Origin of the sequence: Bordetella genomosp. 11, from assembly GCF_002261215.1 — a bacterium.
Classification (GTDB): Bacteria; Pseudomonadota; Gammaproteobacteria; order Burkholderiales; family Burkholderiaceae_B; genus Bordetella_C.
Genome location: NZ_NEVS01000001.1, coordinates 741269 through 797636, shown reverse-complemented (window position 1 = coordinate 797636; position 56368 = coordinate 741269). Strand labels below are relative to the sequence as shown.

Here is a 56368-nt window from a genome sequence, read left to right as displayed (position 1 = left end):
CCCCACGGTCTGCGCGAGTATCGGCACTTCATCCTCGTTCAGCGACAGGGCCTCCGCCAGCAGGCGCGGAGATATCCACCCGCGCACCACGCTGGCCAGGCCGGCCGAGGCGCAATACAGCGCCACGTTCTGGGCAATGGCCCCGGCCGTCACGGCGGAAAACCGATCGCGTTGCTGGGCGGGCATTTCCAGCAGCCGCGAAGTCTGCACCACGTAGACCAGGTCCACCGGTGCCTCGCCGACGAAGTCCTGGTAACCGGTCTGCCCACGCGCATCCACCGCATGCTTGAGTACCAACTGATGTTTGCCGGGATCGTAACGGTAGACACCATCGGCAAGCGCGACATAGATATCGATCTCGTTGAAGGCATGAGGCGACGGCGCGGTCCGCCCCCCCGTCACTGGCCTGTTGATGCCGTCCGCCGCCCACAGCAGTTCGCCGAGCGTGGCGGTCGGCAGCGGCCTGGGCGCGAACTCGCGGCAACTGGCGCGGCGTCCCAGGGCCTCCATCAACGGCACCCCTGCCTGCCGAGAGGGTTGCTCCAACGCGATGGTATGAGGGGGCGGTTCCTTGATCGCTTTCAACGGAAGGGCCGCCGCGGGTTTGTAGGTAAGAAGTTGCGCTTCGCTCATATCCGACTCCCTTCGCAAGGTTGCCATGCCGATCGCGCGGCGGAGGCGCCGCCGGCGCGCTGCGTCCACGCTTTTGAAGTTAGCGTGAACGTCTCCCGGCCTATTGATATAGATCAGGCGGCCGGCATTCTTCGAGCGGCCGCAGCGCGCTCGGACCGACGCGACAGCTATCATGAAACCGTTCCCCGACCCGGAGGCCAGCCCATGCAGCACGGCGAACGCATGTCGCCGATGAACGACATCGCGAGGGACGACGTCTTCCCGGGTTTGTCCAGCGAGGAAGCCGCCGGCAGGCTGGCCAGGACCGGCCCCAATGAAGTGGCCAGGCTGGAAGAACACCCCCTGCGCCGGCTGCTGCGCCATTTCTGGGCGCCGGTGCCTTGCATGCTGGAGGCCACCATCGTCCTGCAGTTGGCGGCCGGAGAACGCATGGAAGGTGCCATGGTCGGCGTCCTGCTCCTGATCAACGTCGTCCTGGGCATCATCCAGGAAGGGCGCGCGAATGCGACCCTGGCCTTGCTGCGACAACGCCTGGCGCCGCGGGCACGGACGCGCCGCGACGGGCAATGGCGCGACATACCGGCAGCGGCGCTGGTGCCGGGAGACATCGTCCAACTGTCCCTGGGCAGGATCGTGCCCGCCGACGCGCGTCTTGTATCCGGCTCGGTGCTATTGGACCAGTCCATGCTGACGGGCGAGTCCGCCGCGGTGGAGCCGGCGCCGGGGACCACCGCCTATGCGGGCGCGCTGGTACGGCGCGGAGAGGCCATTGCCGAAGTCACCGCGACCGGGCCACGCACGTATTTCGGCCGCACCGCCGAATTGGTGCAGGCGGCCGATGTCCAAAGCAGCGAGCAAAAGGCGGTGCTCGGCGTGGTCAAGGCCCTGACCGCCGTCAATATGGCGATCGTGACCGGCATGGTCGCCTATGCGCTATCCATCGGCCTGACGGCGGCACAGATCGTCCCGCTTGTACTGGCGGCCCTGCTCTCGGCGGTGCCCGTGGCCATGCCCGCAGTCTTCACGCTCGCCGCGACGCTGGGCGCCCGCCGCCTGGCACAGCAGGGCGTTCTGCTGGCGCGCCTTCCCGCCCTGCAGGAAGCGGCGATGATAGACGTGCTGTGCGTGGACAAGACGGGGACGTTGACCGAGAACAGGCTGGGCGTAGGCCGCGCCGTCCCGCTAGCCGAGGGAATGAACACCGCCGCGCTGCTGGCCCGCGCGGCCGCCGCCAGTTCCGCCGATGGGCAGGACCCGGTCGACGCGGCCATACGGGCGGCGGCGGACGGCCAGGCCGCCGCGCCGCTGGCCGTGCGTCGCTTCATACCCTTCGACCCGTCGGCGAAGCTGTCCGAAGCCACCATCGCGGGCCCGGCAGGAGCGGACGAACGCATCGCCAAGGGCTCGCCCCTGGCCATTTCGTCGCTGGCGCCGCTGGACGCCCGGGCGCGAGAAGCGTTGCAGGGGCTTGCCGACGAAGGCTATCGGGTACTGGCCGTCGCCGCCGGCCCCGGGCAAGGCATGGCGGCGATCGGCCTCATCGGTTTGAGCGATCCGCCACGCGCCGATTCCGCTCCCTTGCTGGCCCAGCTGAAGGAGCTCGGCATCACACCCATCATGGTAACGGGCGACACCGCGCAGACCGCCGCCACGGTGGCCCGGCGCATCGGGCTGGAGGGCCCTGTCTGCCCGCCCGGCGCCATCCCGGAACAGGTCGCGCCGGCGGACTATGCCGTTTACGCCGGCGTCTTCCCCGAGGACAAGTTCCGCCTGGTGCGTGCGTTCCAGCGTCAGGGGCATGCGGTGGGCATGTGCGGGGACGGCGCGAACGATGCGCCCGCCCTGCGCCAGGCGCAGATGGGCATCGCGGTATCAAGCGCGACCGACGTCGCGAAGTCCGCCGCCGGGCTGGTGCTGACGGAACCCGGCCTGCGCGGCATCGTCGCCTGCATCGAGGAAGGCAGGGCCGCGTTCAGGCGCGTGCTGACCTTCACGCTAAGCATGCTGGTGAACAAGTCGGTAACGCTGATCGTCATGGGAGGCGGCCTGGTCATGACCGGCCACGCCGTGATGACACCGCTGCTGCAGGTGCTATGGATGTTGACCAGCGATATCGCGATGATGGCGCGCGCCGGCGACCGCGCCACCCCCACCCCGTACCCCAATGCCTGGCGCATCCGGGAATTGACGCTGGCCGCGATACCGCTGGGCGCCGTCAAGCTGGCCTATGCGATGTCCATCCTGGCGCTGGGCTGGTACTGGCTGAAGTTCGACACAGGCGCCATGCGCAGCCTTGCCTTCCTGACGCTGGTGCTGGCGGGCCTGGCGACCGGTATGATCCTGCGCGAGCGCGGCCATGTCTGGCGATCGCGTCCCTCGCCGCTGTTCCTGGCCGCGTCCGCCGCTTCGGCGTCGGTCGCCACGGCGTTCGCCTGGAGGGGCGTGGTCATGTCGCCGCTGTCGGGCGCGGTGGTACTTGGGCTCTGCTTCGCCACCCTGGCATACGGTCTGGCCCTGGACGCCGTCAAGGTCGCGATGCTGCGGCGGCTACCGATCGACCGACGCTGAAGCCCGCGGCGGCGGACATCTTGGGAATGTGATGGAACTTCGACACCTGCGCTACTTCCTTGCCATCTGCGAAGCAAAGAGCTTTTCCCGCGCGGCCGACCGCCTGCACGTCACGCAGCCCACCTTGTCGCATCAGATCCAGCAACTGGAGGAAGAACTCGGCACCCGGCTGCTGGAACGGCGCGGCGCGCGCACCGAACCGACTGCCGCCGGCGAAGTGTTCCGGGCCCATGCGGCCCAGGCCATGCAGGACGTTGCCGCCGGCGTGATGGCGGTCCACGAACTGGAAGGCCTGATACGCGGCAATCTGTCGGTCGCGGTCTTCCATTCGTTTTCGAACACGCGCTTGCCCGCGGTCTTCGCGGATTATGCGTCCCGCTATCCCGGCGTGCGGATCGTCGCGCGCCAGCTGTCGCGGCACGATATGGAAAAGGAACTGCTGAGCGGCCGGCTGGATTGCGCCATCGGCTACCTGGAGCCGGCGGATGACGGACAAATCGAATCCCAGACCCTCTTCGACGAAGCCCTGGTACTTGTGGTCGGTGCGCGCCATCCCTGGGCCGCGCGACGCAGCATTGCGATGAAACGATTGGCCGAACTGTCCCTGGTCCTGCTCACCCCCGAATTCGGCGCGCGCGCATACCTGGATGATTATTTCGCCAGTATCGGCGCGACGCCCCATGTCGTGCTGGAAATGAACGCCATCGATCCCATCCTGGCGACCATACGCGACACCGCCCTGGCCACCGTCCTGCCCCAAGGCGCGGTAGGCGATACAAGGCGCGTCAAGGCCGTGCGCCTGACCGATCCCGTGCCCAAGCGCCGCGCGGCGATCCTCTGGCGCCGGCACGGGACGCGCTCGGCGGCGGCGCAACGGCTGGCCGAGATGTTGATGGCCGAATACGCCGACCGCGGCGCCGGCAGGCCGCTATAACTGCCATCGATAGGCCGCATCGAAATAAATCATTTGATCTATGGCCTTCCTCCGCCGCAGAATGAATTCCGCCACCTCATGAGCCCATAGGGCCGCCGGCGAAATTTCAAGGGGAAGTGCCATGATTCTGTTTGCTGCGGCCCGCACGGGGCCGGGCAGCCGCTCGGCTGTCCAATCCGCCAATCCGCTCATGCGCGCAAGGGTAAAACTGCGCGGCCTGATCAACGTCATTCTGATGGCCTCGGCCGCTGCCGGAATCCTGGCCGCGGCACCCGCCGCGGCGCAGGACTGGCCCAACCGGCCGATCCGGATGTTGATCCCGTTTCCACCGGGCGGCGTGTCGGACGTGATGGGCCGCTTCTGGGCACAGAAGCTGTCCGAAGCCCTGAAAACGTCCGTCGTCGTGGAAAACCGGCCCGGCGCGGGCACCACGATCGCCGCCGGCATCGTTGCCAAGGCGGCGCCCGACGGCTACACGCTGTACTTCGCGGACGTCACGACGCACGCCATCAACGCCACCCTCTACAAATCCCTGCCGTTCAAGAGCGATAAGGATTTCACGGATATCGCGCTGCTGGCGGCCGCGCCGCTGGCCCTGGTCATACCGCCCGACGTACCGGCCGCCAACCTGCAGCAGTTCATCGCATTGGCCAAGGCAAAGCCGGGCCACCTGAACTACGCGTCGTCGGGCAACGGCACCATCCTGCACCTGGCCGGCGAGACGCTCAAGCGCATGGCCGGCATCGACATGGTGCATGTCCCGTACAAGGGCAGCTCCGATGCGGTGATGGCGACACTGGGCGGCCAGGCTTCGGCGACCTTTTCGGCGCTGCCGCCCGCCTTGCCGCAGATCCGCACCGGCAAGCTGCGGGCCCTGGGGGTCACGTCGACGACGTCCAACGAGACGCTGCCCGGCGTGCCGCCCATCGCCACGACGCTGCCGGGCTTCGACATGGTCCTGTACTCGGGGATCCTGGGCCCGGCGGGCATGCCGCCGGAAATCGTCGATCGTATCAATGCCGCGGTAAGCGGCGTACTGAAGGAATCCGGGACGCGTCAGTTCTACGACAGCGTCGGCGCCGACCCGGTCGATATCAGCCCGGCCGCATTCACGGCACGGATGACATCGCTGATCGCGGAAATGGGCACGGCCGTGCGCGATTCCGGCGCGGTGATCAACTGACAATGGAGAGAGAGTCGCATCATGCCTAAAGAAAATATCCTGCGTATCGCCGGGCTGGAAGTCCAGCCGGGACAACGCGCGTCCACCCTGTTGCCTATCACGCGTACGCTGCGCGGGGATCTGGCCGTGCCTGTCCACGTGATCAACGGCGCCCATCCCGGCAAGGTATTCGCCGTGCTGTGCAACGTGCATGGCGACGAGGCGATGCCGCTGCTGTCGGCGATGCAGCTATGGCGCGAGACGGATCCGGCCTCGATGCGAGGCGCCCTGGTGATCCTGCCGGTATGCAATCCGCTGGCCTTCTCGGACTTCCGCCGCGAAAGCGCGGAGCAGCGGGAAAACACCGACCTGCACCGCTGCTTTCCGGGCAACGCGCGCGGCTCGGTGACCGAGATGATCGCGCGCGTCCTGACGGACCAGGTACTGGACCATGTCGATGCGTTGTGCGACATGCACTCGGGAGGACAGGGCGGCCGCATACACCAGCGCGCCGACCTGAACGAGGACGCCACCGGCGAGGTACGCGAGGCCAGCCTGGAACTGTGCCGGGTATTCGGTACCGGCGTGGTCCATGTGAACTTCCTGCCGCCCTCCACCGCCGTGGGCTATCTGAACAGCACCGGCCGCGCCGCGGCCGGCGTCGAGATCGGCGGCACCTACATGAGCGGCCCCATGACCGACGAATTCCAGGCGCGCGTGGTGCGCGGCCTGCGCAACCAGATGAAGTCGCTGGGCATCCTGGATGGCGAACCGGAACTGCAAGGCAGGCAGTACCTGTTCACGCGCAAGGAACGCAAGGAATCGAATCCGACACGGGGCGGCTATGTCGTCTCGCTGGCCAATCGCGTGGAAGACCTGGGCCGGCGCGTCACCAAGGGCGAGAAGCTCGGCTCGGTCGTGGACCCCTATACCCTGGAGGAATCCGAATCGCTGGCCGCGCCCTGCGACGGCATTCTTTTCTTCAGCCGCATGTCGGGGCCCGCGGAGGCCGGCGCCAAGGGTTATGCGATCGCCGATGCCGCCGGATTGCGGGAGATCTGATGCCGACCGACCATCCCGCCACGCGCTACCCCGCCGCGCGTCTGCATGAATTCAGCGTGGCGGCCCTGCGGTCGCTGGACGTCCCCACGGACCACGCCGCGCTCGTCGCGGACTGCCTGGTGGCGGCCAGCTTGCACGGCGTCGACACGCACGGCATGGCGCGGCTGCCGACCTACCTGCGCCGCCTCGCGCAAGGCGCGATCAACGCGCGCGGGGAGCCGCGCGTGGTTCGCGAATTCGCGGCGACGGCGGTGGTCGATGGCGACAATGCCCTCGGACCGCTGGCGGGCCATGTGGGCATGCGCGAGGCGATCGAGCGCGCGCGCCGCTTCGGCGTCGGCTACGTCGCCGTGCGCGCCAGCAACCATTTTTCGTATGCCGCCTGGTACTGCGAGCAGGCCGCGGCGCAGGGCATGATGGGTTTGTGCTCGTCCGGCGGCGAACCCACGGTGGCGCCCTGGGGCGGCAGGCAGGCCTTCTTTACCAACAGCCCGTTGGCGTTCGCGGCGCCCACCAGCACTGACCCATTGGTCGTCGACCTGGCCACCAGCGTGAGCTCGCGCGGGAACATACTGCTGGCGGAATTGCTGGGACAGCCGATTCCCGCCGACTGGGCGCTGGACGCGGACGGCCAGCCCACGACCGATCCCGCCCTGGCGTTGAAGGGATCCGTCCTGCCCATGGGAGGCGCCAAGGGATATGCATTGATCGTGGCGCTGGAAGTGCTGAACAGCGTGCTGGCCGACGGCGTCATGGCGCCCGACGTGAAATCGCAAGCGGCGCAGGATGGCCTGCCGGCCGGCGTCCCGCATTGCTTCATCGCCATCCATCCCGAAGCGATGATGGAGCGCGCTGCCTATCTGGCCCGTATCGATGCGCTGCTGGAACGCGCGCGCGCGGCGCCGCGCGCCGATCCGGCGCACCCCATCCGGCTGCCGGGTGAACGGCGGCGGCAGATCGCCGCCGAGCGCGCCGCCGCCGGCATTCCCTTGCCCGCCAAACTCGTCGATGAATTGCGCGCGGCGGCGCAGCGCTACGCCGCGCCGGCCGCGCCCCTGCTGTAAGGGCGCGGAATCCAATCCAGCGACCCAGTCGCACCGAGGATAGCCATGACTGCATTGACCGCCTATACGCGCCCCGATGGGCGCCGGGGCATACGCAACCTGCTGGCGGTGGTCGCCGCCACGGACGCGGCCAACCCGGTGGCGCGCCGGCTGGCCGCGGCGCTGCCCGACTGCGTCGCGATTACACCGCTCTATGGCCGTGGCCAGTTGGGCGCGGACCTGGCCTTGTCGATCCGAACGATGGTGGGGCTGGGCAGCCATCCCAACGTCTACGCGACATTGGTGGTCAGCCTGGAGCGCGTCGCCGGCACGCGCGTCTACGACGGCATCCGCGCCGCGGGCACGCCGTGCGAAGTCATGGGCATCCAGGAAGAAGGCGGCACACCCGCCCTTTTCCGGCGTGGCCTGGCCCTGCTCAAGGAATGGCGTGCGCAAGCCGAAACGCTGCGGCGCGAACCGGCGCAAATATCGGAATTCGTCATCGGCCTGGAGTGCGGCGGCTCCGACACCACTTCCGGCCTGGTCGCCAACCCGGCAATCGGCTGGGTCACTGACGGACTGGTCGACGCCGGCGCGACCGCGATTTTTTCCGAACCGGTGGAATGCCTGGGCGGCGAGGCGGCCCTGGGCGCGCGCGCGGCCAGTGCCGGCGTGCGTGGGCGCATCGACGCCACCATCCGCAAATACGAGGAAATCGCCCGGCGTGCCGGCGTGGACCTGAACAAAACCAACCCCGCGCCCGACAATATCCGCGGCGGCCTGACCACCATAGAGGAAAAGTCGCTGGGCTCCATCTGCAAGACAGGCAGCCGGCCCATCCATGGCGTACTGGACTATGGCGAGGCGGCGTCTGCGCCGGGCCTGTACTTGATGGACGCGCCCGCGCCCGCCACGGAAAACATCACCGCGCTGGCGGCCGGTGGCTGTCACCTGATTCTTTTCGCCACCGGCGTGGGAAATTCGATCGGCAATCCCGTGTCGCCCACCGTCAAGATATGCGGCAACGATCGGACCTGCCGGACATTCGCCGATCACATCGATGTCGACCTCAGCGACGTACTGCTGCACGGCCGCTCGTTGGAAGATGCGGGGGAACGGGTCCGGGACGCGATGGCCGCGGTGCTGAACGGCCGGTTGACGCGCTGCGAAATCCTGGGCGAAACCGAGACCGCCATCAGCCGCATAGGGGAATCCGTATGAAAGATCCTCAATCCTTGCTCGCCGAGGCGAAAGTGTGGGTGGTCCATCGCGACGACAATGTGGGCACCGTGGTGGGCGGCGACATCCGTGAACGAGGTCCCGTTCCGCTCGCCGGCTCGGGCCAAGGCATGGTGGACGTATGCGAGCCGGTGCCTTACGGGCACAAGGTCGCGCTGCGTCCGCTGGACGCCGGACAAGAGATCGTCAAATACGGCGTGGCGGTGGGCCGCCTGTCCAGCGCCGTGGCCGCCGGCCGCCACGTGCATGTGCACAACCTCGAATCGCAGCGCGGCCGCGGCGATCTGGGTTAGCCCAAACAGCCGCCGGCCATCGCGCCCGCGTCGATTGTCAGTTGCCGAACACCGATTCCAGCACCACACCGGTGGCCACGCCGATCAGGAAGAAATCCGGGCCGACGCTGATCCACTGGTACCCGTGCGGCGGCTGGTGCAGGTGGTAAGGCCGCCAGTCCTCGACCACATATTGATAGCCGCGATAGGGCTGGGGCACGCGTTGGCCCTTGTGCCAGCGTTCCGGCGGGGGGTCGCCCCGGTAGGCCTGGTGCCTATCGCGGTCGTCGCCCTTGGAATGGCCGGGCGGCCGGCCCTTGCCGTAGTCGTGGCGGTCGTGGTCGTGGGAATCCTTTTTCTGCGGCCCCGGGCGCCCGTGGTCCTGTCCGGAAAGACCGTCGCCGCGCGGTGGCCCGGGAGGGCCGTTGCCGCGTTGCGGGCCCTGGGAGCCGTTGCCATGCTGTTGTCCCGGGGGCCCGGGCTGCGCCCATACATAGCTGCAACTGGTCGCGAGCATCGTCGCCACTACCGCCGACGCGATCTTTCTTTTCATTCTCACGGCTTACTCCTGCGATGTCGGCACATGCCGACGGCCCGACTATATCGGCGCCCAATGGATGAGAAGCGCGCATTCGTTACCTGCCGTAAGGGCGGCCCCGATTTGAAATCGACTGTGACACCCATTCGTGGAAGCCGGTTCAATTTGGGAATTATGGGTAAAATGGCCAAATCGATACGCCGGATGACGCCATGAACCTGCCTGCCCCCCTGGACGATGCCCTGGACCGCTTGCCGGTCGCCGCCGCGTCGTCCGTCAAGAAAGAGGGCTGGCGCGGCATGATGCGCGCGCTGGCGACCGAAGGCCGGCTGCTGATCACCAATCACAATCAGCCGGAGGCCGTGATCCTGTCCACGGCCGAATACGCGCGCCTGGTGCACGCCGCGCAGGCCGCCAACCAGGCCATGCCCGATCCGCTGGCGGAGCTGCGTCGCCGTTTCGATGAACGGCTGGCGGTGCTGGACGATGACGACGCCGGGGATCGCCTGCGCGCCGCGATGCGGTCGCCCGGCCGGCTCGACGGCAAGGTCAAGGCCGGGCCCACGTATTGATGTCGCGCCCCGTCGTTTATGTGCTTGCAGGTGTGAATGGCGCGGGCAAAAGCTCGATCGGCGGCCATCTGCTGACGCAGGCGGGAATGACGTGGTTCAACCCGGATACCTTTGCCCGCGAACTGGCGCGGCACCACGGCTACGCGGTGGAAGACGCCAACGCCGCCGCCTGGAACGAAGGCGTGCGACGCCTGGAACGCGCCGTATCGTCAGGCAAATCGTTCGCCTTCGAAACCACACTGGGCGGCCGCACCATCGTGCGCAAGCTGATCGCCGCAGCGGCCACGCACGACATCCTGGTCTGGTTCTGCGGGCTGCGCGACGCAGAGCAGCATATTGCCCGCGTCCGGCTTCGCGTCGCGCAGGGCGGTCACGATATTCCTGAAGGCCGCATCCGGCAGCGCTGCCGCACGTCGCTGTTGAATCTGCTGGCCTTGATGCCCAGGCTGGCGCAATTGCGCGTCTACGACAACAGCCTCGACGTCGCCGTCGGCCAGGCCATACCGGAACCCCGGCTCGTGCTCTGGATGGACGATGGGCGGCGGATCTTTCCCGCCACGCATCGCGAGGCAAGCACGACACCGGACTGGGCCAAGCCGCTGGTCGAGGCAGCCTTCGCGGACGCGCCCTGATCCTCGATACGCGAGCGCGCGCGTTGCACGCAACCCTTCGCGCATCCGGCGCCCGCCGCATCGCACATACACACATACACACACTCGTAAACCACGCGCCCATGGCTCAGTACCAAGTGCCACACGTTGTAGCCAGATGTTCGGAGACCAGGCTGGCCATATTCGAATTTAGGGTACGCTAGGTTTGTCTGCATCAAAGCGGAGAACAGCGCGATGAGTGACAGAACCAACGGCAATACTACGAAATACAAGCCGCTGCCTCGCATTTCGACCGGCAGCGAGGGACTCGACGATATCCTGGTCGGCGGCCTCGACCGGCACCGCATGTATCTGTACGAAGGCAACCCCGGTACGGGCAAGACCACCATTGCCATGCAGTTCCTGCTGGAGGGCGCGCGACAGGGCGAACGCGTCCTCTACATTGCCTTGTCCGAAACCCGCCAGGAAGTGGCCCTGGTGGCGGAACGCCATGGCTGGTCGCTGGACGGCATCGACATCTTCGAACTGGTGCCCTCGGAGACCACGCTGGATCCGGAACGGGAACTGACGGTACTGCACCCGGCCGAGGTCGAGCTGAACGAGACGACCAAGCTTATCCTCGACAAGGTCGAAGCAGTCAATCCTTCGCGGGTGGTGCTGGACAGCCTGTCGGAATTGCGGATGCTGGCGCAAACGCCGCTGCGTTACCGCAGGCAGGTATTGGCGCTTAAGCACTTCTTCGCCAGCCGGCAATGCACGGTCGTGCTGCTGGACGATCTCTCGTCGGATTCCGTGGATCTGCAATTGCATTCGATTTCGCACGGCGTCATATCGCTGGAACAGCTTGCCATCGACTATGGCGCGCAGCGCCGGCGGCTGCGCGTCGTGAAGATGCGGGGCATCGATTTCCGCGGCGGCTATCACGACTTCACGATCAAGAAGGGCGGCCTGGCCATCTATCCGCGGCTTGTCGCGTCGGAGCACCACAAGCCCTTCCCGCGCGACCTGACTTCCAGCGGCAACCCGCGCCTGGACGATCTGTTGGGCGGGGGGCTGGAGCGCGGCACCAACGCCTTGCTGATCGGTTCGGCCGGTGTCGGCAAATCCTGCATCGCATTGATGTACGCGCTCGCCGCGGTCCACCGCGGCGAGCGCGCGATCGTCTTTGCCTTCGACGAAGGGCGCGGCACGCTGGAAGCCCGCGCCGAAGGACTGGGCATGCCCGTCAAGGCGGCGCTCGATAGCGGCCTGCTCACCATCCAGCAGGTCGATCCGGCCGAGCTGTCCCCCGGCGAGTTCGCCTCCATCGTGCGCGACAGCGTGGACCAGGGCGGCGCGCGCATCGTCGTGATCGACAGCCTGAACGGCTACCTGAACGCGATGCCGGACGGCCGCTTCCTGATCCTGCAAATGCACGAACTGCTGACCTATCTCGGCCAACAGGGCGTGAATACGATATTGGTGCTGGCCCAGCATGGCCTGGTGGGGCCGATGGAGACACCGCTGGATATCAGCTACCTTAGCGATGCGGTACTGATGCTGCGGTACTTCGAATACGGCGGCACGGTACGGCGCGCGCTTTCCGTCGTGAAAAAACGCAGCGGCCGCCATGAGCAGACGATACGGGAATTCCGGCTATCCTCACGCGGGGTGGAGGTCGGGCTGCCCTTGACGTCCTTCAGCGGTGTATTCTCCGGCACCCCCCAGTACACCGGCGAAAGCCTTCCTCCCATGCCGAGCGACGACAATGGAGCTGCTTGACGAGCGCGAAGCCCGCGTTCTTGTCTTTGCCCCGATAGGCCGGGATGGGCCGGCATCGGCCGCCGTGCTGCGCCGGTCCGGCCTGGATGTCGAGGTCTGTACCAGCATGGACGACATGCTGGCCTGCGCGGACCAGGGCGTGGCGACCCTGTGCATAACCGAAGAGGCCTTGTTCGGCAAGAACCTGGTCGCCATGACAGCCTGGGTCGCGCGGCAAGCGGCATGGTCCGATGTGCCTTTCGTGGTGCTTACCAGCCAGGTACAGCAGCCGGCGGTGACGACCTGGCGGCAGAACATGATCGCCGCGCTGCGCAATGTCTCGCTCCTGGAGCGGCCGGTACAAAGCATCACGCTGACCAGCGCCGTGCACGCCGCGGTCCGGTCCCGCATGCGCCAATACGAGATGCGGGCGCTGCTGCATGCGCGGGAGATGGCCGCCGCGGTCCTCGAAGACACGGTGCGCAGCCGGACGAGCGAACTGGAAGCGGCCAACGCGGCGCTGCGCAAGCAGATGCAGGAACGCGCCCTCGTCGAGGAATCGCTGCGCCATGCCCAGAAGATGGAAGCGCTGGGCCAGCTGACCGGCGGCGTGGCGCACGATTTCAACAACCTGCTGATGGTGATTTCCGGCGGCCTGCAGATGCTGGATCGGCAGTCCGATCCGGACCGCCAGGCTCGCCTGTTGCGCGGCATGAAGCAGGCGGTGGAACGCGGCGCCGGCCTGACGCGCCAGTTGCTGACGTTCTCGCGGCGCCAACCCCTGCAGGCGGAAACGATCGACCTCGCGCGGCGTATCCAGGGCATGCGCGAAATGCTGGAACGCAGCCTGAGAGGCGACATCAAGGTCAGCCTGAGCCTGCCGGACACGCTGTGGACGGTCGAGGTCGATCCGGGCGAGCTCGAGCTGGTGCTGCTGAACCTGGCGGTCAACGCGCGCGACGCGATGCCGGCGGGGGGCACCATCGAGATCCGTGCCGAAAACGTACCGAACATGGACGAAGGCGGCCTGCAAGGCGACTTCGTAAGTCTTTCGGTCGTCGATTGCGGAACCGGAATGACGGAAGAAGTGAAGGCGCGGGTCTTCGAACCCTTCTTCACCACCAAGGACGTCGGCAAGGGTTCCGGCCTGGGGCTGGCGCAGGTCTATGGTTTCGCGCGGCAATCGGGCGGCAGCGTGCAGGTCATCAGCGAACTGGGCATGGGCACCACCGTGCGCCTCGTGCTGCCACGCTCGCGCAGGCCTTTATCCGCCGCCGCCCAGCCCGATAACGCGCCCCTTGCGGAGGCGGCGCACTGCGCGCACGTGCTGCTGGTCGAGGATGACGACGAGGTGGCGGCACTGGTGGCCGAAATGATCATGCAGCTGGGCTTCGAGCCCACCCGGGTCGCCAGCCCCGCCGCCGCGCTGGGCGCCCTGGCCGATGGCCGGCGCATCGACGTGGTGTTTTCCGACATCATGATGCCGGGCGGCATGAGCGGCCTGGAACTGGCGCATGAGATACGGTCGCGGCGCATCGCCCTGCCCATCGTGCTGACCACCGGCTACGTGGGCCAGGAAGCGCGCGCGGCCGAAAACGACGGCATCCCCGTACTGCCCAAGCCCTACCGGGTGGAAGACCTGGGCGCCGTCCTGCGCGCCGCGCTGGCGAGCCACGCGCCGCGCTGATGGCGGCGCCGGCCGGGTGCATCAGGGTTTCCGGTAAGCCAGGTAATCGAGGTGGATGCCGATGTGATCCGCGATGTACTTGGCGTCATGCCAGACGCCCCAGATGAACGATGAGGAACGGTTCGTCAGGTTCGGCAGGCCAAGGAAATAAATGCCTTTTTCCGCCGAGATCCCGCGCTTGTGCACCGGGTAGCCGTTCGCGTCGAACGTATCGATGTCCATCCAGCTGAAATCCACCTTGAATCCCGTCGCCCACAGGATGGTGCGGATGCCCGCCTTGGCGATGTCCAGCGTGGAGATCGGATGCGTCAGGCATTCCGGATCGTCGAGCAGTTTCCAGGCATCGGGTTCGGGGGGCAGGTCCAGTCCGTTCTGCTCGATATAGGCGTCGGCCTCGCGCAAAACCTCGAAATAGTCCGCGTCGCCCTGGGCGATGTTCCTGGCCAGGCCCTCCTCGAAGGTCATCACGCCATTCTCATAGCCTTTGGTCACGCCGACCAGCGTGATGCCCATGTGCGCCAGCCGGCGGAAGTCGACGGTCTTGCCATTGTCGTAGCCGCTGACCGCGAACGCGACGTGCTCGCGCTTCGGCTTCTTCTTGACTTCGTCCCACATGCCAAGCGCGCCCAGCCACCAGCAGTAATCGCGTTGCCGGTAGGACCGGGGCGGACGATAGTGCTCGCCCACGGAAAGGTACACCTCCCTGCCCGCCAGGCGAAGTTCCTCGGCGATCTGCGAGCCGGACGCGCCGGCGCCCACGACCAATACCGCGCCCGATTCCAATTGCGCCGGATTCTTGTAGGCCGAAGAATGCAGCTGGCGGATGCCGGCATCGGCCGGGACGATCGCCGGATAGCTGGGAACCTGGAACGGCCCGGTCGCCGCAACGACGTGCAGGGCCTCGATCACGCCCTCGGAAGTGGTGACGGTGAACCCGGGCCGCCCCTCGTTGCGCCTGACGCGCGTGACCTCGACCCCGGTGCGGACGGGTGCCTCGATCATGCGCGCATAGTCCTCGAAGTACCGCGCCATGCGTTCCTTGGGCGGGAAGACCTCGGGCCCGACATCGTCGAACGCCAGGTTGGGGAAGCGGTCGTGCCAGGCCGGGCCATTGGCCACGAGCGAATCCCATCGTTCGGAACGCCAGCGTTCGGCAATGCGCTTGCGTTCCAGCACGATGTGGGCAATCCCCTTCGAGCGCAGGTGCTCGCTCATCGCGATGCCCGCCTGGCCCGCGCCGATCACCAGCGTATTGGTTGTTTCGATGGACATTTCGAATTCCTAAGTAGTATCGAGACCTTGGCGGGCAGTGTGAGCGAGATCGCACGGTTTGATAACTTCGTTTTTCGGACGCCGGGCTTAGGAAAAAGCAAATGGCTGCCCGGCGATGGCTTTCGTTTTTTCCGATGAACCGCCTCAGTATCCACAAAGGGCCGCTACCGGCGGCCTGCCGTATCCTTCGAAGCATCGATCATCAGACCGGGCTTCGACCTGTCGAGCCAGCCGCCCATGCAGACCAGCCCTCTTCCCCCGGAATCCGCCACCGCCGTCAGCCTGGAGGGCGTGGTCAAGAAGTACCGCGACCAGACGGTGCTGCAGGAACTGTCGCTGAAGATCCGGCGCGGCGAATTCCTGACCCTGCTGGGGCCTTCCGGCTGCGGCAAGACCACCCTGCTCAATCTGATAGCCGGCTTCGCCCAGGCCGACAACGGCGAAATCTTCATCGACGACCAACTGGTCACGGACCTGCCGCCCTACCAACGGCAGATCGGCATCGTGTTCCAGAACTACGCGCTTTTCCCCCACATGACGGTGGAACGCAATATCGGCTACGGCCTGCGCACGCGCCGCCTGCCATCCGCCGAAATCGAGCAGCGCGTGCGCGACGCCATGGCGCTGGTCAAGCTGGATGGACTGGGCCAGCGCAAGCCCCGCGAATTGTCCGGCGGGCAGCAACAGCGCGTCGCCCTGGCGCGGGCCCTGGTGATCCGCCCCAAGGTCCTGCTGCTGGACGAACCGTTTTCGGCGCTGGACAAGGGCCTGCGCGGTTCCATGCAGGTAGAGATACGCGAGATCCAGCGCCAGTTGGGCGTCACCACGGTTTTCGTCACGCACGACCAGGGCGAGGCGCTGAGCATGTCGGACCGCATCGCGGTGATGTCCAGCGGCGTGATCCGGCAAATCGCCACGCCCGACGAGCTCTACCGCAATCCTCAGGACCCCTTTGTCGCCGCCTTCCTGGGCGATGTGAATATCCTGCCCGCCCATTACCACGGCTCTGACCAGGACGGCATACAGCTGCGCCTGGGGGCCGGGTTGATACGCGTCCCGCGCGAGCGGCTGGTCGGCGGTTCCCATGAAGGGCGGCGGCTGGACGTCTATGTGCGTCCCGAGCAGATACGTCTCGAAAACCTCAACGGCGGCTCCGTGCTGAGCGGGACGGTCGTCAACCACGTGTTCCAGGGCGATCACATCGACTCCTACATCGACGTGGACATCCCCGTGGCGGGACACAAGCGCGTCATGGTCCGCAGCGCCGGACTCGACGCCCCCCGGCTTTGGCCCGTGGGCGCGGTCACCGCCCTGGTCCTGCCCGACCACGGCATCAGCGTCTTCAACGCCGCGCCATGACCCATCCTCCCGCCACCATGCAAGCCGTCGTCGCGCGCCAGCCCGGCGACGCCGACGTACTGACCGTCGCCACGCGGCCCGTCCCCACCCCGGCCACGGGCGAAGTGCTGCTGCGCGTGCGCGCCGCCGGCGTCAACCGACCCGACATCATGCAGCGGCAAGGCCTGGCCAAACCGGCGCCGGGGGTGACCGACATCCTGGGCCTGGAAGTGTGCGGGGAAGTCGCCGCATGCGGTCCCGGCGTGCCGGAGACCCTGCTCGGCCAACGCCTCATGAGCCTGCTGCCGGGCGGCGGCTATGCCGAATGGTGCGTGGCGCGGACGGACCACTCGCTGCCGGTGCCCGACGGCATCGGCGACGATGCCGCCGGCGCCCTGCCCGAAGGACTGTTCACGGTCTGGCACAACCTCTTCGAACTGGGCGGCCTGCGCATGGGCGAGACGGTGCTGATACACGGCGCCGCCGGCGGCATCGGTACGCTGGCGATCCGCATGGCCCACGCCGCCGGCGCCAGGGTCATCGCCACCGCCGGCCGGACCGATCGCCTGCCCGCTTTGCGCGATATGGGCGCGGCGCATGCCATCTGCTACCGCGACGAGGATTTCGTCGCCGCCTGCCAGGATTACACCCGAGGTCGCGGCGTGGATGTCGTGCTCGACATGGTCGGCGGCGATTACGTGCGCCGCAACCTGCAGGCGCTGGCCTTTGGCGGACGCCACGTCAGCCTGTCCTTCCTGCAGGGGTCCTCCGTCAATATCGATCTTCTGACCCTGATGCAAAAACAACTGAGCCTGCATTCATCCACCCTGCGGCCGCAGAGCGCGGCGGAAAAGGCACGCATGGCCACAGCCATCGCCACGCACGTGCTGCCGCTGGTCGACGACGGCCGCATCCGTCCCCGCATCCACGCCGGCCTGCCCCTGGCCGCGGCGGCCGAGGCCCATCGGATGCTCGAAAGCGGCGCGGTATTCGGCAAGGTGGTGCTCCTGCCATGACCGCGCTGCAACTGCTTTATGCCCCAACATCGCCCTACGTCCGCAAGGTCATGGTCTGCGCGCACCTGGCCGGGGTGGCGGACCGCATTCGATTCCTGGACAGCGCCGCCCACCCGATACGGCGCGACGGACGCATCGCCGCGCACAATCCGCTGGCCAAGGTCCCGACCCTGATCCTGCCCGGCGGCCAGGCGCTGTACGACAGCCGCGTGATCTGCGAATACCTGGCCAGCCTGGGCGCGAACGACCACCTCTTTCCCGGCGACGGTCCGGAGCGATGGCTGGCATTGACCCGCCAGGCGCTGGGTGACGGCCTGCTCGACGCCGCCCTGCTGGCCCGCTATGAGTTCACCGCGCGGCCCGCCGAACGCCAGTGGCCCGAATGGCGCGAGGCCCAGCTCGTCAAAGTGGCTGCCAGCCTGGACGAAATCGAAGCCCAGGCGCCTGCCCTGGCGATACGGCGCCCAGCCATCGGCGACGTGGCGATCGGCTGCGCCCTGGGCTACCTGGACTTCCGCTTCCCCGACATCGACTGGCGCGCCGGCCATCCCCGCGCGGCCCGCTGGTTCGAGGAATTCCTGGCCTTGCCGGCCATGCAAGCGACCGCGCCACACGAAGCCTGAGGCCTGCCACCGTGAACAGCCCCATCAATGCCCCCGCCCCCGCCACCGACGCCGACGCCGCGACGGTCTGGTTCCTGAACGGCCCCAACGCCAATCTCTACGGCCTGGACGCGAACAAGACATACGGTTCGGAAAGTTTCCCCGTCCTGCGCGAGCGCTGCCAGAAGAAGGCCGCCGAACTGCGGATGACGCTGAATTTCGTCCAGTCCAACCACGAAGGCCAGCTGGTCGACTGGATCCAGGAAGCGCGCGGCGTGGCGCGCGGCATCATTATCAACGCGGCGGGCCTGACGTATTCCTCCGTGCCCATCCTGGATGCGCTGCTGTCCTTCTCCGGCCGCATCATCGAAGTGCACATGAGCAATATCTGGCGACGCGAGAGCTTTCGCCATCATTCCTATATTTCCAAGGCGGCCGACGGCGTCATCGCCGGGCTGGGCGCCGAAGGCTACGAACTGGCCATCGAAGCCATGGCACGCCTGATCCGCCGGGCCGATTGAAGGACGACCCGATGAGCGCATCGACTACCGCGACGCCGTCAGGGTCGCTTGTATTCCACAGCGATTTCGACGACTTCGCGACCTGGCGCGACGCGCTGCGGGCGCGGCTGCCGCGGCTGGACATCGTTCACGCCAGCGAGATGTCCGACCGCTCGCGTATCCACTACGTCCTGGCCTGGAAGCCGCCCGAGGGCTTCTTCGACGGCATGGCCAATCTGCGCCTGATCGTCAATCTGGGAGCGGGCGTGGATTCTCTGGTCGGCCGCCGGGATCTTCCCGCCGGGGTGCCCATCACACGCATCACCGACCCGCACATGGGCCGGATGATGGCCGGCTATGTGCTCTTCGCCACGCTGCGCTATGCGCGCGATATCCCTCATTTCGAACAGGCGCAGCGGCGCGGCGAATGGGCGTACCGCCATCCCCGCTCCCCCGAGGACGTGCGCGTGGCCGTCCTTGGCCTGGGCGAGCTTGGCGCCTATGCCGCCCGCGAACTGAGCCGCCAGGGGCTGACCGTCCTGGGTTGGTCGCGCAGTCCGCGGCAAATCGAAGGGGTGCAATGTCACTCGGGCATGGATGCGCTGGATAGCGTGCTGTCGCAAGCCGATATCGTCGTCCTCATGCTGCCGTTGACGCCGCAAACGCGCGGCCTGCTGGACCGGCAACGCCTGCAACGGCTGCCGCGCGGCGCCGCGCTGATCAATGTGGCGCGGGGCGCGCTGGTGGACCAGGCCGCCATGACGGACCTGCTGCGCAGCGGCCATATCGGCGGCGCCACGCTGGACGTTTTCGAGCGCGAACCGCTGCCGGCCGACGACCCGCTATGGCAAATGGACAACGTACTGATCACCCCGCACCTTGCGTCCGTCGCGATCCCGGCCTCCGCCGCCCTGCAGATCGCCGACAACATCCTGCGCGTGTCCGACAATCTGGAACCGGCCAACCGGGTCGACGCCGCACGCGGCTATTGATTGAACGCCCCCCATGCCAATGCGGCTGCCATGCCGCCGCATTGGCATTTCACGTGCCGCACGCTCGCGCGAAGCGCCCGCCGGCCCCAGCCGCCTAGCGGGTTTCCTCGATATTGAGGATTTTCCCCAGGCCCAGGAAGTAATTCGCGAACGCCAGCACGCTGGCCGTCACCGCGATATAGACGACCGACAAGGCGGCCAAGGTGGGGTCCGCGAACTCGCGCACGTAGTTGTACATGAATACGGGCAGCGTCTGGGTGCTCTGGGTCGTGACGAATAGCGAGGCGGTGAATTCGCTGAAGGACATAATGGCTGCGAACAGCCAGCCGCCGAACAGCCCCGGCGCGAGCAGCGGCACCGTGATCGTGAACAGCACGCGCACGGGGGACGCGCCCAGGCTTGCGGCGCTGTGCTCCAGCCGTTCGTCCAGGTTCTCCATCGAAACGTAGACGCTGCGCAGCACGAAGGGCAGCACCAGCATGATGTGGCAAAGGATCACGATGGCATAACCGCGATCCAGCTTGAGCTGCGCCACCAGGATAAGCAGGCCCAGTCCCAGCGTGAAATGCGGGATCACCAGCGGCGAGAGCAGGACGGCCTGCAGGGCGTGCTTGCCGGGGAACTCCAATCGCTTGACCGCGATCGCCAATGCCGTGCCGATCACCAGCGCCAGCACCGAGGACCAGATGGTGACGACCAGGCTGGCGCGGAAACCGTCCTTGAAGTCCGGATACGTGAAGACCCGGTCGAACCAGCGCCAGGACCACGCCGCCGGCGGGAAACTGAGCAGCGCCTTGTCGTTGAAGGAAGCCAGGGTGACTACCACCACGGGCAGCAGCACGAAGGCGAGCAGGATGCCCACCAGCAGCGGCGCGCCGATGCGCAGCCAGAACGGCGTGGCGTTACGTATTTTCATATCAATGGTCCGTCGTGCTTTTCAGCCGGCGCGTCACCCTGCCCAGCAGCAGCAGGGAAACCACCGTCAATGCCAGGCCGGCGACGCTCAGGCTGGCCGCCAGGGGGAAATTCATGGAAGAAAATCCAAGCTGGTACACCAGCGTGGAGATCGTCGGCACGCGCCCGCCGCCTATCATCTGCGGCGTGGCGAAGGCACTGAAAGTCCAGGCGAAAGAGGTGGTGATACTGGCCAGGATGCCCGGCATGGACAGCGGCAGCGTCACCGTCAGGAAGGTGCGCACCGGGCCGCTGCCCAGGCTCTGGGCGGCCTTCTCGTAATCCCGGTCGATGTGCGAGATCGCGGTGGCCAGCATGAGCACGACGACCGGGATCGTCACATGCACCAGCGCGACCAGCACGCCGACATGGGTGAACATCAGGTTCAGCGGCTGGTCCAGCACACCCAGCTTGCGCAGCACGGTATTGATGAAGCCGTTGCTGCCCAGGACGATGATCCAGGAATAGGTGCGGACGATCTCGCCCAGGAACAGCGGCGTGATCGAGACGATCAGGATGAAGGACTTCAGGAAGCGATTGCGCACGCGCACCAGCGCGTAGGCCAGCGGATATGCCGCCAGCAGCGAACAGACCGTGGTCTCCAGGCTCAGCAGGAACGTATTGGCGAACGCCTCCAGATAGATCGGCTTGTCCAGCCCGGTGAAGTTCGCCAGCGTCAGGCCGCCGACGTCCATCGATCCCGGCACGAAGGCGCGCAGGCTGTACTGGAACACCGTTATCAGCGCGGCGCATATGCACAGCGCGATAAAGCCCGCCGGCGATATCAGCCATCCTCTCAGCCCCGAACGCGATTCCATAACGCCATCCGTTTTCGTCTACGTTGTCCTGCCGGAGCGCGAACGTCCCGGCAGGACCGCCTGCCGCGACTCCGCGCCTGCGCATGCCGCGCCATCAGTTCATGATGTTCTCGGTGAACCACTTGCGCCACTCGGCGGTCTTTTCCGCGCGCAGCTTGTCGTCGATGACGATGGCCTGGGTATCCCATTGCTGCTTGGTGGTGAACACGCCCGGCAAGGCGGCGTCCTCGGCCGAGACCTTGGCGTTATCCACCACCGGGCTGGCTTTTTTGTAGGCGACGATCTTGGCCTGGACCTCGGGCGACAGGGCGATGTTCATGAACTTGTACGCCAGGTCTACCTTGGTGCTGCCCTTCATGATGCCCATGGTGTCCACGCCCAGCACGGTGCCCTCTTTCGGGATGACGACCTTGATGGGAACGCCCTGCCCGATCATGTAGTACGCGTTCATGGAGAGCAGGACCTGCACGGGCGTTTCCCCGGTGGCGATCAGTTGCTGGCTATTCGCGTCGTTGGTGTAGAAGGCCTTGAAATTGGGCTTCAGCGCCTTGAGCTTTTCCTCGCCCTTTTGCCACGTGGCCGCATCGCCGCCGGACAGCATCGCGGCGACGGTGATGATGTGGCTGGGGTCGAAGTCCGGCGCGGAAATCTTGCCCTTGAGCGCCGGGTTCCACAGGTCGTTCCAGCTATCGAACTTGATGCCCGGCGGCACCAGGTCAGGACGGTAGCCGATGGTGTACACATAGGCCCAGCTGCCGATGTGATACGGGCTGATCTTCGCGCGGTCGACCAGATGCGAATAGTTCGGCAGCTTGCTCGTATCCAGCTTTTCGTACAGGCCGGCATTGACGTAAAGCCAGCCGATGTGCGAGGTGGTGAACGTAATATCGCTTTCGGGCTTGGTGGCCAGCTTGGCCTTGTTCAGCCGGTCTATCGTGCCACCGGTGATGTACTTGACCGGCACGCCCGTCTGGCGCGTGAATTCCTTGCCGATGTTCTCGTCGATCAGATCCCGGAAGCTGCCGCCCCAGGTGCTGATGACCAAGGCGTCCTCCGCGCACGCCACGGTGGCGAACATCGCGCTGGCGAGGATCCCCGCCGATATAAGCTTTCGAACCATTGCAATCCCCTTGTGCTGTGTTGATGCGCTTGAATGCTTCCGATCGAGCGCAAATGATCGGATAGACCCATCGCCGGGCCAAGTCGCCTTTTCCTTGGGCATGGCTCGCATTTCCTGACGCGCCCATGGCCGGGGCGGGGACAGTGGTGTTAACCCTGACGCCCCGCGCGGGCGGGTCGGAATTTCCGAGACAGTCCCCCGGAAAAAACAAATAGGCACGGCCGCCGCTTGGATCGACCATGGCGTCCATGCGGTCCGGCGGACTCGCCACGGCGCGGACCCGCGCGGCGACACGGACATCCGAGCCAACCTACCCCTACCCAGCCATGAAACACACCCGCATCCGCACCTTCAATACCAAGGCGACCTATCCCGAGCAGAACCTGGACAACGATCTGTGCCAGGCCGTGGTGGCCCGGGGCAGCACCGTGTTCCTGCGCGGGCAGATCGGCCAGAACCTGGACACCTCCGAAAGCGTGTGTATCGGCGACGCCGCGGGCCAGGCCGAACAGGCCATGGCGAATATCGCCATGCTGCTGAAGGAAGCCGGCGGAGAGCTCGAACATATCTGCAAGATCACCATCTACATCATCGACCCGCGCTATCGCGAAGCGGTCTACCGCGTGGTCGGACGCTGGCTCAAGGGCGTCTTTCCGGTTTCCACCGGCATTGTGGTGTCGGCCCTGGCCCGCCCGGAGTGGCTGGTGGAAATCGACGCGACCGCCGTCATTCCCGACTGACATCCGACCGGGGTTCCCGCCATGACTTTCTCGATCGTCGCCCGCTGCCCGGCATCCGGCCAGTTCGGCGCCGCGGTTTCCTCCTCTTCGCCCGCCGTCGCCGCGCGCTGCATCCGTGCCCGCGCCGGTGTCGGGGCGGCGGCCAGCCAGAACATCACCGATCCCGCCCTGGGCCCGCTGGCGCTGGATGCGATGGCCGCCGGCCAGACGCCCGAACAGGCGCTCGCCGGCCTGCGCCAGCGCCCATATATCGAGTACCGGCAGCTCATGGCCATCGACGGCAGCCACCCGCCGGCCATCTACACGGGCAGCAGCGCGCTGGGCACGCTGGCGAGCGCGGCCGGCCGGGATGCCGCCTGCGCCGGCAATATGCTGGCGTCGCTCGACGTCCCCGCCGCCATGCTGGCGGCATTCGAGCAGGCGCGGGGCACGCTGGCCGAACGCCTGATGCAGGCCCTGCTGGCGGGACAGGCCGCGGGCGGCGAGGCGGGGCCGGTTCATTCCGCCGGGCTGCTGGTCTATGCCGACCTGGACTGGCCCATCGTCGACCTGCGCATGGACTGGGTGGAAACAGGTCCGGTGGAAGCACTGTACGAGGCCTGGAAGGTATACGAACCCCAGGTAGAGGACTACATCACGCGCGCGCGCGATCCGCGCGCGGCGCCCAGTTTCGGTGTGCCCGGCGATCTCTGACCGGCGCGTCCGGGAGCGGACCCCGCGCAACGGTGGCGGCGGCCACGCCGCGGGCATATGTGGATACACTGCGATATCGTGCCGCGCGGATCGCCACAGGGGTGCGGGGCCGGTCGAGGGTCCCGCGGGCGGTTGCTCCGACCGGCATCCACGCCCACCCGATTACGTTCTCTCCCTGCACCATGCTCAATCGCATTTCCCTGCGGCAGATGGAGTACTTCGTAGCTACCGCCAAACACGGCAGTATCGCGTCGGCCTCCGCCCAGATCCATATTTCCCCGCCTTCCATTTCGGCCGCCATCGCCCACATCGAAACCGAGCTGGGCGTGCAATTGTTCGTACGGCATCCGTCCAAGGGTCTCGCGCTGACCATCCTGGGGACGGAAGTGATGCAGGAATGCGAAGACCTGCTCGAACGCGCGTCCCGGCTGTATGGGATCGCGTCCGTATCGAGCGACACCATCCAGGGCGTGCTGCGCGTGGGCTGCTTCCAGTCGCTCGCGGCGATGATCGCGCCGGAGGTCATCTTCGGTTTTTCGCGGGCGTTCCAGAAAGTCGAACTGCACATGGTCGAGGGCGACCAGCAGGAACTCATCGGCAAGCTGCATACGCTGGACGTCGACGTCGCCATCACCTACGACCTGCAGCTGGGCGAAGAGATCCAATTCGAGACACTGGCCCATCTGCCGCCCCATGTGCTGGTAAGCGAGCTGCACCCGCTCGCCCAGCAGATCGCCGTGACGCTGGACGAACTGGCCCAGCAGCCCCTGGTGCTGCTGGATCTTCCCATGAGCAGGGAGTACTTCATGTCGCTGTTCGCCAAGGCCGGCCTGGAGCCCAATGTCGTGGCGCGCTCGCGGTCCGAGGACGTCGTACGGTCCATGGCCGCCAACGGCATAGGCTATGCGCTTTTCAATGTGCGCCCGCGCTCGACCCAATCCCTGGATGGCAAGCGGCTCGTGCGGCTGCGCCTGGCCGGCGAACACCGCCCCATGCTGCTGGGGATGGCCACCTACAAGCCCATGAAACCCTCCCGCCTGGCACAGGCCTTCGTGCAGCGCTGCCGCGCCTATATCTCGGACCAGTACATCCCGGGCATGAGCGCCGCCAGCTTCTTCGATCCTTATATCTCCGGCACCGCAGAGGACCAGGCCCCATGAGGCTGCCCGCGTGCTTCCCTTTACTTCCGGCCTTCGGCGGCGCGCCGTCAGGGCCTTATCGCCATTAGCACAGCCATGACCCAGCCTTCGCCCTCCACCAGCGTCGCACTGTTGCGCGAACTGATCGCCTTCCCCTCGGTCACGATGACGCCCAATGCCGATCTGATGGCACGTGTACAGGAGTTGCTGCAGGACGCGGGCATCGCATCCATGATCGTCGCCGACCCCCAGGACCCCAGCCGATGCAATCTGTTCGCGTCCGTGGGACCGGAGAGCGAACCCGGCGTAATGCTATCGGGCCACACCGATGTCGTGCCCGCCAGCGGCCAGCCATGGACCGTCCCGCCGTTCGAAGCGACCGAACGGGAGGGCCGCATCTATGGCCGCGGCAGTTCGGATATGAAAGGCTTCGTGGCATGCGCGGTGATGGCCATGATCCATGCGTCCGGACGCCCGCTCAAACGGCCGCTGCAACTGGCGCTGTCGTTCGACGAGGAAATCGGCTGCGTCGGCGTACGGCACCTGATCCGCGCGCTGGCCGACATGCAGCCCGCGCCCTCGCTCTGCCTGGTCGGAGAGCCGACGCTCATGAAAATCGGCACGGGCCACAAGGGCAAGGCCGCCTACCGCGCCTTGTGCTGCGGCCAGGCCGGCCATTCCGGACTGGCGCCCCGCTTCGTGAACGCCATACACACCGCGGCCGATCTCGTCGGCGCGCTGCGAGACGTGCAGGAGGAGCTCGCCGCGAACGGCCCGCGCGAAGCCGGATACGCCATTCCGTACTCCACGGTTCATGCCGGCACCATACGCGGAGGCACCGCGCTGAACATCGTCCCCGAAGAATGCGCGGTGGACTTCGAGATCCGCGCCGTTGCCCAGGACGACCCCGCGCATATCCTCGAACGCGTGCTGGAACGGACTGGATCGCGCATGCGTGACGCCAGGGCATTGCCGGACGCCGCGCCGCCCGAAGTCCATCTGGTCAATGCCTATCCGGGACTGTCCACGCCAGAGGACTCGCCCGCCGTGCGGTTGCTCGCTTCGCTGCTGCCGCCGGACACCCCCACCACCAAGGTTGCCTTCGGCACCGAAGGCGGGCTTTTCCGGCAACAGTGGAACGACACGACCGTGCTGGTCTGCGGGCCGGGCAGCATCGAAGTGGCCCACAAGGCCGACGAGTACGTGGAAGTGTCGCAGATCGAGGCTTGCGACCGCATGCTGGCGCGGCTTGTGGACCATCTTTGCCAGTAGCCCACCCGGCCGCGCTTGCTCAGACCTGGGCCATGCCGCCGTCGACGAACAGCTCGGTGCCATTGATATAGCTGGCCGAATCGGAAGCCAGGAAGGCCACGGCCTTGCCGATTTCCTCCGGCTCGCCAAGGCGGCCCAGCGGCACCTGCGCGGCCAGCGCGTCATACAGGCCCTGGCGGGCATCGTCCGGCACCAGGCCGCCCAGGCCCGGCGTACGGATCGGCCCGGGGCTGACCGCGTTGACGCGGATGCCGCGGTCCTTCAGGTCCAGTGCCCATGAGCGCGCGAAATTGCGCACCGCCGCCTTGCTCGCGCTGTAGACGCTGAAACTGGCGGTTCCCTTTACCGACGTCACCGACGAGGTCAGGATCACCGAAGCGCCATCCGTCAGCAGGGGCAAGGCCTTTTGCACGGTGAACAGCACGCCGCGCACATTGGTACCGAAGATGCGGTCGAAATGCTCCTCCGTGATCGCGCCCAGCGGCATCATGTCCCCGCCGCCCGCGTTGGCGAACAGGATGTCCAGCTTGCCGGCCGTCCTGGCGATCTGCGCGTACACGGCGTCCAGGTCCGACAGCACCGACGCATCCGCGCGGATCGCCGTCGCGGCGGGGCCGATCAGCGCCACGGCGGCATCCAGCTCCGCCTGACGCCGGCCCGTGATGAAGACGCGCGCGCCGCGCGCCGCCAATTCGCGGGCGGCCGCCAGGCCGATGCCGGTGCTGCCGCCCGTGACCAGGGCAATCTTGCCATTCAGTTGTTCGTTCATGATCTGCTCCGTTTCGTGATGGGAAAGTCGGGATGTCCGCATCGAAGTCGCCGGCGGCCCGTTTTGTGCCGGTGTCTTCGCGCAGTGCGTGGACTGAACTTTAATCACCGCCAATTTATTTATAAATGGTGGATTAATGAAATTACTATCCACCAATATGTATAATCTTCGGCGGACAGATACTGACGAGGCCGTTGCATGGATCAGTTATCCGCAATGCGGGCATTCGCCCGCGTGGTGGAAGCGGGCAGCTTTACGCGGGCCGCCGATTCGCTGGATATGCCGAATGCGACCATGAGCAAGCTGGTACAGGAGCTCGAGGCGCATCTGGGCGTCAAGCTGTTGCAGCGGACCACGCGCAAAGTCACGGTCACGCCGGAAGGCCAGGACTACTACGCGAAGGCCACCCGCATCCTGAACGACCTGGCGGACATCGACGCATCCTTCAATGCCACGCGAGGCACGCCGCGCGGCAACCTGCGCGTGGATGTGGGCGGACTCACCGCGCGCGATGTCCTGATTCCCTTGCTTCCGGACTTCATGTCGCGTTATCCGGACATCCGTATCGAACTGGGCGTGGCCGATCGCGCGGTGGATCTCGTCGGCGACAATGTCGATTGCGTGATTCGGGGCGGCCCCTTGGCCAACTCGTCGCTGGTCGCGCGCCATATCGGCGATGCCATGATGGTCACGTGTGCCGCGCCGGCGTATTTGAAGCAGTTCGGCGTTCCGGCATATCCGCGGGAACTCGAAAACGGGCATCGGCTGATCGCCTACGTCTCGCCCCAGAACGGCCGGGCCATGCCTTTCCGATTCCAGAAAGCGGGCGAACAAATCGACATCAAGATCGCGCACCGTATCGGTATCAACGAAAGCAACGCGCATTTCGCGGCGGGGATCGCGGGGCTGGGGATCATCCAGACATTCGCGTCCTCCGCCCGGCCGGCCATCGAGGCGGGGTTGCTAGTAGAGGTCCTGGGCGGCTGGCAGCCTCCGCCCTATCCGTTCCATGTCGTCTACCCGCAGAACCGTTACGTGACACACCGGCTGCGCGTCTTCATCGAGTGGCTGCTGGCCGTTTTTCCGGACAAGGTCCGGGGAACGTCCCCGGAGCGGCGCGCAAGAATACGCAGCCGCTCCTGACCAGGATGAAGGCTCGCCCTTCCCATGCCTGTAAACTCGCTGCGATTGATTCGTCTCCGACATCGAGGCCAGCTTGCAGCCAACCCCGCGCTCGTCGTATCCCCTGGATTGGCTGAACTTCTTCATCGCCGATGTACGTGACGGGCTGGGCCCCTATCTCGCGATCTATTTGCTGGCTGTGCACCAGTGGCGGCCCGACCGCATAGGTCTTGTCATGACGGTATCCGGGCTGGCGGCGCTGCTGGCGCAGACGCCGGCCGGCGCGTTCGTCGATCGCACGGCCAACAAACGCCGCCTGATCATCGGCGCCGCGGTCGCCGTAACGGTCGCGTCCCTGGCCATTCTCGGCAGTGCCGGATTTTCGTGGGTGTTACTGACCCAATCCCTGGCTGGCATCGCCTCGTCCATCTTCGCCCCGGCGATCGCGGGCATCACGCTGGGGCTATGCGGGGCCGGCGCTTTCACCGGGCGCATCGCGCGCAACGAATCCTTCAATCACGCGGGCAACGCCTTCGCGGCCCTGTTGGCGGGGGGGCTGGCGTATCTATGGGGGCCTGCCGCCGTCTTCTATCTTATGGCCGCGATGGCATTGGCCAGCATCGCGGCCGCGCTGGCCATACCGGCGCGCATCGACGTGAAGCTGGCCAGCGGAATGCTCGCGAACCCGGGGCCGGCGCACGCCGCGCCCGTGCCGCTCGGCCAGGTACTGCGCAATCGTTCGCTCCTGATCCTTGCCGTCAGCTGCGCCCTGTTTCACCTGGCCAATGCGGCCATGCTGCCCCTGGTGGGGCAGAAGCTCGCGCTCGCGAACCCCAGGCTTGCCACCCCGCTTACCGCGGCGTGCATCGTGGCGGCACAGTTCGTCATGATCCCGGCCGCATTGGCGGTCGGACGCCATGCCGACCGGATAGGCCGCAAGCCCTTGATGCTGATCGGGTTCGCCATCCTGCCGCTGCGCGGCATCCTTTACACGTTTTCCGACGACTCGGCCTGGCTGGTCGGCGTCCAGCTGCTCGATGGCGTCGGCGCCGGCATCTTTGGCGCGGCGCTTCCCTTGATGGTGCTGGACCTGACACAAGGGACCGGCCGATTCAATGCGAGCCTCGCGGCCGTCACCACCCTGTTCGGCATCGGCGCCGCGCTGAGCGCCGGGCTGGCGGGCGTGATCGTGCAGCATGCCGGCTACAGCGCTGCCTTTCTCGCATTGGCGGGCATTGCCACGCTGGCGCTCGTCGGCCTGCTGGCGCTGCCCGAAACCCGCCGGCCAACCGCCCCCATCGCAGCGCCGACGCAGCCGGCCGCCTAGCCACCGCCGCGCGTCGGCTGCCCGCCGCCGATTACAGATCCCGCGCCCAGATCTGCCCGATCAGGTCTTTTCCAAAGCTGTGGTGCGGTTCTTCCTCGACCAGCCGGAAGCCCGCGCTTTCGTAGATCCTGCGCGCGTCCGCCAGCACGCTATTGGTCCACAGCATCATCTTGCTGTAGCCGGTACGGCGGGCAAACCGCAGGCACTCGTCCACCAGGCGGTGGCCGATGCCCAGCCCACGCGCGCTGGGGTCGACGGCCAGCAGGCGCAGCTTGGCGGTGTCTTCATCCTGGCGCACGACGAACACCGAGCCCACGGGGCGGCCGTCCTTCTCGGCGATCCAGCATCGCTCGCAAGCCGGGTCGAATTCCCGCACGAACTTGGCCACGATCTCGGCGACCAGCGCCTCGTACTCCGAATTCCAGCCGAATTCGCGCGCATACAGGACTGCCTGGCTCTGGACCACCCACCCCATGTCCCCGGGCTGGGGATCGCGCAGGATATAGCCAGGGCTGGGATTGCCCAGGACCGCCTGGATCCGCGCCATCGCATCGACCAATTCATGCTGGGCCGGCTCGGGCAGGCGTTCCAGCATGGCGATCACCTCGCGCCGCGAGGCGTCGTTCAAGGGCGCGAAGGTCGCGCGCCCTTTCCCGGTCAGCGCCAGATCGGACGCGCGCGCGTCGGTGGCCGAACGCGTCTTCGCCACCAGCCCCCGCTTTTCGAATCCCGAGATCACCCTGCTGAGGTAGCCGGCGTTCAGCCCCAGCTCCTTGACGAGATCCGAGGTGGTCAAGCCGTCGCGGTGCGCCAGCTCGTACAGGATGCGGACCTCCGTCAGCGAAAATTCGCTTTCCAGCAAATGTTCGTGCAGCACGCCGATCTGGCGCGTGTAGAAACGATTGAAGCCGCGCACCGCGGCGACGCGTTGGTCGACTGCCGTATCCGCCATGGCCCTGTCCAATTTATGTGCCAAAAGCATATTATTAATTGCCTTTGGCACATATGCAAGCGGCCGGGGTTCCAAACGCGGGAACAAGTAAGATCGGAACACGGCGGGGTCTCCCGCCCATTCTTTTTCACGCGGAGGCGCATGAAATTCGAGGCGGTGTTATTCGACTGCGATGGCGTGCTGGTCGACAGCGAACGCATCTCCACCGGCGTCCTGAGCGACATGCTGCAAGAGCTCGGTCTACCCGTGTCGCACGACGAGACGCTGCGCCGCTTCGTCGGCAAGACGATGAAAGACGAGCTGGCGTGGATCAGCCGGGCTTCGGGACAGGCCGTCGGCGCGGACTGGCTGGCGGAATTCTGGCGCCGCCGCAACGAAGCCCTGCGCAAGCATGTGCAAGCCATTCCGCACGTGCTCGAAACCGTAAAGCTGCTTCACCAGCGCCTGGATGGCCGCATCGCCTGTGCCTCCGGGGCCGACCGCGACAAGCTGGAGTTGCAGTTGAACAAAACGGGCCTGATGCCCTACTTCCAGGGCAGGACTTTCAGCGGCTATGAAATGGCCCGCTCGAAGCCCAGCCCCGACGTGTACCTGGCCGCGGCGGCGGCGCTGAAGACGGATCCCGCCGCCTGCGTCGTGATCGAGGACAGCGTGACCGGCGTCACCGCCGGCCTGGCGGCCGGCGCGACCGTACTGGGCTACAGCCCCGGCGGCCCCGCGCACAGCCCGCCCGATGCGCTGCTGGGCAGCGGCGCCATCGCCGTCTTCGCCGATATGGCCAGACTTCCCGCGCTGCTCGGCGTGGACCGTTGACGCCCACCCCACCGGTGAATGCGCCGTCGTTTCCCGGCGCAATCCTCATGTAGCCGGCAAGACGAGCGAGTCGCGGGCATTTGCCCCGCCGGATTGCGCCTGAAAGCCGACGCCGGCCACATCCCCCAAGGCATATCTTTGCGTTGGTGGCGCAATGCGCGCCGCTCGCGGCCATCACCGCGCTCGCCCACGTAAGGAGATCGATCATGATCGCGCATCTCTCGCGGACTCTCCCGCTGGCATTGCTGCTGTTTCTGGCAGCCTGTACGTCAACATCAAACACCTCCAACAGCGATCCCGAGCTGGAAGCGAAATCGCGAAGCGCGCTGCAGCAGTTGCTCGACACGGAACCCAGGGCGCCGGCACTCCGGAAAGAAGCCAAGGCCATCCTCGTCTTCCCCGACGTTTTGAAAGCGGGCTTTATCGTGGGCGCCCAGGGCGGCAAGGGCGTCATGTTCGACCGCAACGGCAAAGTGATCGGCTACTACAGGGCCACCGCGCTTTCGTTCGGCATGCAGGCCGGCGCGCAAGGGTTCTCCGAAGCCCTGTTCCTGATGACCGACGACGCCATACGCTACGTCAATTCCACGGGAGAATGGTCGATCGGTGTAGGCCCGACCGTGGTGGTCATGGAAGCGGGCGCCGCCAAATCCGTGACGACCACGACGATGAAGTCGGATGTCTACGCGTTCATCTACGGGCAGCAGGGCTTGATGGCCGGCATCGGCATACAGGGCCAGCGGATCCGCAGACTCGATCAGTGACGTCCAGGCGGGGCGAGCCGGTCACCGCCGAACGGCCGGCCGCGCATGGATGTCATCCGACGGCCGGTCCTCGCCGATCCGGCGATATCGAAAAGTATTAATCCCGGATGTGGGCCGGTAAGCCCACCGTATCATTGGCACCAGTCGAACCCAGCGGCGAGGTCGGTATGGCAATCCAATCTCTCATGCCGCCCCAGGACATCACCTGGACGCGCATGGCATTCGCCACGGATATGGTCGATACGAACTTCGGCGACATGGCGTTCAGTCCGAAGTGGCGTTCGTCACTGGCCGTCTATTACTACGTCGTACCGGAAGAAGAGACCGCCGATAGCTATCCGAATTCCCGGCTGGTTTATCTGCGGCTGACGTGCAGCCTGACCGGCTGGAATCCCTCCGAGGCATTGCGCAATGCCCAGACCCAGGCGCAACAGGCCGGCAATTGGGATGACCTGCAACGCACCTTGTGGGAGACCATCATCGCCAGCGGCTGGGCGGCGCAGTACTGGCCGTGCCTGGGCGCCATCATGCAGATCGCCGTCTATCCGCACAACGCCGACGGCGTGCCGCCGGACGACTATCCTTACTTCCTGGATTTCGAGCCCAAGAAACGCGAGCTCTACGAGTCCGTGACCGAGGGCGCGGAGATGCTTTCGGCATCGGCGAACACGACCAGCATCACCAAGGGCAATAGCTCGACGAACAGCCTGGAAGTCGGTGCGAGCGCGGGCTTCAGCGTCGGCCCCTTCGGCGCCTCCGGCAGCGTCACCTCCAGCTGGTCCGACACGACGGTGAACCAGAACACCACCGATACGTCGCGCGAGGCCCGCGAAACCCTGAGCCGCACCACGTCCACCAGCCAGATGTACCAGCTGTTCAACGGCTATCACCTCGGCACCAACCGCGCGCTGTTCGTGGTGGCGCCGCGCCCGCATACGGTCTCGAATTCCGCGCAGACCGAATTCAACCTGATCGACGGCGAGCGCAATCTGGAGGGCATCCAGGATGTTTTCCTGGTGGTGCACATGCCGCGCTCGCTGGACGGCCTGTGCATCCAGGCCGGGCTGGACACCGGCCACCAGGCGCCGGCGGCCGTGCCGTACTACCTGGTCGCCACCATGCAGCGACCCAACACCGGCGGCGGCAATTGGCCGCCGCCGGATCCGCTGCCGCCCACGCCGCCCGTGCCGACGACGCCGCTGACACCATGGAAACAGCTCGTGGTCACGCGCCGCATCATCCAGAGCTGCGGCACCTTCGACGACAACGGCAATCTGGTACTGCAGCAACTGCGCGAGCCGGTCCGCCCGCCGGTGGTAACCGGCGAATTCTCGCTGCCCGACCGCGCCACCGTGGCCCTGGCGCGCACGCAGAGCGGCTCTACCTCGCCGGAGGCCCGTGCGCAAACCCAGCGCGACCTTAACGTCGCCCAAAGCCAGGTGCGGCGCCAGATGCTGAACAACATCTCGGCGGGCAGTTACCAGCCCAGGCCGTTCGAACAAACGGGCGTCTTCCGGTCGCTGGTGGCCGGCATCGCCATGCAGGCCAACATCCCGCTGGCCGATGTGGCCGGCAAGGGTTTCCTGGACCCGGCGCATCTACCCGATCTGCAGCGGGCCAAGATCACGACGCTCGCCCAGCTCTTTGCCGCGACGGCCACCGATGCCACGGCGGGGGTCGCGCAGAAAGATGTGCTGGACCGTTTCCTGAAAACCGCCAAAGATTGAGCAGCGGCCATGCCGGATCCGGACACCACGACGCCGGACACCACGCCGGATGCGGGAGGCGCCTCGTCGGTGGCCACGGTCCGGCCGGAGATGAATGACGATCAGGTCAAGGATGCGATCCGCAAGCGCTACATGGATTTGGCCGAGGACGCCGCCACCGTGCTGGCCGAGAACCCGCCAGACAAGCAGACGCTGGACGACTTCAAGAAACTGCTGAAATCCGCGCCGCTGCAAATCGACGTGCCGCAGGAAATGGCGGACAGGTTCGCCCGCCTGCGCGACCAGGTGATCGAGGAAGTCGCTCCGGTCATCATGCCGTCCGGCGAGAGCGGCGGCGGCAGTGGCCATTACGTGGTCAAGAGCCTGGACCCGGCCCCCGCCAAGGAAAACGTGGCAAAGGCCGCCGACCCGGTGAAGCTGTTCAACGGCGAGTTCGCCTACGCCATCGCCGATTTCGAATTGAACGGCGCCGGCCAGAACTTCGTGTTCCAGCGCAGCTATTCCCAACTCGTCGCCTACCAGGGCCCGCTGGGCTTCAATTGGGACCATAACTACAACCTGTGGCTGGCCGTACCGCCCGACGCGCTGTCCATCGCCAGATCGAACGGGGCGCTGGGCATCGAGCTGTACACGCGCCATGAGATCCATGGGTACTGGCTGCCGCCGGACGGCGTGGACGCGGTCCTGCTGGCCGAGGGCGATTCCTTCACGCTGCGCCAGCCGGACGGCACGCGCATCCGCTACCGGCAACATCCGACGCTGGGTCCGGCCATCCATGTCGTGGCACGCATCGAGGATCGCCACGGCAATTATCTGGCCTTCAGCTACGACGACGGGCGTCTCGCGCGCGTCGAGATCAACAGCGTCCACCGCTGGGTCGACTTCTTCCACGACAGCCAGGAACGCATCGTGGCCATCGCCGATTTCACCGGGCGGACCTGGCGCTACGGCTATGACGACATCGGCAATCTGGTAACGGTCACCCTGCCGGCGATCGAACCGCATCGCGCCGGCCCGACATCGGTCTACGACTACATCGGGACAGCCCGCGCCGACGCGAGCCTGCAGCACGCCTTGACGGCGATCTTCGACGCCAGCGGCCGGCCGTTCCTGGAGAACGAGTACGGCGTCCAGCCGGAGCGCGTGGACTACCGCCGCGTGATCCGCCAGCGGCAAAGCGGCGGCGACATCCTGTTCGACTACGCCGACGTGATCGAGGACTTCAATCAGCCCTACGACGATCACGAGAGACCGGACCGGCAAACCATCGTGACCGAGCGCGATGGCCGCCAGTTGCGCTACCTGTTCAACCGCTTCGGCAACGCCCTTTACAAGGAGGAGTACGCCATTCTCGGCGGCCTGCCGAGACTGATCGGCGCGCACTACCGCTACAACCGCGACGGCAACCAGATCGCCGCCGTCACACCGATGGGCGTGACCACCCAGACGCTGTTAGGACGCGACTGGTACGAGCGCCTGCATCCGCGCGGCGAAGACTACCGCCCGCAGGCCGATGCCGATCTCACGGCCGCGACACGCCTGCAATTCGGCAACGTCCTGGCCATCGTCAGGCGGGGACGCTATCTGCGCTTCGCGCCCACCGGGCTGGCGCCCAGCCTGTGGTCGGCCGCCGCGCTGCCCGATATCTTCGCCACCGACGATGCGGACGCCATCCAGAAGTTCTCCTATGAGCCGGAGTTCAACCAACCGCGGGCCGTCTCCGACGCGCGCTACACCCGCAGTGCCAACCCTGCCTTCGCCGAGGACGCCGCCTACGACCACACCCTGACCCGCTATGCCTACACGCCGGGCAATGGATTCCAGAACCTGTTGGCCGCATCCATCCTGCGCCCCACGCCCACGCTGCCCGACGGATCCATGGGCGAGCCTGTCGCGGTCGCCTTCAGCGAATACGACGCCAACGGCCGCCTGCTGGAAGCCGTCAACGCGTCCGGCCTGCGTTCCCGCCACACCTATTTCGGCGCGGGCGACGGCCCGCTCGACGGCCTGCTGCGGTCCACCGCCGTCGATCCGTCCGGTGCGGCACTGACCGCGTCCGTGGACCGCGACGCCCTGGGCCGGGTCACGCGGCTCTACCGGCCGAAGTTCACGCCGGGAGATAACCGCTTCGTATCCGAAACAGCCTACAACGCGCTGGATCAGGTGACGCGCCGTACCAGCTCGCTGCCGGTTGGCGCCACCACGACCTTCGCCTACGATCGCGCCGGCAACCTCGTGCGCACGGAACTCGAGCTGAAGGACGAGAACCATCTGCCCACGGGCGTCTTCATCACGCTAAGCCGCTACGACGAGGAGCAGCATCTGCTTGCCCAGTCGATCGGCGACGACACGACATTCAAGCTGACCCGCGTCGTACACGACCGCGCGGGGCGGCCCTGCCTGACGATCTCGCCATCGGGCCGCCTGCGCAAGCTAAGGTACAACGAGCGATCGCTGGTGGCCGCGACCATCGACGACTACGCGCGCGTCCACGCCGTCACCCGCAACGACTACGATGCCGATGGACGCGTGGTGCGGGTGACCAATCCGCGCGGTTATGCGACGCGCTTTACCTTCGACACATTCGGCCGGGCGCTGCGGACCGAGGACGCGCTGGGAAACGTCACCGTGCGGCGGTTCGACAAGCTGGGGAATCTTCTGGTCGAATGCACGCACGGCAAGCAGCCCGACGGTAGTTTCCTGCTGCTGGCCCGGCGCCAGTTCAGCTATGACGAACTGGGGCGGCGCATCACCGCGTCCGCCAACCGCTACGACGACCCGCCGGCCGTGGCGGCGGCCGACCTGCCGGCGGCCTTCCTGGACAGCGGGCCGGGCACGCTGCTTACGATCCAGTACTACTACGACAGCGGCAATAACCTGGTCCGCGAGATCGACCAGGACGGCCGCGCCTTCGTGTCGGAGTACGACGCCCTGGGACGCCCCGTGCGTCGCGTCGATCCGTACGGCAACGTGTGGCGCCTGGCCTGGGACCAGGAGACCAATCTCGTGCGCCAGGATCGCGAGGAGTCGATCCAGGACGAGAACGGCACCGTGCTGGGCACGCAGCACTACGCCGAGACCTGGACCTACGACGAGCTCAACCGCCGGACTGCCCATGCGACGACAACCGCGGTCGTGCGCCAGGCCTACGATAGCCGTGGCGATGTGGTGGCGATCACCGACCCGCTGGGCAACACGGTGCGCAACGAGTACGACGTGTTCCGCCGGCTGGTACGCAACCGGCAGATGCTGTCGTCCGCCTCGGCCGGCGGCACGCCGCAGCCGGTGGAGATACGCTTTGGCTGGGACCTGGACGACAAGAAGGTCTCGCAAACGGACGCGCTGGGTCGCGTCACGCGCTACGTCTACGATACGGCGGGACGACTGGCCTCCACCGTCCTGCCGGATGCAAGCGCGGATCTCGCGCAGTACGACGCCGCCGGCAATATGGTTTCCTATCACGATCGCAACGGCGCGGTCCGCTATTTTTCCTGGGACGCGCTGAACCGCAATACCGTGCTGCACATCGACCGCTCGGCACTCGCCTCCGGCGTCGAGCTGGGCGGCGCCAGCGAACAGCGCGTGGAATACGATGGGCTGGGCCGGATGCGCCGCGTCGCCAACGACTTCGTCGACATCGGCCTGCGCCATGACTCCCTGGACCATGTCCTTGAAGAGACCGTCAGCTTCCCGGGAGTGCCGGGCGCCGATCCGGCCCGGACCTTCGCGATCCAACGCCGGTTCTCCAACACCGGGGCGGCCGAGCTGTTGCGCTATCCCTCCGGCCGCGCGCTGCGCTATCGACGCGACGCCCTGGACCGCGTCGTCGCCATCGCGCAACAACAACGCGGCACGGATTGGCCGGGGGACCCCGCGACCGCGGACGACGCGCCGCTGGCCGGTTTCGGATATGCCGGCCTCAGCCCCTCCCGGCTGTCCCGCGCCGGCGGCCCCGCCACCGATTTCCGCGTCGATGCCGGTGGGCGTGTCGACGAGGTCCGCCACTCGGTCGATGGCACGCCCATACTGACCGCGCAATACCTGCACGACGCGCTGGGCAATGTACGCAACGCGGTCGAGGCCGGCCAGGACTTCGGCACGCGGCAGGCGTTCGCCTACGACAGCTTGTCGCGCCTGTCCGACTGGCGTACCGCCATGCCCGCCACGCCGCTGGATATGGCCCCGTTGTCGCCGCCCGCGCAGCCCTTGCCGGACCCGCTGCCCGACCTGCAGGCGCCGATCGATGCGCGCTTTTTCGATTTGGCCGCGGCGCAGGATGCCGGCAGCTGGCGCTACGACCTGGCGGGGAACCGGACCAGCAGCATCGCGGGCGGCACCGGCATCAGCTACGCCGTCAACGAGCTGGACCAGTACACGCGGGTCGACACCGCCGAACGGCGCTACGACGGCAACGGGAACCTGGTCCAGGACGAGGCCTGGACCTACGTCTACGACTTTCGAAATCAGCTCGTCACGGCCACCCGCCGGTCGGACAACCGCACGATCGAGCGCTACTACGACGGGCTGGGGCGCCTGCACGCGGAGCGACAGGCCGGTACGCTGCGCCTTTTCCTTCGCGACGGCCAGGAAGCGATCGAGGAGTACGAAGGCGGCCAGCTTGCCCGCAGCATCGTATGGGACCCTGTCCGTTCCGACGCGCTGATCGTCTCCGGTGCCGGCCGCGACAACTTCCCGATGTTCGATGCGCGGCACTCGGTGCGTTACCTGTTCGATCGGTCGGGCAAACGCAACTTCTACATCTACGATCCGTTTGGCGTGCCGTTGCGGACAATGGTTCCCAGCGACGACAATCCGTTCGGCTACGCCGGCAAGCGACGCATAGACGAGACCGGCAAACTGGATTTCGTATTCCGCGCCTACGAGCCCGCGACCGGCCGCTTCCTGCAACGCGACCCCAAGGGCCAGACCGATGGCCCCAACTTCTACGTCTTCGTGCGCAACAACCCCTTGGCGTTCGCCGACCCGCTGGGCCTGGAAAGCCGGCCCGAATTCGCCGGCGTCACCGCCACGCTGGGGGCCGAGTGGATGTTCCGCCATCCGTCGGGCTTCACGCTCGCCGTGCCCAACAACTTCGACCGCGCCAAGATCCGCGCCTACAGGCAGCGCATCCGCGACCCGCTGGATCGCGGCGTCGGCATGCGTTCGCCGCTGGAAGGCTTGAGAAGCAAAACGGACGATATCCGCGCGGCCAACGAAACGTTGGCGGACCTGGCCGAAGTGCGCCTGCGCGACGAACAGGGCCGGCGTCCGCCCAACGTCAACCTCGACCATGCCGTCGAGCTTCAGCATGTCATTCGCAGCGGCGCGCCCGGCGCGGACACCGTGCGCCCGCAGGATCATCGCTGGCAGGACGCCAGCGTGAACAAATCCCAGGGCGCCAGCGCGCGGCAGGCCGATATCCGCTCGCGCGCGCGCGGCGATCCCTGGGACGTATCCGCCGGCGGCGTCGCCCGCGAACGCGACCTGAACAAGTTCTGGAACCGCCCCGGCTGGCGCGGGCTGAACCGCGCCTGGGGCGCCTACAACCTGGCCGGCGGCACCTACGCGTCGATCTCGTCGCTGGGCGACGACATCCGCGAGGGCAATTGGTTTGCCGCGGGCCTGGACGCCAGCGGCTTCGTCGCCGGCGGCCTGGAAATCGGCGGCATGCTGGCCGGCTCCAATACCCTGCTGGCCGCGGGCCGCTGGATCGGCGTGCCCGGCGCGATCATCAGCTCCGGCGTGATCGGCGTTCGTATCGGCACCAATCTCTACAACAACTACGTCGACAAGGAAAACGCCATGGACGCGGGCTCCTGGGTAGAGGAGCGCACCGGCTCGCGGGTGCTGGGCGCCACCGCCGCCGCCGGCTGGGCCATCGGCAGCGCGGCCTATCACGCGCCGGGAGCGGCCTACGACTATGCGAAGGAAACCTGGACGGTGGACCCCGACGAGATCGATTGGGACCGCACGCTCAAACCGTGGAAATGGCTGTAGCCGTTCTTCGCGTGGTGCACGTGCAATAGAGACCGTCGAACCCGTCCTGGGATGAACCCTGCTTCATGGTGTTGCCCGAACGCCGCAAATTCCGCCGCGATGCAGTGCACGCCCGCGCCAATATGGGGAATGTGCGCGCCACATCGGGGAAGCGCCGATTTTCCCGGTCGCGACCGTGGCACCATGCCCGTGCCGTTCGCGCGGTGGGGCACTTTCATCAGCCAGCGCCGCGGCGCGTCAGCCACCCATCAATCACCAGACGGACCTATTCACCCATGCCGTACAAATTCATCGCCGGGGCGGTTGCTGCGGCGCTTTCCGCCCTATACATGACCACCGCCGCGGCCTGGACGCTGCCGGCGGACAAGGGAACACTGCCGCAAGCACAGGTCGAAGAAATACTCGGCGGCAAGGACTACCCGGAGACCACTCAATTCACGAAGAAGGTCACCTACGTCGACTATCCCGCCAACGGCATGACCTTCACCCAGGTGGTCATGCGCCTGGAACCCGCGAAGCCCTTGATGCATAACGGGCGCAAGGTCGTACTGGTGGCCACGGAAGAAGGCAGCTCCAGTGCGAATGGATTCATCGAAACGGATGAAGGCAAGGAAGGCATCGGCGTATGGCTGGCCAAGCGCGGCGTCACTTTCATTGCCTTGACGCGCGTGGGCCGCTGGAACTTCTTCGCGCCCGATCGCAGCGGGACCTGGGAGACCATCCCGCTTGACGAACGCATGCCGATCTTCTCGCAGCACCAGAAGGCGTACTGGTCCAAGGACGACTACACCATTCAGCCGGCGGGCAATACAGCCAGCAAGAGCGGCAGCGAGTACGTGCGCTTTCCCAAGCCAGGCACGCAGCTGTTCAATGAAATGGTTGCCGCGACGCCGGTCGCCATGGTCGACGGGCTGGAGGCCGGCCTGCGCAGCACGCTGTCCGACAAGGAACGCAAGAAATCGATGGTCCTGTACTGGGGCTTTTCCACCGGCGGCGCGTTGATGTGGCCGCTGGCCGAGCGCGTGCGCCCGGATGGCTACCTGAACTGGGGCTCATCCCCTCCCGGCGTGGCGTACTACTACGGCGCCGCCCAGGCGGGACGTTGGGATTGGCCTTATGAGAAATCGGCCTTGCGCGTGCGCGGCCGCGGACGCGCCGATTTCGAGTTCTACAACAAGCGGGCGGATCCCGCCGAAAAAGACGCGCGCTGGGAACGCGACCTGAAAGAACCGCGCTTCAAGGAAGTCGAAGACCCCATCATGTTCTACAACGTGGGCGCGCTGTCCGAACTTGCCCTGCGGCTGTACATGGCGCCCTTCGTCCCCGCCAGGATGAAGCAGGCCGGCTTCAACAAAATGCTGAACGACATCCTGGCGACCAGCATGCCGGGGCCGGCGTTGAAGGGGCTGCCGGTCTGGGATATGAACGGCACCTACGATGAGGTCTACCCCGTCGAATGGATGGAGGCTGCCCGCACCATGATGGCACCCTACATCGGCAAGCACGTGCTGATCCGCATCGAAGGCTTCAACCACAGCATCGTCAACCGCCAGGTCCGCGTCATCGGTCCCGTATGGCTGCGGGCCATCCAGCAGGGGTATTTCGACCGATAACCCGGCAAGCGGGGCAAAAATGCGGCAAAATCGCGGTCCTTCATAGGCCCGATATGACCGCGCCCCGCCCTCCGCTTTTGCCGTTGTTGTCCGTTCTTGGCTCCGTGACGTTTCTCGGGCTTGGCACCTCATGGGCCAAGCACACGCTGTTCCCTCTTGTCGGCGCCGAGGGCACGACCGCGGTGCGCGTCGGATTCTCCGCCCTGCTGCTACTGCTGCTGTGGCGGCCATGGCGCTGGCCCCTGCGACACGGCGATGGCCGCGGCATCGTCTGCTACGGCGTGGCGCTGGGCGCGATGAACCTCTGCTTTTACCTGGCGCTGCGCACGATCCCGTTCGGGGTCGCCGTGGCGATCGAATTTTCGGGTCCCCTGATCGTTGCCCTGCTGGCCTCGCGCCGCCTGGCGGATTTCGCGTGGGTCGTGTTGGCAGTCGCCGGACTCGGCCTGCTGCTGCCCGGCGGAAGCGGCGCGGGCACGCTGGACCCGGCGGGCGTGCTGTTCGCGCTGGCCGCCGCCGCCATGTGGGCCACCTACATCGTGGCAGGGAAACGGCTGGGACATTTGCATGCCGGCCACTCCGTGGCGCTGGGCCTGACGGTGGCCGCGATGGTGGTCGTGCCGATCGGCGTGGCGCGGGCCGGCACCGCCCTGCTGTCGCCGACGGTACTCCTGGTCGGCCTATGCGTGGCCGCGCTCTCCAGCGCGATTCCGATCTCCCTGGAAATGGTGGCGCTCAAGCGCCTGCCGAAGCAGGCCTTCGGGGTCATGCTAAGCATGGAGCCCGCGATGGCGGCACTGCTGGCGCTGGCATTCCTGGATGAGCATCTCCGCCCGATGCAGTGGCTGGCGATCGGATTCATCATGACGGCGTCGATGGGCTGTGCCCTGACGGCACAGCGGCGGACCGTCACGCCGGCGGTCTCCCTGCAAGCCTAGATCCGGCGCCGTCGTTCCGGCGCGGCCGGGGACACGGTGCGGGCGCGCCCCGCATCACTTCCCGCCCGTGACATCCAGGAAGGTACCCGTCACAAAAGAAGCCTCGCTGCTCGCAAGCCACAGGATGGCGTTCGCCACCTCTTCGGGCTGGCCGCCTCTCCCCATCGGGATCGAGTCTTTCACGCGGTCCACCCGTCCCGGCTCGCCACAGCTGGCGTGCATCTCGGTGTAGATGTGGCCCGGGCGGATGCAGTTGACGCGTATCCCCTCCCGCGCGACTTCCTTGGCGAAGCCGATCGTGAAGGTCTCCAGGGCGCCCTTGGAAGCGGCGTAATCGACATATTCGTTCGGGCTGCCCAGCCGGGCCGACGCCGACGAGACATTGATCACGACACCGCCCCGGCCGTTGTGGCGATAGGACATGCGCTTAGCGGCCTGCTGCGCGCACAGGATGGGGCCGATCGCGTTGACCGCGAAGATGCGCGTCATCCGTTCGAATCCCAGATCCTCCAGACGGGATTGGCGCGCCAGCATCGCGGCGTTGTTCACCAGGACATCCAGCCGGCCGAACTCACGGTCGATCGCGTCGAACAAGTTGGCGACCTGCGCGGGGTCCGCGCTGTCCGCGCGCACCGCCAAGGCCCGGCGGCCCGCGGCGCGCACGTCGGCCACCACCGCGAGGGCCGCGGCTTCGTTGGAAACGAAGCTGATCGCGACATCGTAGCCCCGCGCGGCGGCGAGACGCGCGGTCGCCGCGCCTACGCCGCGACTGCCACCGGTGATCAGGATCGCCGGTGCCTGCGTATCGGTATTCATTTTTCAAACCTGGTATTTGGCCGGAAGGAAGCGCGAGAAATTCATCGCACGACCAGAAGGATATCTATCGCGCGATAGCCTCACAACCCAGATAAATTGCCAGATCGCACTAGAAAAACTATCCCAGCAGCCCGGGGTTCAAGCGCCACACCCGATAGCAAAGCACCGTCGCGAAACCGACCCATGCCAGATAAGGCAGGAGCAGCACGCCGGCCAGCGGACGGACACGCCAGAAGGCCACCAGGGTCGCCAGGATCAGCAGCCACAACACGCAGACATCCGCGAAGGCCCAGGCCCCCAGATGCCAGGCAAAGAAGAGGCAGCTCCATAGCGCGTTCAGCGCGAGCTGCACCAGAAAAAGACGCAGCGCGCCAGACTGCCCGCGCCAGCCGCCGGCCCGCCAGACCAGCCATGCCGCCACGCTCATCAGAAAGTACAGCACGGACCACACCGGGCCGAACACGCCCGCGGGCGGCGCCCAATCGGGCCTGACGAGCCGCGCATAGAAATCCGCCGCTTGTACCGAAGCGATGGCGCCGATCGCGGCAGCCACGAAGCCGATGGCAAGCCAGCCGACCAGGCCGATGATCGCGCGACGCGCCGAAACCGATGTCATGGGCAACTCCGTATCGAAACGATGCATTGCCCCTCCAGTCATGGAGCGGCACATAAAGGTACCATTGACGACCCGCGAACCGCCGACCCCGAAGGAATAATTGCAGTGAACGACACCCCAACGCCGGATACCGATCCATCCGGAGACCCGACAGTGCAGGAGCCCAGGCTCTGGCGCGATGACGGCTGGACGGCCCGCATTATCAAGAACGAAGACGACGACGGTTGGGCCGTGGAAATGACTCGGGATGGGGAAGCCGAGCCCGCGCTGGTAGGCCCGTGGACCATGGGTCGCGACAAGAAGAACCCCAAGCCGCTCGACTCGCCCGCCTTCCTCACCCTTGTCAAAACCGCCAGGGAAGTCCTGCGGCGGCACGAGCAGCAACTGCACGCCACGTTGCACAAGAGCGTGAAGATCGACGCCGCCGAAGGGCGCCTCACCGTGAAGTTGGATATCGTCCCCGACGAGGACGATCCGTATGCCCTGCTAAGCGCCTATGACGAAAGCGGATGCCAACTGGCCCAGACCCGTGTGACGCCGGCCTACAAGCTCAGCGCGCAGCGGGCCGCCGAATGGGCCGCCGGCGGGTTCGGGAAGAACGGGTAATGCCCGGGACACATTCCGCGGCGGGCCTGCCCGCACGCCTCAGGCTTTCGAATCCCGCAATAGCTTCGCCAGCTCGGGCGCGGTCATGAAGGAAATATCCTTCGCGGCCGCGTACTCCCGCGCCGAAGGAGAAATTTCTCCCAAGGCGATATAGATCGCTTCGTGCGCGCCATGGCGTTCGCGCGCGGCCTGCAGCTCGCGCACCGCTTCGATACCCGTGCGGGCGGCCTTCCAGCGCTGGGCGCTGACTACCGCGATGCGGCCGCCTTTGGTCAGGACAAAGTCGGCGCCGCCGCCGTTCAGGCGCTCGACCTGGCAGCCGTCGCGCTCCAGGCCGGTTCGGACGGCACCGGAGAACGCCTGCCACGACATGGCCGCCGTGGCGGCGGCGACGGCTTGCACGCGCGCAGCGGATGGGGTCCTTAGTTGGCGCAGCCCGGCCAGGACGGCGATCACCGCGAACGGTATCGAGGCGAAAACGCCGATCGCCCAATACTCCCTGGGCAAGGCCGCGACCGCGCCGACGATCAACAGGGTGGCGATCCCGGCGCTCATCCACCACGGCGAGCGCAGCAGCACCCCGAAAACGGAATTCCTGGACGGTCGAAACTTCATGCCTCGGCCGCCTCACGCACCACGATACGCACGTCCGCGCACGTCACCGTTTGCCCGGCGCGGATCTTCGCCGTCTTGCGCGTCTCCAGTACGCCGTCCACACTGACCATGCCATCGGCGACCATGGCCTTGCCAGCGCCGCCACTGTCGCAGACTCCCGCGACTTTGAGCAGCTGGTTCACTTCAATGTAGCGGGCGCCCGCCGCGAGGTCGAATTGGATAGTTTGCATGCCGGGTGCTTCAGTCAGGTAAAGCCGTAAAAGGCGCGCCCCGTATCGGGCCGCCCCACGCATGCGGATTTTGCCATCATCGGATCGTGCCGGCGCGAAGCTACATGCGGACAGCGCGCGCGGTATCGGCTAACCCGGTCATTCCTTGCCCGCCGCCGGCATCCTCCTGCTTCTGGCGCGACGGGCCAACAGGTTCAGGCCTTCGATCAGGGCCGAGAACGCCATGGCGGCATAGATGTACCCCTTGGGCACGTGCGCGCCGAACCCCTCGGCGATCAGCGTCATGCCTATCATCAGCAGGAAACCCAGGGCCAGCATGACAACCGTCGGATTGCGCTGGATAAAGCGCGCCAGCGGGTCGGCGGCGAGCAGCATGACCGCCACCGCGACGATGACCGCGATGAACATGATGGGGATATGCTCGGTCATCCCCACCGCCGTAATGATGCTGTCGATGGAAAACACCAGATCCAGCAGCAGTATCTGCCCGATGGCGGCGGCAAAGCCGATGGTGGCCGCCTTGCCCTCGAACAGATCGCCGCCGGGGTCCGGGTCGACATGGTGATGGATTTCCTTGGTGGCCTTCCAGACCAGGAACAGTCCCCCCGCGATCAGGATCAGGTCGCGCCACGAAATGCCGCGCCCGAATATCTCGAACAACGGTTCGGTCAGCTGCACGATGAACGCCACCGTACCCAATAGTCCCAGGCGCAGACCGAGGGCCAGCCCGATGCCGATGCGCCGGCCGCGCGCCTGCTGCGATTCCGGCAGCTTGTTGGTCAGGATGGAGATGAAAATCAGATTGTCGATGCCCAGTACGACTTCCATGGCGATCAGGGTTGCCAGGGCTATCCAGGCGGCAGGTTGCTGGGCCAGCGATATCAGGTAATCCATGGAGGCTCTCCGGCTCTCGCGGCGCCCGCGCGCCGTCGCGGCCTATCATACGGATGTACCCGCCGACCGCGCCAGCGCACGATGCGGACGGGTCAGGCGCGCAGGAAAACGCCCGGATTATGGGCAAGGTACCAGGCTACCGACCGGGTGACCGGCAACTGCCGTATCTCGTCGAGCTGGAAATACCCCGCGCCCGCCCCTTCCAGCACACGGAACTCGCCCCATTCGACAGGACGCGGCAGCAGCATCAATGGCGCCTCCTGGCCGTCGCTACCGGTACGACGGCCTATCTCGATAAAGTCCGCAGGATCGGCGACGACGCCCAGCTCCTCCTCCAGCTCGCGCGACGCCGTGTGGCGGTGGTCGGCGTCCCCGGCCTCGACCGCGCCGCCCCAGAAGCTCCATGCGAGCGGGCCGTTCGTGGCGTTGCTGTCGCGCATTTGCAGAAGTACGCGGCCCAAGCGGTCGCGGACGAGAATGCTGATGTTGGTGATCAAGGCGGCGGATCCTCGAAGTCGGAGCCCTATTCTATTGGGTTACCCGACTCGGAAGCTCACGCCGCGGGACTCACCGCACGGCACCGCTATTGCGGCAGGTCGGCGTCGCGGGTTTCCGGCAGGAACCAGGGCAGCACCAACCCCACGAGATACACGTAACCGATCAGCAGGGCACCGTGCGCCACGCCACCGAAGGCCTGGATCATCCGGCCCGACAGGATGGGAAACACCCAGGCGATCAGCCGCGCGGAGTTGAACACGAAGCTCACCGCCGTGGAACGGACCGTGGCTGTGAACAGTTCGGACGGATAGATCGCCAGCCAGGCGAAGGCGCATCCCAGCGTGAAGAAGCCGTTGACCGGCGCCACCAGGATCAGGCTCTGTACGCTGCCCACCCATCCATAAGTGGCCAGCGTGGTCAGGAAACAGCCCACGAATGTCAGGAACAGGAACATCCGCCGCCCGATCGTATCGATGATGAAGCCCGATACCAGGTAGGCCGCGGTGGCGCCCAGGGTGTACGAGATCGACACACGGGACACCCACGCCTGCGGGTCGGCGACGTGGCCGGCGGCCCCCAGAGCGGCCGTGTACGCGGGCAGCCAACTGGACACCGCCCACCAGCCGACGATGGCCGCGATGGACAGCACCGTGGTGAGCAAAATACGGCGCACGGCCTCGCGCTCGCTGAACAATTGCTTGAGCGTAAAGGGGCGCTTGCCGTCGCCGTATCCCGGGGTAGCCGGCGCGGCCTGGCCCGTGGCGCTCCATTGCTTGTTGCGGACTGCCTTCATCCACTGCTCGGATTCCTCCACCCCCCGCCGCAGATACAGCACGAACAGCGCGGGCACCGCGCCCAACACGAACATGGCGCGCCAGTTGTTCACGCCAAAGGGATCGAAGGAGGTCATGGCGTACCAGATCACGGCCGCCAGCAATGTGCCCCAGCCGAAGCCCGACTGCAGGAAACCTGCCCCCTTTGCACGCGCCTCGCGCGGCCAGGTCTCGGCGACCAGTGCGATGCCTGTGCTCCACTCGCTGCCCATGGCAAGGCCGGTCAGCAGGCGCAACGCGCTGACCTGCCAGATGTCCTGCGCGAAAGCAGTCAGGCCCGTCAGCAGTCCGTACAGCAGCACCGACCACATCATCATGCGCTTGCGCCCGACATAGTCGGCGAGCGTCCCGCCAACCAGTCCGCCGATGCCCCATCCGAGCAGCGTGATGCCGATCACGACACCGCCATACACCGGCAACGAGGCCATCTGGTCCGGCCGCAGCAAACCATGCAACAAGGAGGGCAGCACGACGACCAGCGCCAGGGCCTCGTAGCCATCGAAGATCCATCCCAGGAAGGCGCCGTTGAGCGTGCGCCAATGCTTGGCGGTAAGGTTGGCTCGCCAGGACGCCGGCCTTGCCCAGAGGGTTTCTGCTTGTCTCATGCGGCTATGTCTCCTTTGAGGCGGCGGTTATTCGATCGACGCCACCTTCGTGCAGATGCTAGCCCCGCGCGGACTCCCCGAGTGTCAATTTTCTGTGAACATGTGGCACATGGCGGCCATCGCCTACAACGAGCTGAACCCGCCGTCACGGGGCGGATTCATCCGGCGGCGGGCCGTCCGTCCGATGGCGACAGGATCAGGGCAACGCCTTGCGAAAGTACACACGGGCATATCCGTCGGCTGTCCTTCGATCGACTTCCACGAAACCGAGTTTCGAATACAACGCGATGTTCTCGTGCATCTTTTCATTGGTGTACAGCGTGACGGCAGCCAGATGCAGCGCCCTTGCCATTTTCTCGGCGTGTTCCATCAGCAGTCGCCCGTACCCCTTGCCTTGGGCCGCGGGCGCTACGCAAAGGTTGCCCACCGTGATCGCATCGCCTTCCCGTGCGATAAGAATCGCGCCCAGCAGTTGCTCGCCTTTCTTCAATACGAACATCCTGCCCTCTTGGACCAGGCGTTCGTAATCGGCGGTCATGGGCGCGGGAAGCTTGCCAATGCGTTCGATGTACTTCGAATATGCCGACGCAACGATGTCGCGAATACCCGGCACATCCTGCACGGCCGCGACATCGATGCGCAACTGCTCGGACATCTGCGATACGGCGTGTCGATCCAACTTTTCCTCCGGTCTGGTTCATCGTCCCTCCCCAGCCCAAGCCGGTGCCCGGCTGCTTCAGGCGGCTTGCCTGCCGCCACGCCGATGCCCGGCCACGACCAGCCAGACAGCCGATATCAGGAAGTAGAGGGCGCCCACGGCTGCGTAGCCGGCGATATTGCCGATATTCGGGACCGCGGGCAATAGTGCCTGGCGGATGAAGAACCCGCCCGCCAATGCGGACTGCGCGCCGCTGAGCACCATGGCCCACTGTGCTCCATGGCGTTTCCAGCGGCGCAGCGCCGTCGCGAGTTGCAGCAAGCCAGCCAGGATCGCCCATATGCCAAAGACACCCAGCACCCAGTTCATATCGATCTGCAATGCCGCCACCACCGCCACGACCGTCGCCGCGCTCACCATGATGTTGATCGCCTGGGTGTGGTTGTCGGCCACGCCGCCGCTGCGCGATGCATCGAGGTAATTCGCGGCGGCGTCCCACGCCGGATAGACAACCAGCAGGACCGCGGCAACGAACGCGGAGGACTGGGCCACCGTGAAGGCGGCCGCCACCCATGCGATGGAAAAGACGGCCCGGATGAAGTAATAGCGTTTTAGCCAGCTTTCCTGGCTATGGACGGACGAGCCAAGGGATACGTCGTTCATGTAAATCTCCTTACCTTCTAGTTGGTAGGTAAAAGCCTCGCTTGAGACCTTCCGGCGAAGGGTCGCCGATGCTTCGATACGGTTAAATTCCTAATGCCGGGTGTCGGCAACCTTTACGGCCCCGGCGGAGGCAGGGCCGCCTCAGTGCCGCACGGCCAGCCGGTCCAGCAGCGGCTTGGTAATCACGCCGAACATCTTCGGATCGCCATAGGCCCGCGCGGACAGCATCGCGCCGTGGACGGTCGCCAGGAAACTCTCGGCTTCCGCCCTGGGCGCGGCCATCAGATGGATGCGGCCCTGTTGCTTGCCGCGCTCCAGAACCGACTGCAGCCAGGAGGCAAGAAAGCGGAAATGCGCTCGGACTTCCACCGCCACTTCTTCAGGCAGCACAGGAAGTTCGCTGGCCAGCAAGGCACCAATGCAGAACGATGCCGTTCCTTCTTCGATACAGGCTTCCCAGTACCCGACATAGTTGGTCAACTGGTCGAACGGATCCGCCACATTGCGTTCCAGCGCGGCCACGCCGGTTTGGGCCTCCTCGCGGTAGCGGGCCAACAGGACACGGACAAGGTCGACTTTGCTGGGAAAGTGATGATGGATGCTGGCCTTGCGTATCCCGACAACCTCGGCCACATCGGCATAGCTGAAGCTCTTGTAGCCGCCCGCGATGATCAGGGCGCGCGTGCAGGCGAGAATTTCCTCGGCGGTGGATGAAAGTTGTTCCATGGCCGAATTCTGCCTACTAGTAGGTTGGCTGTCAAGAAATTTTCTGTCTGCTCCATGCTCGCGCTGGCGCCCGCATCGGGGTGAATCCGCAGGGCGCGCGATCTGGCACGTGGGCGCTGAAGGATTGACGGAACACGCGCCCTCCATAAAAATAGATAAGAAATTCTAGTTTTATGGATATCGATGGACATCAACCAGCTTATCGCCGCGCGTATCCGGGCCTTGCGCAGCGAACGCTCCTGGTCGCTCGATGTACTGGCCGATCGCAGCGGGGTAAGCCGATCCGCCATCTCGTTGATCGAGCGCGGTGAAAGCAGCCCGACCGCCCTGGTGCTGGACAAGCTCGCCGCGGCACTTCATGTCCCGCTCGCATCGTTGTTCGAGCGGCACGCCCCTGAAGAAAGCCCCTCGCCGGTCTCCCGCGCCGCCGACCAAACGGTCTGGACCGACCCGGCGTCCGGATATGTGCGGCGCCACCTTTCGGCGGCGATCCCATCCCCGACCCAGTTGGTCGAGATCCACTTTCCGGCCGGCCAGCGCGTCTCGTACGAAACCGCGCTGCAGGAGTCCGACGTGATGCAGCAGGTGTGGGTCATTCGCGGAACGATGGAGCTGCGTATCGGCGAAACGACCTGGCTACTGGAAAAAGGCGACTGCCTGACCATGAAACTGGACCAGCCTACGACATTCCATAACCCGGGCCCCATAACGGCCCGCTACCTGGTGGCCTTGACGACGCTGTCCCACAAAGGAATCTGAGATGACCTCCCAAGCAAGAATCCGCATTGTCGGCGCGGACGAAGCCCCCAGCCTGGCCGGGGCGCTGGCCGAAGTGCTGGTGGATTGCGTCGCCGGCGGCGCCTCCGTCAGCTTTATGGCACCGCTGGACATGTCGCGAGCCATCCAATTCTGGATGAATGTTGCCGACGGAATCGCGCGCGGCGACCGTATCCTGCTTGTCGCCGAATCCGATGGGCGGATCATGGGCACCGTGCAGCTCGTCATCGGACAACCCGAGAACCAGCAGCATCGGGCGGATGTCTCGAAGCTGCTGGTCCATCGCGATTTTCGACGCCTGGGCATTGCCGGCAGGCTGATGGCGGAAGTCGATATCGCCGCCGCGGCCGCCGGGCGCACCTTGCTGGTGCTGGACACCGAAACGGGAAGCGATGCCGAGCGGATCTATGAGCGTTCCGGCTGGACGCGTGCGGGGGTGATTCCCGATTACGCCTTGAAAGCGTACGGGGGCCTTACAGCGACAACCTTCTTCTACAAGAAGATCGGGGCTTAGGTCGGATCGAGGCTCCGCCATCCACCATGAGCAACGTGCCCGTGACATAGGCCGCGTCATCCGAAGCCGGGAACAGGGCCGCGCGGGCGACGTCCCAGCACGTGCCCTGCCGCCCCATGGGGCATTTCGCCTCCCGTTGGCGCAAGGCTTCGGCGAAGCGCACCAGTGCCAGATCGCGGTACAGGGGTGCGGATATGCGGCGTGGACCAGCCAGCGCGCTCGCGGGGATTCGCCACAATTACAATCGATCCTCGCGCATACCGACACCATCGAGCCCAAACATCGGGCTTCAAGACATATGGGACATCACCGATCAACGCGGCGTCACGGACGCCCCGGCATGCACAACGGCGCTTCGAAGGGCCGGGATCGAACGGCTTCGGACAAGGAAAGGCGCCCATGACGGCAAGGCGAGTGGCCATCGTTATCCACGAAGGCGTGCAGGCTTTGGATGTGGCCGGCCCCGTCGACGCCTTTCACGAGGCCAATGCACATCTGCCCCAGGCCGACCGTTACGAAACCGTACTCGTCGCCTCGCGCCGTACTCCGCTTCGGGCCTCCAACCGGATACAGTTGACGGCTGATCTCAGTTTCGACGAAGCCGTGGGCGGCTTCGACATTCTTCTGGTTGCCGGCGGCCCGGCCATGCCCGATGCGCCCCCCGATCCGGACCTCACGGCCTGGCTGCGCAAAGCTCCGGAAATATCCCGCCTGTACGGATCCGTCTGTACCGGCGCGTTTGCCCTGGGCTACGCAGGGCTGCTCGACGGGCACCGAGTCACGACGCATTGGCAGGATGCCCGGAAGCTGTCGAGGACATTCCCGCAGGCCCGGGTGTCGCCGGACGCCATTTACCTTCGCGACCAGCAGTTGGTGACGTCCGCCGGGGTCACGGCGGGCATAGACCTGGCCCTGGCGCTGATCGGGGAAACCCACGGCCACGACATTGCATTGACCGTCGCCAAGCGATTGGTGATGGTTGCCCAGCGCCAGGGCGGTCAATCCCAGTTCAGCCCATACCTTTCCGCTCCCTGCGATCCTGGCTCTCCCGTGGCGCGCATACAGGCCCTCGTCATGGAAAGTATCGGTGGACGGCACAGCCTGCAGTCCTTGTCGGCGGCAGTCGGCATGAGCCCTCGCAACCTGACCCGCCACTTCATGCAAGAGGCGGGCATTACCCCCTATGAATTCGTCCAGCGCGCGCGCATCGACGCGGCGCGCATGATGCTGGAGGCCAGCGACCGGCCTTTGAAAGCGGTTGCCTTCCATTGCGGTTTCGGAACCGTGGACAGAATGCGCATCGTCTTCAGCCAGCGCCTGGGCGTGACACCGGCCCAATACCGGGCCAGCTTCCGCCAGCAGGCCGGCCCGCCGGAATCCAGCGACCCGTCGTAGCGCGTCGCGCCCGGCGCAAGCTGCGCGATGCGCGCGGCCGCCTACAAGCCCAGGGCCTTGGCCACCCCGGCGCCGTAGGCCGGGTCCGCCTTGGAACAGTTCTCGATGTGGCGCCGCTTCACTTCCTCGCGCGCATCGCCCATGGCGCGCGCCGTGTTCTCGAACAGCAATTGCTGCTGGGCCGGCGTCATCAAGCGGAAGAGATTACCGGGCTGCTCGTAATGATCCTCGTCCACGCGATGGTCCCAGTGGGCGGCCGCGCCATCCAGCACCAGCGCAGGCTCGTGCAGCGACGGATCGTCGCCGATCCACGCGCCCTTGCTGTTGGGCCAGTAGCTGGGCGTGCCGCCCAGGTTGCCGTCGGTGCGTATCGCGCCGTCGCGATGGTAGCTGTGAAACGGGCAACGCGGCGCGTTGACCGGGATGTGATTGAAGTTCACCCCCAGGCGATAGCGCTGCGCATCGCCGTACGAGAACAGCCGTGCCTGCAACATCTTGTCGGGCGAGAAGCCGATGCCCGGCACTACGTTTGCCGGCGAAAATGCTGCCTGTTCCACTTCGGCGAAGTAATTATCGGGATAGCGATTCAGCTCCATCACGCCGACTTCGATCAGCGGAAACTCCCCCTTGGGCCACACCTTGGTCAGGTCGAACGGGTTGTGCCGGTGGCTGCGGGCCTGCTCCTGCGTCATGACCTGTATGCACAGCTTCCAGCGCGGGAAGTCTCCGCGTTCGATGGCCTGCAACAGGTCGCGCCCGTGGCTTTCTCGATCGCCTGCCACTACCGCTCCGGCATCCTGGTCCGTCAGGTTCTCGATACCCTGCAGGGACTGGAAATGGAACTTGACCCATACGCGCTCGTTGGCGGCGTTGATCATCGAAAACGTATGGCTGCCGAAGCCGTGCATATGCCGGAAAGTCCGGGGTATGCCCCGGTCCGACATTACGATGGTCACCTGATGCAGCGCCTCCGGCAGCAGCGACCAGAAGTCCCAGTTGTTGTCCGCCGAGCGCAGGCCCGTGCGCGGGTCGCGCTTGACCACGTGGTTCAAGTCAGGAAAACGGAAGGGATCGCGGAAGAAGAACACCGGCGTGTTATTGCCGACGATGTCCCAATTGCCTTCCTCGGTATAGAACTTAACGGAAAAGCCGCGGATGTCCCGTTCGGCATCGGCGGCGCCACGTTCGCCGGCAACCGTGGAAAAGCGGGCGAATATCGGTGTTTGCTTTCCAGGCTCGGAGAACAGCCTTGCCTTCGTGTAGGCGGTAATGTCGTGCGTGACCGTGAAGGTACCGTAGGCCCCCCAGCCCTTTGCGTGCATGCGGCGCTCCGGGATGACTTCGCGGTCGAAGTGCGCCAGTTTTTCGATCAACCATATGTCCTGCAACAAAACGGGCCCGCGCGGGCCCGCGGTCATCGTATTCAGGTTGTCGGCCACCGGCGCGCCGGTGGCATGCGTCAGGGATTGTGTCACGGAAGCGTCAGCGGATCGCTTGTCGGTCATCGGGAAAACTCCAGGATCGGATATGCGGTGGTCGGCGCGACGGGCGCGCAGGCTGCAAAGCCCTCGAAAATTTCAGCATTTACCAGTTGGGTGCTCAATGGCTCCATGACCATGTATCTGGACAATCGCACGCGGTATCGCGCCAATCCCGCGGCCGACCCGCACGCGGCCTAGGCCAGGCATTACGATGGACACCGGCCAGGCGCCCACGCCGCCGCACCTTCCACGAACGACACCATGAAGCACTCCCCCGAGGCACTCTCCTGGGATGACCTGCGCATCGTCAAGGCCATCGGCGAACATGGCGGCCTGATGAATGCCGCGTTCGCGCTCGGCGTGAATCACTCCACGCTTTCGCGGCGGCTATCGGCCCTGGAAAATGCACTGGGCTTCATGCTTTTCGAGCGACGCCGCACGGGTTACCTGCCGACCGGCGCGGGCGTGGAACTGCTGGACCTGAGCCGTCGCATGGAATCCGACATTCTGGCCGTGATGCGGCGCATGACCGGACGGACCGAGGAATTGAACGGGGAGCTGCGCATCACGACCAGCGATGCGCTACTGGTGGACTTCCTGACGCCCATCATCGCGGACTTCCGGGCCATGCATCCAGGCGTCCGGATCGAGGTGATCGTCGGCAACCAGTGCTTGAACCTGGCCCGGGGCGATTCGGACATCGCCTTCCGAGCCACGCTATCTCCCCCGGAAAACCTGTTCGGCCGCAAGATGGCGACGGTCGCCTGGGCCATCTATGGCCGGCGCATCGACTATCTGGATCGCGAGGTCCCCGAGCACGCCCTCTACGAGGCGCAGTGGGTTTCGTACGGCAGGGGGCTGTCCGGCCTGAAGGCGCATGGCTACATCGACCGGCGGGTATCCCCGCGCAATATCAGCTACCGCAGCGACTCCGTCTACGGCGTCGCCGCGGCGGTACGCAATGGCATCGGGATCGGGATCCTGCCCTGCATGCACGGCGACCTGGATGCCGGGCTTGTCCGTATCGGCCCGGTGGCGAGCGAGGTCCATGACGAGTTATGGCTGCTGACGCACCCGGACATCCGCCGGTCTCCCCGGATTACCGCCTTCATGACGCATTGCGCAAGGGCAATCGAGACGAAGCGCGACTTCATCGAAGGCAAGCGGCCGCGCGCGGAATCGTCCGCGTAGCGCCATGACGGATCGCCAGCCTGCATTTCTGCAAAGACGGTTACGCGCCACTGCACGCAAGTCCGGCCGGCGCACCCATAGAATTTCCGGACCGCAATCCCGGCGGCCCGCCGGCCACACCAGCCATCCGGGCTGCCCGACTCGACCGAGGAATTCGATGAGCATCAAAGCCACCGCCAAGCCTGCCAGCAGCCTGTTAAGCCCGAACGATCATGTGCTGGTCCTGATCGACCATCAATCCGAGATGGCCTTCAATACCAAATCCATAGATGTCACCAACCTGCGCGCAAACACCGCGATCCTGGCCAACACCGCCAAGGGATTCAAGGTCCCCACCATCATCACGACGATCTCCAAGGACACGTTCGCCGGCCCGCTATTCGACGAGATCGCCGACGCCTTTCCCGACGCGCAAATCACGGATCGCACGACCTCCAACGCCTGGGAAGACGAACACTTCATCGCCCGCATCAATGCCGCCGGCAAGAACCGGCTGGTAATGGCAGGCCTGTGGACGTCCGTCTGCTGCAACGGCCCCGTCATTTCCGCCCTTGAGCAGGGATTCGAAGTCTACGTCGTGACGGACGCATGCGGGGACTGCACCGCCGAGGCGCATGAACGTGCCGTCCAACGCATGCTTCAAGCCGGCGCGCGCCCGATCACCTCGTTGACCTATCTGCTGGAGCTGCAGCGCGATTGGGCACGGCTGGA

The 56368-nt window shown here is 66.0% G+C and carries 54 protein-coding genes (2 of these 54 cut by a window edge); 34 read left to right on the top strand and 20 right to left on the bottom strand.

Going from position 1 to position 56368, the window contains the following annotated elements; all coding sequences use genetic code 11:
• Positions 1–633 carry the 5' portion of a nitroreductase family protein gene (locus tag CAL28_RS03570; protein WP_094840013.1) on the bottom strand. 18 nt of this gene lie to the left of the window's left edge, so 633 of the gene's 651 nt are visible here — the first part of the coding sequence; it begins with the start codon at positions 631–633; its stop codon lies off the left edge, out of view.
• A 204-nt stretch (positions 634–837) separates the two neighbouring features.
• Here CAL28_RS03570 and CAL28_RS03565 point away from each other — a divergent pair, with 204 nt between their 5' ends.
• The 7 genes from CAL28_RS03565 to CAL28_RS29900 all read left to right on the top strand — a co-directional run bounded on the left by CAL28_RS03565 (position 838) and on the right by CAL28_RS29900 (position 8934).
• Positions 838–3201, top strand: a complete 2364-nt coding sequence (locus CAL28_RS03565; RefSeq protein ID WP_176463861.1) for an HAD-IC family P-type ATPase — start codon at positions 838–840, stop codon at positions 3199–3201.
• A 31-nt stretch (positions 3202–3232) separates the two neighbouring features.
• Complete coding sequence (gene cynR, locus CAL28_RS03560; protein WP_094840011.1) at positions 3233–4135, top strand: transcriptional regulator CynR; 903 nt, start codon at positions 3233–3235, stop codon at positions 4133–4135.
• A gap of 121 nt (positions 4136–4256) precedes the next feature.
• Positions 4257–5318, top strand: a complete 1062-nt coding sequence (locus CAL28_RS03555) for a Bug family tripartite tricarboxylate transporter substrate binding protein (protein ID WP_094840010.1) — start codon at positions 4257–4259, stop codon at positions 5316–5318.
• Positions 5319–5339: 21 nt separating this feature from the next.
• Entirely contained in the window at positions 5340–6359 is a 1020-nt protein-coding gene (locus tag CAL28_RS03550) for a succinylglutamate desuccinylase/aspartoacylase family protein (RefSeq protein ID WP_094840009.1), read from the top strand.
• Complete coding sequence (locus CAL28_RS03545) at positions 6359–7423, top strand: Ldh family oxidoreductase (protein WP_094840008.1); 1065 nt, start codon at positions 6359–6361, stop codon at positions 7421–7423. The genes CAL28_RS03550 and CAL28_RS03545 overlap by 1 nt, the downstream gene beginning before the upstream one ends.
• Positions 7424–7468: 45 nt before the next feature.
• On the top strand, positions 7469–8623 hold the full coding sequence (locus CAL28_RS03540; protein WP_094840007.1) for a UxaA family hydrolase: 1155 nt from the start codon (positions 7469–7471) through the stop codon (positions 8621–8623).
• On the top strand, positions 8620–8934 hold the full coding sequence (locus CAL28_RS29900) for a UxaA family hydrolase (RefSeq protein WP_094840006.1): 315 nt from the start codon (positions 8620–8622) through the stop codon (positions 8932–8934). The genes CAL28_RS03540 and CAL28_RS29900 overlap by 4 nt, the downstream gene beginning before the upstream one ends.
• A 37-nt stretch (positions 8935–8971) precedes the next feature.
• Here the strand turns inward: CAL28_RS29900 and CAL28_RS03530 are convergent, their stop codons facing one another.
• A complete protein-coding gene (locus CAL28_RS03530) occupies positions 8972–9466 on the bottom strand; it encodes an RcnB family protein (RefSeq protein ID WP_254925969.1) in 495 nt (164 codons plus the stop codon).
• A gap of 197 nt (positions 9467–9663) precedes the next feature.
• On the opposite strand from CAL28_RS03530, the gene CAL28_RS03525 reads away from it, so the two are divergent.
• From CAL28_RS03525 to CAL28_RS03510, 4 genes are all read left to right on the top strand, one after another.
• On the top strand, positions 9664–10023 hold the full coding sequence (locus tag CAL28_RS03525; RefSeq protein ID WP_094840005.1) for a type II toxin-antitoxin system prevent-host-death family antitoxin: 360 nt from the start codon (positions 9664–9666) through the stop codon (positions 10021–10023).
• Positions 10023–10655 (top strand): AAA family ATPase, encoded by a 633-nt coding sequence (locus CAL28_RS03520; protein WP_094840004.1) that lies wholly within the window; start codon positions 10023–10025, stop codon positions 10653–10655. The genes CAL28_RS03525 and CAL28_RS03520 overlap by 1 nt, the downstream gene beginning before the upstream one ends.
• A gap of 213 nt (positions 10656–10868) precedes the next feature.
• Positions 10869–12395 carry an ATPase domain-containing protein gene (locus CAL28_RS03515; protein WP_094840003.1) on the top strand — a complete coding sequence of 509 codons (1527 nt, stop codon included), beginning with the start codon at positions 10869–10871 and terminating at the stop codon, positions 12393–12395.
• Complete coding sequence (locus CAL28_RS03510; RefSeq protein ID WP_094840002.1) at positions 12382–14061, top strand: ATP-binding protein; 1680 nt, start codon at positions 12382–12384, stop codon at positions 14059–14061. The genes CAL28_RS03515 and CAL28_RS03510 overlap by 14 nt, the downstream gene beginning before the upstream one ends.
• Positions 14062–14082: 21 nt before the next feature.
• Here CAL28_RS03510 and CAL28_RS03505 read toward each other — a convergent pair whose 3' ends face one another.
• Positions 14083–15333 (bottom strand): flavin-containing monooxygenase, encoded by a 1251-nt coding sequence (locus CAL28_RS03505; RefSeq protein ID WP_094840001.1) that lies wholly within the window; start codon positions 15331–15333, stop codon positions 14083–14085.
• A gap of 237 nt (positions 15334–15570) precedes the next feature.
• Between CAL28_RS03505 and CAL28_RS03500 the strand changes: the two genes are divergently transcribed.
• The 5 genes from CAL28_RS03500 to CAL28_RS03480 are packed head-to-tail and all read left to right on the top strand — an operon-like array spanning position 15571 to position 19781.
• On the top strand, positions 15571–16692 hold the full coding sequence (locus tag CAL28_RS03500; RefSeq protein ID WP_094840000.1) for an ABC transporter ATP-binding protein: 1122 nt from the start codon (positions 15571–15573) through the stop codon (positions 16690–16692).
• On the top strand, positions 16689–17687 hold the full coding sequence (locus CAL28_RS03495) for an NAD(P)H-quinone oxidoreductase (protein ID WP_094839999.1): 999 nt from the start codon (positions 16689–16691) through the stop codon (positions 17685–17687). Before CAL28_RS03500 ends, CAL28_RS03495 begins: the two co-directional genes overlap by 4 nt.
• A 5-nt stretch (positions 17688–17692) precedes the next feature.
• Positions 17693–18310 (top strand): glutathione S-transferase, encoded by a 618-nt coding sequence (locus CAL28_RS03490; RefSeq protein ID WP_217906539.1) that lies wholly within the window; start codon positions 17693–17695, stop codon positions 18308–18310.
• Positions 18311–18321: 11 nt separating this feature from the next.
• A complete protein-coding gene (locus CAL28_RS03485; RefSeq protein ID WP_254925968.1) occupies positions 18322–18810 on the top strand; it encodes a type II 3-dehydroquinate dehydratase in 489 nt (162 codons plus the stop codon).
• An 11-nt stretch (positions 18811–18821) separates the two neighbouring features.
• Complete coding sequence (locus CAL28_RS03480) at positions 18822–19781, top strand: 2-hydroxyacid dehydrogenase (protein WP_094839997.1); 960 nt, start codon at positions 18822–18824, stop codon at positions 19779–19781.
• Positions 19782–19875: 94 nt separating this feature from the next.
• Here CAL28_RS03480 and CAL28_RS03475 read toward each other — a convergent pair whose 3' ends face one another.
• The 3 genes from CAL28_RS03475 to CAL28_RS03465 all read right to left on the bottom strand — a co-directional run bounded on the left by CAL28_RS03475 (position 19876) and on the right by CAL28_RS03465 (position 22673).
• Positions 19876–20697 carry an ABC transporter permease gene (locus CAL28_RS03475; RefSeq protein WP_094839996.1) on the bottom strand — a complete coding sequence of 274 codons (822 nt, stop codon included), beginning with the start codon at positions 20695–20697 and terminating at the stop codon, positions 19876–19878.
• 1 nt (position 20698) lies between these two features.
• Positions 20699–21553: an ABC transporter permease gene (locus tag CAL28_RS03470; protein WP_094839995.1), complete on the bottom strand. Its 855-nt coding sequence runs from the start codon at positions 21551–21553 to the stop codon at positions 20699–20701.
• 94 nt (positions 21554–21647) lie between these two features.
• Positions 21648–22673 (bottom strand): ABC transporter substrate-binding protein, encoded by a 1026-nt coding sequence (locus tag CAL28_RS03465; protein WP_094839994.1) that lies wholly within the window; start codon positions 22671–22673, stop codon positions 21648–21650.
• A 326-nt stretch (positions 22674–22999) separates the two neighbouring features.
• Between CAL28_RS03465 and CAL28_RS03460 the strand changes: the two genes are divergently transcribed.
• The 4 genes from CAL28_RS03460 to argE all read left to right on the top strand — a co-directional run bounded on the left by CAL28_RS03460 (position 23000) and on the right by argE (position 26517).
• The gene (locus tag CAL28_RS03460) at positions 23000–23413 is read left to right on the top strand and encodes a RidA family protein (protein ID WP_094839993.1); all 414 of its coding nucleotides are present in this window, start codon (positions 23000–23002) and stop codon (positions 23411–23413) included.
• 21 nt (positions 23414–23434) lie between these two features.
• Positions 23435–24106, top strand: coding sequence for a DUF1028 domain-containing protein (locus CAL28_RS03455; RefSeq protein WP_094839992.1), 672 nt, complete (start codon positions 23435–23437; stop codon positions 24104–24106).
• Between the two features lie 182 nt (positions 24107–24288).
• Positions 24289–25266, top strand: a complete 978-nt coding sequence (locus tag CAL28_RS03450) for a LysR substrate-binding domain-containing protein (protein WP_094839991.1) — start codon at positions 24289–24291, stop codon at positions 25264–25266.
• 75 nt (positions 25267–25341) lie between these two features.
• Positions 25342–26517 carry an acetylornithine deacetylase gene (gene argE / locus CAL28_RS03445; RefSeq protein ID WP_094839990.1) on the top strand — a complete coding sequence of 392 codons (1176 nt, stop codon included), beginning with the start codon at positions 25342–25344 and terminating at the stop codon, positions 26515–26517.
• A 19-nt stretch (positions 26518–26536) separates the two neighbouring features.
• On the opposite strand, the gene CAL28_RS03440 is transcribed toward argE, so the two are convergent.
• Positions 26537–27286, bottom strand: coding sequence for a glucose 1-dehydrogenase (locus CAL28_RS03440; protein WP_094839989.1), 750 nt, complete (start codon positions 27284–27286; stop codon positions 26537–26539).
• Between the two features lie 198 nt (positions 27287–27484).
• Here CAL28_RS03440 and CAL28_RS03435 point away from each other — a divergent pair, with 198 nt between their 5' ends.
• Both CAL28_RS03435 and CAL28_RS03430 read left to right on the top strand, forming a co-directional pair.
• Positions 27485–28429, top strand: coding sequence for a LysR family transcriptional regulator (locus CAL28_RS03435; RefSeq protein WP_094839988.1), 945 nt, complete (start codon positions 27485–27487; stop codon positions 28427–28429).
• A gap of 73 nt (positions 28430–28502) precedes the next feature.
• Positions 28503–29735, top strand: a complete 1233-nt coding sequence (locus tag CAL28_RS03430) for an MFS transporter (protein ID WP_094839987.1) — start codon at positions 28503–28505, stop codon at positions 29733–29735.
• A gap of 31 nt (positions 29736–29766) precedes the next feature.
• Here the strand turns inward: CAL28_RS03430 and CAL28_RS03425 are convergent, their stop codons facing one another.
• Positions 29767–30687 carry a bifunctional helix-turn-helix transcriptional regulator/GNAT family N-acetyltransferase gene (locus CAL28_RS03425; RefSeq protein WP_094839986.1) on the bottom strand — a complete coding sequence of 307 codons (921 nt, stop codon included), beginning with the start codon at positions 30685–30687 and terminating at the stop codon, positions 29767–29769.
• A gap of 141 nt (positions 30688–30828) precedes the next feature.
• On the opposite strand from CAL28_RS03425, the gene CAL28_RS03420 reads away from it, so the two are divergent.
• The 6 genes from CAL28_RS03420 to CAL28_RS03395 all read left to right on the top strand — a co-directional run bounded on the left by CAL28_RS03420 (position 30829) and on the right by CAL28_RS03395 (position 42539).
• Positions 30829–31500 (top strand): HAD family hydrolase, encoded by a 672-nt coding sequence (locus tag CAL28_RS03420; RefSeq protein ID WP_094839985.1) that lies wholly within the window; start codon positions 30829–30831, stop codon positions 31498–31500.
• 206 nt (positions 31501–31706) lie between these two features.
• Positions 31707–32264, top strand: coding sequence for a YSC84-related protein (locus tag CAL28_RS03415; RefSeq protein WP_094839984.1), 558 nt, complete (start codon positions 31707–31709; stop codon positions 32262–32264).
• Positions 32265–32431: 167 nt separating this feature from the next.
• Complete coding sequence (locus tag CAL28_RS03410) at positions 32432–33991, top strand: hypothetical protein (RefSeq protein ID WP_141218133.1); 1560 nt, start codon at positions 32432–32434, stop codon at positions 33989–33991.
• A 9-nt stretch (positions 33992–34000) separates the two neighbouring features.
• On the top strand, positions 34001–39988 hold the full coding sequence (locus CAL28_RS03405) for an RHS repeat domain-containing protein (protein WP_094839982.1): 5988 nt from the start codon (positions 34001–34003) through the stop codon (positions 39986–39988).
• Positions 39989–40263: 275 nt separating this feature from the next.
• Positions 40264–41601: a hypothetical protein gene (locus CAL28_RS03400; RefSeq protein WP_094839981.1), complete on the top strand. Its 1338-nt coding sequence runs from the start codon at positions 40264–40266 to the stop codon at positions 41599–41601.
• 53 nt (positions 41602–41654) lie between these two features.
• Positions 41655–42539, top strand: coding sequence for an EamA family transporter (locus CAL28_RS03395; RefSeq protein WP_094839980.1), 885 nt, complete (start codon positions 41655–41657; stop codon positions 42537–42539).
• Between the two features lie 54 nt (positions 42540–42593).
• On the opposite strand, the gene CAL28_RS03390 is transcribed toward CAL28_RS03395, so the two are convergent.
• Positions 42594–43355 (bottom strand): SDR family oxidoreductase, encoded by a 762-nt coding sequence (locus CAL28_RS03390; protein ID WP_094839979.1) that lies wholly within the window; start codon positions 43353–43355, stop codon positions 42594–42596.
• A 118-nt stretch (positions 43356–43473) separates the two neighbouring features.
• Entirely contained in the window at positions 43474–43971 is a 498-nt protein-coding gene (locus CAL28_RS03385; protein WP_094840604.1) for a TspO/MBR family protein, read from the bottom strand.
• Between the two features lie 105 nt (positions 43972–44076).
• Between CAL28_RS03385 and CAL28_RS03380 the strand changes: the two genes are divergently transcribed.
• Positions 44077–44577: a hypothetical protein gene (locus CAL28_RS03380; protein WP_094839978.1), complete on the top strand. Its 501-nt coding sequence runs from the start codon at positions 44077–44079 to the stop codon at positions 44575–44577.
• A 39-nt stretch (positions 44578–44616) separates the two neighbouring features.
• Here the strand turns inward: CAL28_RS03380 and CAL28_RS03375 are convergent, their stop codons facing one another.
• From CAL28_RS03375 to CAL28_RS03340, 8 genes are all read right to left on the bottom strand, one after another.
• Positions 44617–45192, bottom strand: coding sequence for a restriction endonuclease (locus CAL28_RS03375; RefSeq protein WP_094839977.1), 576 nt, complete (start codon positions 45190–45192; stop codon positions 44617–44619).
• Positions 45189–45422 (bottom strand): RNA-binding S4 domain-containing protein, encoded by a 234-nt coding sequence (locus tag CAL28_RS03370; RefSeq protein WP_094840603.1) that lies wholly within the window; start codon positions 45420–45422, stop codon positions 45189–45191. The genes CAL28_RS03375 and CAL28_RS03370 overlap by 4 nt, the downstream gene beginning before the upstream one ends.
• 138 nt (positions 45423–45560) lie before the next feature.
• The gene (locus CAL28_RS03365; RefSeq protein WP_094839976.1) at positions 45561–46316 is read right to left on the bottom strand and encodes a TerC family protein; all 756 of its coding nucleotides are present in this window, start codon (positions 46314–46316) and stop codon (positions 45561–45563) included.
• 92 nt (positions 46317–46408) lie between these two features.
• Positions 46409–46813 carry an NUDIX domain-containing protein gene (locus CAL28_RS03360; protein ID WP_176463860.1) on the bottom strand — a complete coding sequence of 135 codons (405 nt, stop codon included), beginning with the start codon at positions 46811–46813 and terminating at the stop codon, positions 46409–46411.
• Between the two features lie 86 nt (positions 46814–46899).
• Positions 46900–48252 (bottom strand): MFS transporter, encoded by a 1353-nt coding sequence (locus tag CAL28_RS03355; RefSeq protein ID WP_094839974.1) that lies wholly within the window; start codon positions 48250–48252, stop codon positions 46900–46902.
• A 196-nt stretch (positions 48253–48448) separates the two neighbouring features.
• Positions 48449–48931 carry a GNAT family N-acetyltransferase gene (locus tag CAL28_RS03350; protein WP_141218132.1) on the bottom strand — a complete coding sequence of 161 codons (483 nt, stop codon included), beginning with the start codon at positions 48929–48931 and terminating at the stop codon, positions 48449–48451.
• Between the two features lie 57 nt (positions 48932–48988).
• Positions 48989–49573, bottom strand: coding sequence for a DUF308 domain-containing protein (locus tag CAL28_RS03345; protein WP_094839972.1), 585 nt, complete (start codon positions 49571–49573; stop codon positions 48989–48991).
• A gap of 141 nt (positions 49574–49714) precedes the next feature.
• The gene (locus CAL28_RS03340; RefSeq protein WP_094839971.1) at positions 49715–50299 is read right to left on the bottom strand and encodes a TetR/AcrR family transcriptional regulator; all 585 of its coding nucleotides are present in this window, start codon (positions 50297–50299) and stop codon (positions 49715–49717) included.
• 183 nt (positions 50300–50482) lie between these two features.
• On the opposite strand from CAL28_RS03340, the gene CAL28_RS03335 reads away from it, so the two are divergent.
• Entirely contained in the window at positions 50483–51058 is a 576-nt protein-coding gene (locus CAL28_RS03335) for a helix-turn-helix domain-containing protein (protein ID WP_094839970.1), read from the top strand.
• A 1-nt stretch (position 51059) separates the two neighbouring features.
• A complete protein-coding gene (locus CAL28_RS03330; protein WP_094839969.1) occupies positions 51060–51590 on the top strand; it encodes a GNAT family N-acetyltransferase in 531 nt (176 codons plus the stop codon).
• Here the strand turns inward: CAL28_RS03330 and CAL28_RS29895 are convergent.
• Positions 51550–51753, bottom strand: coding sequence for an SDR family oxidoreductase (locus tag CAL28_RS29895; protein WP_440588364.1), 204 nt, complete (start codon positions 51751–51753; stop codon positions 51550–51552). The two genes, CAL28_RS03330 and CAL28_RS29895, sit on opposite strands and share 41 nt — an antisense overlap.
• Positions 51754–51989: 236 nt before the next feature.
• Between CAL28_RS29895 and CAL28_RS03320 the strand changes: the two genes are divergently transcribed.
• Positions 51990–52985 (top strand): GlxA family transcriptional regulator, encoded by a 996-nt coding sequence (locus CAL28_RS03320; RefSeq protein ID WP_094839967.1) that lies wholly within the window; start codon positions 51990–51992, stop codon positions 52983–52985.
• A gap of 41 nt (positions 52986–53026) precedes the next feature.
• On the opposite strand, the gene CAL28_RS03315 is transcribed toward CAL28_RS03320, so the two are convergent.
• On the bottom strand, positions 53027–54490 hold the full coding sequence (locus CAL28_RS03315) for a catalase (RefSeq protein ID WP_094839966.1): 1464 nt from the start codon (positions 54488–54490) through the stop codon (positions 53027–53029).
• Positions 54491–54727: 237 nt separating this feature from the next.
• On the opposite strand from CAL28_RS03315, the gene CAL28_RS03310 reads away from it, so the two are divergent.
• Both CAL28_RS03310 and CAL28_RS03305 read left to right on the top strand, forming a co-directional pair.
• Positions 54728–55657, top strand: coding sequence for a LysR family transcriptional regulator (locus CAL28_RS03310; protein ID WP_094839965.1), 930 nt, complete (start codon positions 54728–54730; stop codon positions 55655–55657).
• A 157-nt stretch (positions 55658–55814) separates the two neighbouring features.
• A protein-coding gene (locus CAL28_RS03305; RefSeq protein ID WP_094839964.1) for a hydrolase crosses the window boundary here: on the top strand, positions 55815–56368 show its 5' portion. It continues 94 nt past the right edge of the window; the window shows 554 of its 648 coding nt (coding positions 1–554); its start codon is at positions 55815–55817; its stop codon lies beyond the right edge, outside the window.

Excerpts from the sequence above, each read along its gene's own strand:
- CAL28_RS03565 (WP_176463861.1), top strand. The coding sequence starts at position 838 with ATGCAGCACGGCGAACGCATGTCGCCGATGAACGACATCGCGAGGGAC.
- cynR (WP_094840011.1), top strand. The coding sequence starts at position 3,233 with ATGGAACTTCGACACCTGCGCTACTTCCTTGCCATCTGCGAAGCAAAG.
- CAL28_RS03555 (WP_094840010.1), top strand. The coding sequence starts at position 4,257 with ATGATTCTGTTTGCTGCGGCCCGCACGGGGCCGGGCAGCCGCTCGGCT.
- CAL28_RS03550 (WP_094840009.1), top strand. The coding sequence starts at position 5,340 with ATGCCTAAAGAAAATATCCTGCGTATCGCCGGGCTGGAAGTCCAGCCG.
- CAL28_RS03545 (WP_094840008.1), top strand. The coding sequence starts at position 6,359 with ATGCCGACCGACCATCCCGCCACGCGCTACCCCGCCGCGCGTCTGCAT.
- CAL28_RS03540 (WP_094840007.1), top strand. The coding sequence starts at position 7,469 with ATGACTGCATTGACCGCCTATACGCGCCCCGATGGGCGCCGGGGCATA.
- CAL28_RS29900 (WP_094840006.1), top strand. The coding sequence starts at position 8,620 with ATGAAAGATCCTCAATCCTTGCTCGCCGAGGCGAAAGTGTGGGTGGTC.
- CAL28_RS03530 (WP_254925969.1), bottom strand. The coding sequence starts at position 9,466 with ATGAAAAGAAAGATCGCGTCGGCGGTAGTGGCGACGATGCTCGCGACC.
- CAL28_RS03525 (WP_094840005.1), top strand. The coding sequence starts at position 9,664 with ATGAACCTGCCTGCCCCCCTGGACGATGCCCTGGACCGCTTGCCGGTC.
- CAL28_RS03520 (WP_094840004.1), top strand. The coding sequence starts at position 10,023 with ATGTCGCGCCCCGTCGTTTATGTGCTTGCAGGTGTGAATGGCGCGGGC.
- CAL28_RS03515 (WP_094840003.1), top strand. The coding sequence starts at position 10,869 with ATGAGTGACAGAACCAACGGCAATACTACGAAATACAAGCCGCTGCCT.
- CAL28_RS03510 (WP_094840002.1), top strand. The coding sequence starts at position 12,382 with ATGGAGCTGCTTGACGAGCGCGAAGCCCGCGTTCTTGTCTTTGCCCCG.
- CAL28_RS03505 (WP_094840001.1), bottom strand. The coding sequence starts at position 15,333 with ATGTCCATCGAAACAACCAATACGCTGGTGATCGGCGCGGGCCAGGCG.
- CAL28_RS03500 (WP_094840000.1), top strand. The coding sequence starts at position 15,571 with ATGCAGACCAGCCCTCTTCCCCCGGAATCCGCCACCGCCGTCAGCCTG.
- CAL28_RS03495 (WP_094839999.1), top strand. The coding sequence starts at position 16,689 with ATGACCCATCCTCCCGCCACCATGCAAGCCGTCGTCGCGCGCCAGCCC.
- CAL28_RS03480 (WP_094839997.1), top strand. The coding sequence starts at position 18,822 with ATGAGCGCATCGACTACCGCGACGCCGTCAGGGTCGCTTGTATTCCAC.
- CAL28_RS03475 (WP_094839996.1), bottom strand. The coding sequence starts at position 20,697 with ATGAAAATACGTAACGCCACGCCGTTCTGGCTGCGCATCGGCGCGCCG.
- CAL28_RS03470 (WP_094839995.1), bottom strand. The coding sequence starts at position 21,553 with ATGGAATCGCGTTCGGGGCTGAGAGGATGGCTGATATCGCCGGCGGGC.
- CAL28_RS03465 (WP_094839994.1), bottom strand. The coding sequence starts at position 22,673 with ATGGTTCGAAAGCTTATATCGGCGGGGATCCTCGCCAGCGCGATGTTC.
- CAL28_RS03460 (WP_094839993.1), top strand. The coding sequence starts at position 23,000 with ATGAAACACACCCGCATCCGCACCTTCAATACCAAGGCGACCTATCCC.
- CAL28_RS03455 (WP_094839992.1), top strand. The coding sequence starts at position 23,435 with ATGACTTTCTCGATCGTCGCCCGCTGCCCGGCATCCGGCCAGTTCGGC.
- CAL28_RS03450 (WP_094839991.1), top strand. The coding sequence starts at position 24,289 with ATGCTCAATCGCATTTCCCTGCGGCAGATGGAGTACTTCGTAGCTACC.
- argE (WP_094839990.1), top strand. The coding sequence starts at position 25,342 with ATGACCCAGCCTTCGCCCTCCACCAGCGTCGCACTGTTGCGCGAACTG.
- CAL28_RS03440 (WP_094839989.1), bottom strand. The coding sequence starts at position 27,286 with ATGAACGAACAACTGAATGGCAAGATTGCCCTGGTCACGGGCGGCAGC.
- CAL28_RS03435 (WP_094839988.1), top strand. The coding sequence starts at position 27,485 with ATGGATCAGTTATCCGCAATGCGGGCATTCGCCCGCGTGGTGGAAGCG.
- CAL28_RS03425 (WP_094839986.1), bottom strand. The coding sequence starts at position 30,687 with ATGGCGGATACGGCAGTCGACCAACGCGTCGCCGCGGTGCGCGGCTTC.
- CAL28_RS03420 (WP_094839985.1), top strand. The coding sequence starts at position 30,829 with ATGAAATTCGAGGCGGTGTTATTCGACTGCGATGGCGTGCTGGTCGAC.
- CAL28_RS03415 (WP_094839984.1), top strand. The coding sequence starts at position 31,707 with ATGATCGCGCATCTCTCGCGGACTCTCCCGCTGGCATTGCTGCTGTTT.
- CAL28_RS03410 (WP_141218133.1), top strand. The coding sequence starts at position 32,432 with ATGGCAATCCAATCTCTCATGCCGCCCCAGGACATCACCTGGACGCGC.
- CAL28_RS03405 (WP_094839982.1), top strand. The coding sequence starts at position 34,001 with ATGCCGGATCCGGACACCACGACGCCGGACACCACGCCGGATGCGGGA.
- CAL28_RS03400 (WP_094839981.1), top strand. The coding sequence starts at position 40,264 with ATGCCGTACAAATTCATCGCCGGGGCGGTTGCTGCGGCGCTTTCCGCC.
- CAL28_RS03395 (WP_094839980.1), top strand. The coding sequence starts at position 41,655 with ATGACCGCGCCCCGCCCTCCGCTTTTGCCGTTGTTGTCCGTTCTTGGC.
- CAL28_RS03390 (WP_094839979.1), bottom strand. The coding sequence starts at position 43,355 with ATGAATACCGATACGCAGGCACCGGCGATCCTGATCACCGGTGGCAGT.
- CAL28_RS03385 (WP_094840604.1), bottom strand. The coding sequence starts at position 43,971 with ATGACATCGGTTTCGGCGCGTCGCGCGATCATCGGCCTGGTCGGCTGG.
- CAL28_RS03375 (WP_094839977.1), bottom strand. The coding sequence starts at position 45,192 with ATGAAGTTTCGACCGTCCAGGAATTCCGTTTTCGGGGTGCTGCTGCGC.
- CAL28_RS03370 (WP_094840603.1), bottom strand. The coding sequence starts at position 45,422 with ATGCAAACTATCCAATTCGACCTCGCGGCGGGCGCCCGCTACATTGAA.
- CAL28_RS03365 (WP_094839976.1), bottom strand. The coding sequence starts at position 46,316 with ATGGATTACCTGATATCGCTGGCCCAGCAACCTGCCGCCTGGATAGCC.
- CAL28_RS03355 (WP_094839974.1), bottom strand. The coding sequence starts at position 48,252 with ATGAGACAAGCAGAAACCCTCTGGGCAAGGCCGGCGTCCTGGCGAGCC.
- CAL28_RS03345 (WP_094839972.1), bottom strand. The coding sequence starts at position 49,573 with ATGAACGACGTATCCCTTGGCTCGTCCGTCCATAGCCAGGAAAGCTGG.
- CAL28_RS03340 (WP_094839971.1), bottom strand. The coding sequence starts at position 50,299 with ATGGAACAACTTTCATCCACCGCCGAGGAAATTCTCGCCTGCACGCGC.
- CAL28_RS03335 (WP_094839970.1), top strand. The coding sequence starts at position 50,483 with ATGGACATCAACCAGCTTATCGCCGCGCGTATCCGGGCCTTGCGCAGC.
- CAL28_RS03330 (WP_094839969.1), top strand. The coding sequence starts at position 51,060 with ATGACCTCCCAAGCAAGAATCCGCATTGTCGGCGCGGACGAAGCCCCC.
- CAL28_RS03320 (WP_094839967.1), top strand. The coding sequence starts at position 51,990 with ATGACGGCAAGGCGAGTGGCCATCGTTATCCACGAAGGCGTGCAGGCT.
- CAL28_RS03315 (WP_094839966.1), bottom strand. The coding sequence starts at position 54,490 with ATGACCGACAAGCGATCCGCTGACGCTTCCGTGACACAATCCCTGACG.
- CAL28_RS03310 (WP_094839965.1), top strand. The coding sequence starts at position 54,728 with ATGAAGCACTCCCCCGAGGCACTCTCCTGGGATGACCTGCGCATCGTC.